The 57,671-nt window shown below is 41.2% G+C and carries 58 protein-coding genes, 1 tRNA gene and 1 pseudogene (2 of these 60 running past the window's edge); 33 read left to right on the forward strand and 27 right to left on the reverse strand.

What is annotated here, in order from left to right; genetic code table 11:
• From rpsA to E2P86_RS03390, 5 genes are all read right to left on the reverse strand, one after another.
• Positions 1–3, reverse strand: partial view of a 30S ribosomal protein S1 gene (rpsA, locus tag E2P86_RS03370; protein ID WP_085472134.1) — the 5' portion only. 1,932 nt of this gene lie to the left of the window's left edge; 3 of the gene's 1,935 nt are visible here — the first part of the coding sequence; it begins with the start codon at positions 1–3; its stop codon lies off the left edge, out of view.
• Between the two features lie 94 nt (positions 4–97).
• The gene (locus tag E2P86_RS03375) at positions 98–1,081 is read right to left on the reverse strand and encodes a YihY/virulence factor BrkB family protein (protein ID WP_085472133.1); all 984 of its coding nucleotides are present in this window, start codon (positions 1,079–1,081) and stop codon (positions 98–100) included.
• A gap of 3 nt (positions 1,082–1,084) precedes the next feature.
• Entirely contained in the window at positions 1,085–1,492 is a 408-nt protein-coding gene (locus tag E2P86_RS03380; RefSeq protein WP_085472132.1) for an acyl-CoA thioesterase, read from the reverse strand.
• 66 nt (positions 1,493–1,558) lie between these two features.
• Positions 1,559–2,602, reverse strand: a complete 1,044-nt coding sequence (mltG, locus tag E2P86_RS03385; RefSeq protein ID WP_134430767.1) for an endolytic transglycosylase MltG — start codon at positions 2,600–2,602, stop codon at positions 1,559–1,561.
• A 16-nt stretch (positions 2,603–2,618) separates the two neighbouring features.
• Entirely contained in the window at positions 2,619–3,374 is a 756-nt protein-coding gene (locus tag E2P86_RS03390; RefSeq protein ID WP_085472130.1) for a PASTA domain-containing protein, read from the reverse strand.
• Positions 3,375–3,579: 205 nt separating this feature from the next.
• Here E2P86_RS03390 and E2P86_RS03395 point away from each other — a divergent pair, with 205 nt between their 5' ends.
• The 7 genes from E2P86_RS03395 (at position 3,580) to E2P86_RS03425 (ending at position 8,742) form a co-directional block, all read left to right on the forward strand.
• Positions 3,580–4,590: a D-alanine--D-alanine ligase gene (locus E2P86_RS03395; RefSeq protein WP_085472129.1), complete on the forward strand. Its 1,011-nt coding sequence runs from the start codon at positions 3,580–3,582 to the stop codon at positions 4,588–4,590.
• A 203-nt stretch (positions 4,591–4,793) separates the two neighbouring features.
• Positions 4,794–5,552, forward strand: a complete 759-nt coding sequence (locus E2P86_RS03400) for an MlaE family ABC transporter permease (protein WP_085472128.1) — start codon at positions 4,794–4,796, stop codon at positions 5,550–5,552.
• Positions 5,553–5,558: 6 nt separating this feature from the next.
• A complete protein-coding gene (locus E2P86_RS03405; RefSeq protein ID WP_085472127.1) occupies positions 5,559–6,332 on the forward strand; it encodes an ABC transporter ATP-binding protein in 774 nt (257 codons plus the stop codon).
• A 6-nt stretch (positions 6,333–6,338) separates the two neighbouring features.
• Entirely contained in the window at positions 6,339–7,328 is a 990-nt protein-coding gene (locus E2P86_RS03410; RefSeq protein WP_085472126.1) for an MlaD family protein, read from the forward strand.
• A gap of 12 nt (positions 7,329–7,340) precedes the next feature.
• The gene (locus E2P86_RS03415) at positions 7,341–8,027 is read left to right on the forward strand and encodes an RluA family pseudouridine synthase (protein WP_085472125.1); all 687 of its coding nucleotides are present in this window, start codon (positions 7,341–7,343) and stop codon (positions 8,025–8,027) included.
• 35 nt (positions 8,028–8,062) lie between these two features.
• The gene (locus E2P86_RS03420) at positions 8,063–8,335 is read left to right on the forward strand and encodes a hypothetical protein (protein WP_085472124.1); all 273 of its coding nucleotides are present in this window, start codon (positions 8,063–8,065) and stop codon (positions 8,333–8,335) included.
• 5 nt (positions 8,336–8,340) lie between these two features.
• A complete protein-coding gene (locus E2P86_RS03425) occupies positions 8,341–8,742 on the forward strand; it encodes a DUF983 domain-containing protein (protein ID WP_085472123.1) in 402 nt (133 codons plus the stop codon).
• Here the strand turns inward: E2P86_RS03425 and E2P86_RS03430 are convergent.
• Positions 8,739–9,029, reverse strand: a complete 291-nt coding sequence (locus E2P86_RS03430; RefSeq protein ID WP_085472122.1) for a DUF4286 family protein — start codon at positions 9,027–9,029, stop codon at positions 8,739–8,741. The genes E2P86_RS03425 and E2P86_RS03430 overlap by 4 nt on opposite strands.
• 315 nt (positions 9,030–9,344) lie before the next feature.
• On the opposite strand from E2P86_RS03430, the gene E2P86_RS03435 reads away from it, so the two are divergent.
• From E2P86_RS03435 to E2P86_RS03490, 12 genes are all read left to right on the forward strand, one after another.
• Positions 9,345–11,198 (forward strand): S9 family peptidase, encoded by a 1,854-nt coding sequence (locus tag E2P86_RS03435; RefSeq protein ID WP_234991115.1) that lies wholly within the window; start codon positions 9,345–9,347, stop codon positions 11,196–11,198.
• 2 nt (positions 11,199–11,200) lie between these two features.
• Entirely contained in the window at positions 11,201–12,874 is a 1,674-nt protein-coding gene (locus E2P86_RS03440) for a sensor histidine kinase (RefSeq protein WP_134430770.1), read from the forward strand.
• 5 nt (positions 12,875–12,879) lie between these two features.
• Positions 12,880–13,575: a response regulator transcription factor gene (locus tag E2P86_RS03445; protein WP_134430773.1), complete on the forward strand. Its 696-nt coding sequence runs from the start codon at positions 12,880–12,882 to the stop codon at positions 13,573–13,575.
• Between the two features lie 197 nt (positions 13,576–13,772).
• Positions 13,773–14,246, forward strand: a complete 474-nt coding sequence (greA, locus tag E2P86_RS03450) for a transcription elongation factor GreA (RefSeq protein WP_085472118.1) — start codon at positions 13,773–13,775, stop codon at positions 14,244–14,246.
• Positions 14,247–14,430: 184 nt separating this feature from the next.
• Positions 14,431–14,850 carry an HIT family protein gene (locus E2P86_RS03455; RefSeq protein ID WP_085472117.1) on the forward strand — a complete coding sequence of 140 codons (420 nt, stop codon included), beginning with the start codon at positions 14,431–14,433 and terminating at the stop codon, positions 14,848–14,850.
• Between the two features lie 63 nt (positions 14,851–14,913).
• Positions 14,914–15,573 (forward strand): DedA family protein, encoded by a 660-nt coding sequence (locus tag E2P86_RS03460; protein WP_085472116.1) that lies wholly within the window; start codon positions 14,914–14,916, stop codon positions 15,571–15,573.
• The gene (locus E2P86_RS03465) at positions 15,566–16,108 is read left to right on the forward strand and encodes an inorganic diphosphatase (RefSeq protein ID WP_085472115.1); all 543 of its coding nucleotides are present in this window, start codon (positions 15,566–15,568) and stop codon (positions 16,106–16,108) included. Before E2P86_RS03460 ends, E2P86_RS03465 begins: the two co-directional genes overlap by 8 nt.
• Positions 16,109–16,118: 10 nt before the next feature.
• Positions 16,119–17,429, forward strand: coding sequence for a hemolysin family protein (locus tag E2P86_RS03470; protein WP_085472114.1), 1,311 nt, complete (start codon positions 16,119–16,121; stop codon positions 17,427–17,429).
• Between the two features lie 14 nt (positions 17,430–17,443).
• Entirely contained in the window at positions 17,444–18,160 is a 717-nt protein-coding gene (locus E2P86_RS03475; protein ID WP_134430776.1) for a 16S rRNA (uracil(1498)-N(3))-methyltransferase, read from the forward strand.
• 114 nt (positions 18,161–18,274) lie between these two features.
• Positions 18,275–18,754, forward strand: coding sequence for a hypothetical protein (locus E2P86_RS03480; RefSeq protein ID WP_134430779.1), 480 nt, complete (start codon positions 18,275–18,277; stop codon positions 18,752–18,754).
• A 203-nt stretch (positions 18,755–18,957) separates the two neighbouring features.
• Positions 18,958–19,701, forward strand: coding sequence for a LytR/AlgR family response regulator transcription factor (locus E2P86_RS03485; protein WP_134430782.1), 744 nt, complete (start codon positions 18,958–18,960; stop codon positions 19,699–19,701).
• A gap of 49 nt (positions 19,702–19,750) precedes the next feature.
• Complete coding sequence (locus E2P86_RS03490; RefSeq protein ID WP_134430785.1) at positions 19,751–20,521, forward strand: DUF3050 domain-containing protein; 771 nt, start codon at positions 19,751–19,753, stop codon at positions 20,519–20,521.
• A gap of 1 nt (position 20,522) precedes the next feature.
• Here the strand turns inward: E2P86_RS03490 and E2P86_RS03495 are convergent, their stop codons facing one another.
• From E2P86_RS03495 to E2P86_RS03510, 3 genes are read right to left on the reverse strand one after another with little or no spacing between them, the layout of a single operon-like run.
• Positions 20,523–21,005 (reverse strand): hypothetical protein, encoded by a 483-nt coding sequence (locus E2P86_RS03495; RefSeq protein WP_085472109.1) that lies wholly within the window; start codon positions 21,003–21,005, stop codon positions 20,523–20,525.
• 22 nt (positions 21,006–21,027) lie between these two features.
• A complete protein-coding gene (locus E2P86_RS18270; protein WP_240775571.1) occupies positions 21,028–22,569 on the reverse strand; it encodes an ABC transporter permease in 1,542 nt (513 codons plus the stop codon).
• A 3-nt stretch (positions 22,570–22,572) separates the two neighbouring features.
• Entirely contained in the window at positions 22,573–23,211 is a 639-nt protein-coding gene (locus E2P86_RS03510) for an ABC transporter ATP-binding protein (protein WP_134430788.1), read from the reverse strand.
• Between the two features lie 221 nt (positions 23,212–23,432).
• Between E2P86_RS03510 and E2P86_RS03515 the strand changes: the two genes are divergently transcribed.
• From E2P86_RS03515 to E2P86_RS03545, 7 genes are all read left to right on the forward strand, one after another.
• On the forward strand, positions 23,433–26,159 hold the full coding sequence (locus E2P86_RS03515; protein ID WP_134430791.1) for a TonB-dependent receptor: 2,727 nt from the start codon (positions 23,433–23,435) through the stop codon (positions 26,157–26,159).
• A 97-nt stretch (positions 26,160–26,256) separates the two neighbouring features.
• A complete protein-coding gene (locus tag E2P86_RS03520) occupies positions 26,257–27,423 on the forward strand; it encodes a hypothetical protein (protein WP_085472107.1) in 1,167 nt (388 codons plus the stop codon).
• A gap of 140 nt (positions 27,424–27,563) precedes the next feature.
• A complete protein-coding gene (locus E2P86_RS03525) occupies positions 27,564–28,286 on the forward strand; it encodes an MIP family channel protein (protein ID WP_085472106.1) in 723 nt (240 codons plus the stop codon).
• Positions 28,287–28,410: 124 nt separating this feature from the next.
• The gene (locus E2P86_RS03530; protein ID WP_134430794.1) at positions 28,411–28,860 is read left to right on the forward strand and encodes a hypothetical protein; all 450 of its coding nucleotides are present in this window, start codon (positions 28,411–28,413) and stop codon (positions 28,858–28,860) included.
• A 48-nt stretch (positions 28,861–28,908) separates the two neighbouring features.
• On the forward strand, positions 28,909–30,696 hold the full coding sequence (locus E2P86_RS03535) for a DNA polymerase III subunit gamma/tau (RefSeq protein ID WP_085472105.1): 1,788 nt from the start codon (positions 28,909–28,911) through the stop codon (positions 30,694–30,696).
• A 198-nt stretch (positions 30,697–30,894) separates the two neighbouring features.
• Positions 30,895–31,668, forward strand: a complete 774-nt coding sequence (rlmB, locus tag E2P86_RS03540) for a 23S rRNA (guanosine(2251)-2'-O)-methyltransferase RlmB (RefSeq protein WP_085472104.1) — start codon at positions 30,895–30,897, stop codon at positions 31,666–31,668.
• Between the two features lie 4 nt (positions 31,669–31,672).
• Positions 31,673–32,272 (forward strand): HPP family protein, encoded by a 600-nt coding sequence (locus E2P86_RS03545; RefSeq protein ID WP_085472103.1) that lies wholly within the window; start codon positions 31,673–31,675, stop codon positions 32,270–32,272.
• Positions 32,273–32,326: 54 nt separating this feature from the next.
• Here the strand turns inward: E2P86_RS03545 and E2P86_RS03550 are convergent, their stop codons facing one another.
• From E2P86_RS03550 to E2P86_RS03565, 4 genes are all read right to left on the reverse strand, one after another.
• The gene (locus E2P86_RS03550) at positions 32,327–34,147 is read right to left on the reverse strand and encodes a DEAD/DEAH box helicase (RefSeq protein ID WP_085472102.1); all 1,821 of its coding nucleotides are present in this window, start codon (positions 34,145–34,147) and stop codon (positions 32,327–32,329) included.
• Between the two features lie 197 nt (positions 34,148–34,344).
• Positions 34,345–35,661 (reverse strand): OmpA family protein, encoded by a 1,317-nt coding sequence (locus E2P86_RS03555; RefSeq protein ID WP_085472101.1) that lies wholly within the window; start codon positions 35,659–35,661, stop codon positions 34,345–34,347.
• 152 nt (positions 35,662–35,813) lie between these two features.
• Complete coding sequence (locus E2P86_RS03560; protein ID WP_134430797.1) at positions 35,814–36,680, reverse strand: universal stress protein; 867 nt, start codon at positions 36,678–36,680, stop codon at positions 35,814–35,816.
• A gap of 14 nt (positions 36,681–36,694) precedes the next feature.
• Positions 36,695–37,540, reverse strand: coding sequence for a universal stress protein (locus E2P86_RS03565; protein WP_085472099.1), 846 nt, complete (start codon positions 37,538–37,540; stop codon positions 36,695–36,697).
• A gap of 225 nt (positions 37,541–37,765) precedes the next feature.
• Between E2P86_RS03565 and alaS the strand changes: the two genes are divergently transcribed.
• The 4 genes from alaS to E2P86_RS03585 all read left to right on the forward strand — a co-directional run bounded on the left by alaS (position 37,766) and on the right by E2P86_RS03585 (position 44,531).
• A complete protein-coding gene (alaS, locus tag E2P86_RS03570; RefSeq protein WP_085472098.1) occupies positions 37,766–40,378 on the forward strand; it encodes an alanine--tRNA ligase in 2,613 nt (870 codons plus the stop codon).
• A 13-nt stretch (positions 40,379–40,391) separates the two neighbouring features.
• The gene (locus E2P86_RS03575; RefSeq protein WP_085472097.1) at positions 40,392–41,489 is read left to right on the forward strand and encodes a TlpA disulfide reductase family protein; all 1,098 of its coding nucleotides are present in this window, start codon (positions 40,392–40,394) and stop codon (positions 41,487–41,489) included.
• A gap of 95 nt (positions 41,490–41,584) precedes the next feature.
• Entirely contained in the window at positions 41,585–42,274 is a 690-nt protein-coding gene (locus E2P86_RS03580; RefSeq protein ID WP_085472096.1) for a response regulator transcription factor, read from the forward strand.
• A gap of 217 nt (positions 42,275–42,491) precedes the next feature.
• Positions 42,492–44,531 (forward strand): heavy metal translocating P-type ATPase, encoded by a 2,040-nt coding sequence (locus E2P86_RS03585; protein WP_134430800.1) that lies wholly within the window; start codon positions 42,492–42,494, stop codon positions 44,529–44,531.
• Positions 44,532–44,616: 85 nt separating this feature from the next.
• Here the strand turns inward: E2P86_RS03585 and E2P86_RS03590 are convergent, their stop codons facing one another.
• Positions 44,617–45,441 (reverse strand): AraC family transcriptional regulator, encoded by an 825-nt coding sequence (locus E2P86_RS03590; RefSeq protein ID WP_085472094.1) that lies wholly within the window; start codon positions 45,439–45,441, stop codon positions 44,617–44,619.
• Between the two features lie 143 nt (positions 45,442–45,584).
• Here E2P86_RS03590 and map point away from each other — a divergent pair.
• A pseudogene (gene map / locus E2P86_RS03595) lies at positions 45,585–46,313 on the forward strand (type I methionyl aminopeptidase).
• A 22-nt stretch (positions 46,314–46,335) separates the two neighbouring features.
• Here map and E2P86_RS03600 read toward each other — a convergent pair.
• Both E2P86_RS03600 and E2P86_RS03605 read right to left on the reverse strand, forming a co-directional pair.
• Positions 46,336–46,716: a type II toxin-antitoxin system VapC family toxin gene (locus E2P86_RS03600; protein ID WP_085472092.1), complete on the reverse strand. Its 381-nt coding sequence runs from the start codon at positions 46,714–46,716 to the stop codon at positions 46,336–46,338.
• Positions 46,710–46,925 carry a hypothetical protein gene (locus tag E2P86_RS03605; RefSeq protein WP_134430804.1) on the reverse strand — a complete coding sequence of 72 codons (216 nt, stop codon included), beginning with the start codon at positions 46,923–46,925 and terminating at the stop codon, positions 46,710–46,712. Before E2P86_RS03605 ends, E2P86_RS03600 begins: the two co-directional genes overlap by 7 nt.
• A gap of 245 nt (positions 46,926–47,170) precedes the next feature.
• On the opposite strand from E2P86_RS03605, the gene E2P86_RS03610 reads away from it, so the two are divergent.
• Positions 47,171–47,252 (forward strand) — tRNA-Leu (locus E2P86_RS03610).
• 241 nt (positions 47,253–47,493) lie between these two features.
• Positions 47,494–48,678 (forward strand): class I SAM-dependent rRNA methyltransferase, encoded by a 1,185-nt coding sequence (locus E2P86_RS03615; protein ID WP_134430807.1) that lies wholly within the window; start codon positions 47,494–47,496, stop codon positions 48,676–48,678.
• Positions 48,679–48,952: 274 nt separating this feature from the next.
• On the opposite strand, the gene E2P86_RS03620 is transcribed toward E2P86_RS03615, so the two are convergent.
• The 11 genes from E2P86_RS03620 to yidC all read right to left on the reverse strand — a co-directional run.
• Positions 48,953–49,702: an SGNH/GDSL hydrolase family protein gene (locus E2P86_RS03620; RefSeq protein WP_134430810.1), complete on the reverse strand. Its 750-nt coding sequence runs from the start codon at positions 49,700–49,702 to the stop codon at positions 48,953–48,955.
• A 38-nt stretch (positions 49,703–49,740) separates the two neighbouring features.
• On the reverse strand, positions 49,741–50,928 hold the full coding sequence (locus tag E2P86_RS03625; RefSeq protein ID WP_134430813.1) for an aspartate aminotransferase family protein: 1,188 nt from the start codon (positions 50,926–50,928) through the stop codon (positions 49,741–49,743).
• Between the two features lie 67 nt (positions 50,929–50,995).
• Positions 50,996–51,421: a hypothetical protein gene (locus E2P86_RS03630; RefSeq protein WP_085472087.1), complete on the reverse strand. Its 426-nt coding sequence runs from the start codon at positions 51,419–51,421 to the stop codon at positions 50,996–50,998.
• Positions 51,421–52,242, reverse strand: a complete 822-nt coding sequence (locus E2P86_RS03635) for a hypothetical protein (RefSeq protein ID WP_134430816.1) — start codon at positions 52,240–52,242, stop codon at positions 51,421–51,423. Before E2P86_RS03635 ends, E2P86_RS03630 begins: the two co-directional genes overlap by 1 nt.
• 35 nt (positions 52,243–52,277) lie before the next feature.
• The gene (locus tag E2P86_RS03640; protein WP_085472085.1) at positions 52,278–52,823 is read right to left on the reverse strand and encodes an RNA polymerase sigma factor; all 546 of its coding nucleotides are present in this window, start codon (positions 52,821–52,823) and stop codon (positions 52,278–52,280) included.
• A 13-nt stretch (positions 52,824–52,836) separates the two neighbouring features.
• Positions 52,837–53,790, reverse strand: a complete 954-nt coding sequence (locus E2P86_RS03645; protein ID WP_085472084.1) for a transketolase family protein — start codon at positions 53,788–53,790, stop codon at positions 52,837–52,839.
• 21 nt (positions 53,791–53,811) lie between these two features.
• Positions 53,812–54,660, reverse strand: a complete 849-nt coding sequence (locus tag E2P86_RS03650; protein WP_134430820.1) for a transketolase — start codon at positions 54,658–54,660, stop codon at positions 53,812–53,814.
• Between the two features lie 136 nt (positions 54,661–54,796).
• Positions 54,797–55,351: a NifU family protein gene (locus E2P86_RS03655; protein ID WP_085472082.1), complete on the reverse strand. Its 555-nt coding sequence runs from the start codon at positions 55,349–55,351 to the stop codon at positions 54,797–54,799.
• 146 nt (positions 55,352–55,497) lie between these two features.
• Positions 55,498–56,847, reverse strand: coding sequence for an adenylosuccinate lyase (gene purB / locus E2P86_RS03660; protein ID WP_085472081.1), 1,350 nt, complete (start codon positions 56,845–56,847; stop codon positions 55,498–55,500).
• 123 nt (positions 56,848–56,970) lie between these two features.
• Complete coding sequence (locus tag E2P86_RS03665; protein WP_085472080.1) at positions 56,971–57,192, reverse strand: hypothetical protein; 222 nt, start codon at positions 57,190–57,192, stop codon at positions 56,971–56,973.
• 328 nt (positions 57,193–57,520) lie between these two features.
• A protein-coding gene (gene yidC / locus E2P86_RS03670) for a membrane protein insertase YidC (RefSeq protein WP_085472079.1) crosses the window boundary here: on the reverse strand, positions 57,521–57,671 show its final stretch. 1,673 nt of this gene lie beyond the right edge of the window; the window shows 151 of its 1,824 coding nt (coding positions 1,674–1,824); the start codon falls outside the window, past its right edge; it ends in the stop codon at positions 57,521–57,523.

A 57,671-nucleotide genomic window follows, 5' to 3' on the forward strand; every position in this document is an offset into this window, starting at 1 on the left:
CATTAATTAATTAATCTCCTTTTCCCCACATTGTAGGGACTGCAAAAATACGAAAAACTTTTATATACAAGAGATTAAGTGGAAAAAAAATATTTGACTAATCTTTCGGGGTGTTTTCTTGTTTGAATGCATTGTATGTTCGGGGTTTCACAATCTTAACACTTTGTTTGGAGAGCGCAATAGCTGCATTGAGCTCAAAACCAATTAATAAGATCAAGGAATTAAGATACATCCAGATCATAACGACGATCAAGGTTCCAATGGAGCCGTATAGTTTATTATAGGCTCCAAAGTTATTGATGTAGAACGTGAAGCCTGTGAAGGTCAAGATAGCCAATATGGTGGCTAAGCTGGCTCCAGCATTTAAAAATTTCCATTTTTTAGAATCACTGGGCGCAAATTTATAGAGCATACTGACGGTAAAAAAGTAGATGCTGAATAGAACTACCCAACGGGATAGACCAATTATGAAACGCCAAAACCAGGCTAAATCATAATCAATATGTGTTTTTAAGTAGTTAATGACAAAGCCGGTAACGGTAAATATTGTTATGCCGATAACCAATGCGAGGACTATTCCGAAAGAGAGGGCCAAAGCAGTTCCTCGCTTTTTTAACCAAGATCGTTTTTCCTTTGCCAGGGCTGCCTTGTTAAAGGCAAACATCAGTGTCGTCATCCCGTTTGTGGCAAAAAAGGTCGCTAGCAAGAAACCGATAGAGAGGAGTCCTGAGTTTTGGTTTTTGATAATATCCTCCAGCGTAGTCTGTAAAAAGTCATACGCATTGTGTGGGAGCGCTACTTGCAACAGGTCGAGTAACTTCTGCTGAAAATTATTAATCGGGATATAGGGGATTAGTGTAAATAGAAAAAGTATACCCGGGAATAGCGCTAACATAAAATTGTAGGCCAGGGAGGAGGCTTTGTTAACAATGGAATCCCGCGATATTTCTTGGAAGAAAAAACTGAAAACGGTGTATAGCGGTAACGAGCCGAATCCAGGCACAACAGTAACCTTGGTCCATTCTATAAATCGATCATAGTATTTAAATTGGAGGAGGGTGTCGTGTAATTTTTTCTGCATTCGTTACCCAAAAAAGGCGTCCATCTTATCTTGAAAAATCTGAGGTGCTTTGCAAGGACGATTTTTTTTCATATCTACAAATACCAGCTGCGTACTTCCCGTGTTGAGCAAGGTACCTTGTTCATTGAATATCTCATATTCGAACATTAGTCGTACTAGGGGTCTTTCCTTTATGGTGGTGCGTATTGTAATGAGGTCGTCGTAGCGTGCCGGTTGGTAGTACTTACAGGTCAGATCCATGACAGGCATCATGACACCCATTTCTTCCAGCTCTTTATAGGAGAAGCCGGTACTTCGTAACATTTCTGTCCGAGCGACCTCGTAAAAAGAGGCATAATTTCCATAATAAACATAACCCATTTGGTCTGTCTCCGCGTATCGTATTCGTATTTGGGTTTCGTGTGTAAACATAACGGGAAGTTAAACAGTAAAAGTCGGAAAATAAAATTGCCCTCGACAAGAGGGCAATTTTATTTGCTATTTCTTGATGTTCCTGGCGTCGAGCGCCTGTTGGAATTTACGTGCATTTACGAGATGCTCTGCTTGTGTTACCGCAAAATTATGATAACCGGAGAAATCGTCTTTCGCACACATATAGATGTACTCGTGTTTCTTGTAATTCAGGACCGCGTCGATCGATGTTATGCTTGGAAGCATGATCGGTCCCGGAGGCAGGCCTTTGAAACGGTATGTGTTGTATGGATTGTCTATCGTGAGGTGCTTATTTAAGACACGACGAATGGTAAAATCATTGTTGGCAAAAATTACGGTCGGATCTGCTTGTAACAGTATTCCTTTCCGCAATCTGTTTAGGTACAGGCCAGCGATTGCGGGCATCTCGTCCCTATGAAGCGCTTCTCCTTTAACGATTGAAGCCAATACACTAACTTCTTGTGGGGTTAAATTTAAGGCTGCTGCTTTCTGTTTACGGTCAGCGTTCCAAAAACGTTGATATTCCTCGTGAAACCTCGCTATGATTTTCTCTGGTTCTGTATTCCAATAGATTTCGTAGGTGTTTGGAATAAACATCGTAAAGAAATTATCCTTTGTAAATCCGTAGGAGTTGGCCAGCTTTTCATTATTCAAAAGGTGGATGAATGTAGTCGAATCGGATTCGAAATTTTTACCCAATAGTGCCGCAAAATTCTCTTTTAGGCGGATGTTTTCAAATCTAAATTTCACGGCTTCTTGGTACCCGCCTCGTAAGTTGCCAATTAATTGGCGGTTCGACATTCCTTCCGTCAACTTATAACGCCCTGGCTTTACTAAAGTCGGGTACTTCATTGCTTTGGCAACGAGGTCAAAGCTTTTGATATCTTTTACGATGTGTTGTCCTTCCAATTTTTTAAGGACCTTGTCGTAAGTATCTCCTGTATGAATGAATACATACTTTTGGTCTCCTGTTATATTGGGACCCAGAAATGTCTGGTAGGCTTTCCAACCGATAACCACGATGAGTAGTGCCACTATGGCGGCACCTATTTTCAACCACTTTGGGATTCTTTTTTGCTGATCTACCATTTGTTTAGAGACTGTATTAGTTAGACAGTGTTAAATGAATAGGGGAACCAATACTAATTACTTTGGTTGATGTATCGGGCAGTTGGCTGATTACTTTTGCTGCCAGGGAATCCTGTATCGTTCCAGTATAAGTAACACCGCCCAAACTTAAGCCTGCACCGCTTAGTGCAAATCTTGCTTCGGATAAAGATAGGCCTAAAAGGTTTGGCATTTCCACTTCGTTTTCACCTTTACCATTTCCTAAAACCAAGGTGACTTTGGAACCCTTAGCGATTAGACGGCCACTTTTTAACGGTTGACCACCGAATTTTACATCCAGAACAACATCCCGTGCAATATCAGATACATAAACCGTGTCCGCAATTTTTAAGGATTGGTTCTTTAAAATCGCAGTCGCTTCGATCAATGTTTTATCAATAATATTCGGGAATGGAACCTCGGGTGATACTTGAGTAATAAAGGTAAGGTAGATGGTTCTTCCTGTTTTTACGTGGGCACGTGCTTCTGGATCCTGCTCAATAACAAGACCTGGCTTCATATCCATTTGATAAACCGAGTCCAAGGAGTATTCTAAGCCGGCATCTTCTAATGTGGCTATGGCTTGCTCAATTTGCATCCCTTTTACGATTGGAACTTCAATGGCATCACCATGTTTAGTGTATACTTTTAGTCCAAAATATAGAAATAGAAATAAAAGGATGGTAACGCCTAGGATTGTAACAAAATTCTTCCTAAAGGTACTGGTCTTAAGATACGAAAGTATTTTTGACATCTATTCAAAAGTTATAGTTATTAAACAAAAGCGAAACGAAGCACGCATCTGTTTTTTATAAAGCAAAAATATTCGTTTTTCCGTGTAACGCAAATTATATTTGTCTTCGTTTAATATAATTTATGAAACCGAGATGTAAATGAGTATGCCTAGGTGTCTATTATCATTCACATTACGCTCTCATCAGTCATTGAAAAAACAATAGATGAAAACAAAAGTAGCATTAATTACCGGAGGTTACACCGGCGAGGCAGAGGTTTCTTTAAAAAGTGCCGCCTTTGTACAATCACAGATGGATACAGCGCGCTATGACGTTTATCCTGTACATATCACGGTAGAAGATTGGTATTATCTGGATGCGGAAGGAAAAACCTTTACGATTGATCGAAGTGATTTTTCGTTTGTGCAGAATGGACAAAAAGTGACATTTGATGTCGCGTTTATTATTCTACATGGAACACCGGGTGAGGATGGTCGTTTACAAGGTTATTTTGATATGATCGGTTTGCGGTATACCTCATGCAATGCACTCACCTCGGCGCTGACCATGAATAAAGGGTATACGAAGGCGGTTTTGACAGGAGTGCCTGAGATGTATGCTGCGAAGTCGGTTTTACTGTTTGAGAGCCAGCGTGCCCAAGCTTATGGTATGGTGACTGATGCCTTGAAATTACCCTATTTCGTAAAACCAAATGCTGGTGGGAGTAGTATTGGAATGACGAAAGTTAAAACGATTGACGCGCTACAGGAAGCGCTGGATAAAGCCTATGATGCGGAAGGAACGGGGCAAGAGGTGTTGGTGGAAGAGTTTGTAACGGGCCGTGAATTTTCCCAAGGTATTTTCCGGAATGCGCAGGGCGAACTCGTTGTGCTTCCTGCTACCGAAGTGAAGACAACACGTGAGTTTTTCGATTTTGAAGCAAAATATACACCGGGACTGACGGAAGAAATTACACCAGCTGATCTGACGGTGGAGCAGCAGGAACGGGCTGGACGCATTATTCGGGAGATCTTTGTTCGCTTAAACTGTAAAGGCATGGTTCGTGTTGATTTTTTCCTGGAGAATGGGACAGACAATTTTTATTTTATTGAGATAAACACCATTCCTGGACAAACGGCGCAAAGCTTTATTCCGCAGCAAGTACGTGCTTTCGGAATGAAAGAAACTGCTTTTTACACAGAACTTATAGAAGCTGCTTTGGTCAATACTGACTAGTTTTGTACCTTTGCTCGATTATTTCTCTGCGAAGTGGCACTCGGAACCGGCAAAATGGTCGCTATCCGAACAGCCAAAGGACATGGACGCCTATCGATTAAAGGTTCGATAATCCTCTGGAACTATTGCGGTCATGCGCATCCTTAGGTTAGCAGGATGGAAAGTAAGAGTTAAGCGTGTTTAGGATTACCTACATAATATAAATGAAACGTAAAATAGAAAATCTACTGCTCGAGTTTGCAAGAATCCATCGCTTTATGATGCGTTTCTTGAGAGAAGTGGTATCTCCGCCCTATGAGTTTAAGGAAATTATCCGGCAGTGTTATGAAATAGGATGGAAGTCATTTCCGTTGATTAGTTTAACTGGTTTTATTGTAGGTTTTGTTTTTACCAAACAATCGCGACCTTCTTTGGAGGAATTTGGTGCGACCTCGTGGTTGCCTAAGTTGATTTCCATTGCTATTGTTCGTGCTTTGGCCCCGTTGGTAACGGCGCTTATTGGTTCCGGTAAGGTGGGGTCACAGATTGGTGCGGAGTTAAGCTCGATGAACGTGACAGAGCAAATTGATGCGATGGAAGTATCGGGAACCAATCCGACTAAGTTTTTGGTTTCTACGCGTATTTTGGCGACGACCACGATGATTCCTGTATTGTGTTTTTATGTTGCAGGTATTGGTTTATTGGGTGGTTACCTGAGTATTGCTGGTAAAGATGATTTAAGTTTCTTGGCCTTCTTTACACAAGTATTCGAGGCTATTGCGGCGAAAGATATATTTGCGATGGTGTTGCGCGCTGTCGTGTTTGGGTTTACCATTGGTTTTACGAGTTCATACATCGGTTATTATTCGTCCAAGGGTACTGAAGGGGTTGGGAAAGCTGCTAACGCGGCGGTAGTGGCTTCGATGTTCTTGGTTTTTATAGAGGAGTTACTGATTGTTCAGATACTTTCATTAGTAGGTTAAGGTCGTATGGAAAAGAGTAAGGCAAATATAAATTACGATGATGTTGTTATCCATGTTGATAAAGTGAGTAAATCATTTGGTGATTTACACGTTTTAAGAGATGTGGATCTTAAACTGTATAATCGGGAAAATTTAGTTGTTTTGGGACGTTCCGGAACGGGTAAATCTGTTTTAATTAAGCTTATTTCGGGGTTATTGAATCCGGATCGTGGAGATATTACAGTTCTCGGTGAGGTGGTAAACCGTTTGACAGATAAGGAGCTAAGGGCATTAAGACAGCGCATCGGTTTTTCTTTTCAGAATAGTGCTTTGTATGATAGTATGACGGTGCGTGAGAATCTAGAGTTTCCATTGGTCCGTAATAAACGTAATCTATCGCGTGCAGAGATTGATCGAGAAGTGGAAGAGGTGTTGGAGGGCGTGGGACTGTCGCGTGCCATAAACCAGATGCCGTCTGAATTATCTGGTGGGCAACGGAAACGAATTGGTATTGCGCGGACATTGATCTTACGACCAGATATTATGTTGTATGATGAGCCTACAGCAGGATTGGATCCGATTACTTGCTTAGATATTAACTCGTTGATTAATGAAGTGCAGGAGCGTTATAATACTTCTTCGATTATTATCACACATGATTTGGCTTGTGCGAAGATGATCGGGGATCGTATGGTGATGTTGTTGGACGGTAAATTTGAACGACAAGGCTCTTTTGCCGAGATTTTTGATACGGATGACGAACGGGTCAGACCATTTTATGACTATAATTTTATTGTTTAAATACATATGGGTACAAGCGAAAGAAAGCGTACGCTTACGGTCGGGTTATTTGTTTTAGTAGGTTTAATAATTCTTGTTGCCGGAATTTTGGTTTTGGGGACACAACAGAATAAGTTTAGTAAAAACCTCGTGATAACTACTTTTTTTAAGGACGTTAAGGGCTTAAAAGTTGGAAATAATGTATGGTTTTCCGGTGTTAAAGTCGGAATCATTAAAGAGATTACATTCCAAAGTATCGACGATGTTAAAGTCGTTATGCATATCGAAGAGAAGTCTAGCGAATTTATTCGTGAAGATGTGAACGCGAAACTGGGTTCCGATGGTCTTATCGGTAATGCGATCGTGAGTTTGGTTGGGGGGACGGATCGTGTACCTCCGATTAAGGACGGCGACGTGATTAAGTCGGTGAATGGTACGGATACGGAGGCGATGTTTGCAACGCTACAGGCCAACAATGAGAATTTGGTCGAGATTACGAAGAATTTTGCTATTCTTTCCAAGCAAATGGTGGAGGGAAAAGGTACGGTTGGCGCGTTGTTGACGGATTCTACTATTGCAGAATCTTTAAAAGGATCTGTTGGCTCATTAAATAAAGTAATGAGCGATGCAAATAAAGCTACGGCCAACTTAGCCGCATTGATGACCAAGCTGAATGGAAACCAAGGGTTAATTCACGATTTAACGACAGATACGGAGGTATTTGCTAGCCTACGTCAGTCGGCTGCACAACTACAAGGTGTGACGCAGACCGCAACGGCTTTGATGTCTAATTTGAATGAAACCTCGAAACGGTTGAATGATAAAGACAACGCGGTTGGGGTCTTGTTAAATGACCCGGCAACAGCGGTCGAAATCAAAGCGATCTTGAATAACTTAAACGCAAGTACGGCGAAGCTGGATGAAAATATGAAGGCATTGCAGAGCAATTTCTTGTTCCGAGGTTACTTTAAGAAACAGCTAAAAGAACAAGAGAAGGCGCTGAAAGCTGTTAACTAGAAGGAACGATTAATGATAACAGACAAGGACGTCATATACGAGGACAACCACCTGATTGCAATCAATAAGCGGGCAGGTGATATTGTTCAAGAAGATACGACAGGGGATAAGTCGCTGGAAGATATGGTGAAAGAGTATCTGGCGGAAAAATATAATAAACCGAATGCGGCATTTCTCGGTGTAATTCATCGATTAGACCGTCCGGTGAGCGGCATGATTCTTTTTGCGAAGACGAGTAAAGCATTAGACCGGATGAACCGGATGTTTCATGATCGGGACGTATCTAAAAGCTATTTGGCCGTTGTTCGTAACCGTCCACCTAAGCAGGCCGATACCTTAAAGAATTGGCTTTTGCGGGATCGCAAGAAGATGATAACTAAAGCTTATGATCGGGAAGTGAAAGGCGGTAGTTTTGCGCAGCTCGATTATGAGGTTGTGGGAGAGCTGGATGGTTACTATTTGTTGAAGGTAACTCCATTGACAGGGCGCACGCACCAAATCCGTTGCCAACTTGCGTATATGGAATGCCCTATTGTGGGAGATAATAAATACGGTTATCCACGAGGAAGTTTACGCCGTTCCATTTGTTTACATTCCAGGTCGCTGACCTTTAACCATCCGGTAAAGGATGAAAAGATGACGATCGTTGCCGAGCTTCCACATGATGGCTTTTGGGAAAAGTTTAATGTGTTGTTGTAAGGCGTACTCTATACAAAAATAAGTACCTTTGTGATATGAAATCGAAGTATCTTTTTGTTATTGCGGTCTGTATGACCGTTTTGGTGAGTGTGTTCTTCGTGACTGAAGTTTCTGCACAATGTGCTATGTGTTCATTAAATGCTGAAAATAGTGCTACAAATGGTAATACACAAGGGAAGGGTCTGAATGACGGAATTCTGTTTCTATTGGCGATTCCCTACCTTATTGCTGTTGGAATAGGTATTTTGTGGTATAAAAAATACAGAAAAAATCATTCCGCAAAACAGGTATCTCCTTTCGAAAAATAAAACTCATGGCGATTTCGAGAATTACAGCTGTATTGCAGTCGAAATGTCCGCGCTGTCGGGTGGGCAAAATGTTTGATGGCCCCGTTTATGGACTTCGTAAGCAACATATGTATGAGCACTGCCCACATTGTGGTTTAAAGTTCGAGATTGAGCCCGGTTATTTTTATGCGGCAATGTATGTGAGTTATGCCTTTTCGGTTGCGGAGGTTGTAACGTTGGGCTTAGGAACAGCCATGTTAACACATAGTGAATCGCCGTGGTTATATGTTGTTGTTCTTTTTGCGGCTATCTTTATTTTTGCACCGTTCAACCTGCGTTATTCGCGTTTAGTATTACTTCATTACTTAACGCCGAAGGTGCGCTATAACCCTGCTTATCAGGATGAACAAGCAGGGGAGAACAATTAATCGAGTGTCAAATATTGCATACGGCTGTCAAAGATAAAAGCTTTGTCTTTGTGGCGTATTGCGATCTGTTCTTGTAGCTGTTGCAGTATTTCCAGCTGAAAGCTGTTAATCATATCTTCGTTTTGTGCTACAATTTGAATACAGTACGTTGAACCATCATGCGGACTGTCCAACATTTTAAGAAATTTTGCTTCGTAACGGTTTTGACGTAACGTGCTTTTCAACCAGTCGAGCAACATGTCGTGGTCGCTGTCTTCAATAATAAGGGAGACATTATATAAAATCATACGCGAAATTAGTAAAATCTATACAAAAGAAGTGAACAGGAGCTTCGTTCGGTCGCGATTATTACACTACTATGTTTACTTCTACCTCGATTTGCTCTCCGGTAAGGCTGTTTTATACGGATGTATGGTATAATATAGGCGGAGAAGGAATTGAAATATCAGATCGGTAAGCGATTATAAATAGACTACGTGTAACGCTCGGCCTGTAAAAATAAGGTTGCATATGTTAAAAATCATTAAATTTTGACAATCTTTGGGAGAACAATGAGATTATATATGTTTAGACTTTCTTTTTGCTTTTTTATCGGATGTATCATGTGCGTTATCGTTTCATGTGGAAAAAAGCAAGGAGATGGGAAATTAATCCCCATAGAGGATTTCTTCGTAAAACCAGAAAAAACGAACTTCCGGATTTCGCCTGATGGTAAAAAAATCGCTTACCTCGGTATCGATGATCATTGTAAAAATATCTTTGTATTGGATTTGGAGGATAAGCGTAAATCGAAACAGTTGACGTATCAATCCGATATCAATGTGCAGTATTTCTTTTGGGCTTCGGATTCTACGATCGTATTTTCCAATGCGCAGTCGATGAACGATAGTTTGCGCATCTTTGGTATTTCCGTTGAAACCGAGGAAATGCATAAGTTATTGCCTACGCGTAAAGCAAAACTCCGTTGGCTAAATCCACAAAAGGAGAAGAGTGATTATCTGTTGGCGAGCATGAATAGCCGTGACTCGACGGTGTTTGATCTCTACAGAATATATTTAAATGGTGCTGAACCGGTGTTGGTGACACAAAATCCAGGTAATATTTCCACTTGGTTTGCGGCACCAGATGGCAAAGTACGGTTGGCTATAACCAGTGATAGCGTACAGGAAAGCATGCTTTATCGGGCCAATGAGAGTGAGCCGTTCAGGCAAGTGGCTATTACCGATTACCAAACTTTGATTCAGCCGTTGGGTTATGTAAAGAATTCCTCAACTAATATTTATGCGCTATCGAACTATAACCGAGATAAGCTGGCATTGGTAGAATATAATACCGCAACGGGACGTGAAGAAAATGTTCTTTATAGCAATGAGAAGGTCGATTTGGATGCTTCTGGTTATTCTTTTCATCAGCAGGAATTGGTGTATAGCGAATATACCATCGATAAAAGTGAAAAGCATTTTTTTGATAAAACTTTTGAAGAACATTTTAATAAGCTATCCAGTAAATTTAAGGGACAATCTATCGATATTATAGATTCGGACAGAGAACAATTACACTGGATTGTTCGCATTTATACGGATATCAATGCCGGAGGTATTTATCATTACGATGTGTTGGAAAATGAGGCCACCCTTCTGTCTGATGTGAATCCCAAGCTGAGTAAAGTGGAGTTGTTGCCTAAAAAAGCGATTTCTTTTCAGAGTAGAGATGGTTTGACGCTGCACGGTTATTTAACTTACCCGGCTTCGAATGTAACAACGGATCTACCGGTGGTGGTTTTGGTACACGATGGTCCCTATCGCCGTGAAAGTATAGACTTTGATGCAGAGGTACAGTTTCTGGCAAACCGAGGATACTTGGTATTTCAACCTAATTATAGAGGGTCAGCCGGCTATGGTAAGAAGTTCTGGGCAGCCGGATTTAAAGAATGGGGCGGAAAGATACAATCGGATATTATCGACGGTGTTACGTGGCTGATCCACCAAGGCGTTGTGGATAAGAATAAGGTGGCGATTATGGGTACTGGCTTTGGCGGGTATTCGGCACTCCATGGTGCGACATATAATTCGTCTTTCTATAAGTGTGCTATCTCGCTATCGGGGTATACCAATTTGTTTACCTATTTAAAGGAAATCCCGCCGCATCAGCAACAATACGTTAAGTTATTTTATAACATTATTGGTAACCCAACCAAGGAGTATGATATGTTTAAGGCGATATCTCCTGTATTTCACGCGGACAAGGTTAAAATACCAGTTCTATTTGCGCAGGGAGGAAAGGATAGCTACAGCTCACTGACCGATGCAAATCAATTTGTACAACGTTTAAAGAATAATAATGTTCCGGTGAAGTATATTTACCGAGAGGAAGAAGGTCGTCGCTTTAGAAACGAGGAAAATATTATTAATTATTACCAAGAAGTAGAACTGTTCTTACGGGAATATCTGAAATAATCGTGGCTTATAATCAACTAAAATATCGCAAGATTTTCCATTTGTTGGTCGCCTTTATGGTACTGGTTACCGTATTGTTTGTGGTGTCTATGGTTTTTGCACGTAAGATGATTGTAAACCTGATCGAAGGTGAGTTTAATAACCGAAAAGTTGAGGTTTTTGATCAGTCGGTACTTGCTTTTAACGAGTTTTTTAATGAAAAGATACCAGAGATCTCGTATTATCAAGGTTTTTTGGATTCGGTTAAAGCATCGGGTTATGCGAATGATGTTTTGCGTAAGAATCCTTTTGTGGAACAGATACTTTTCTACGATCTCACCGTAACAAATTCAGATTCGGTGGAGCTCGGGATTAAGTATAACCATCTTATGGTGTATCCCAAAAATATTATCTCCTTTGGTTTAGATCATAAAAACCGGTTGGTCTCACAACGGAAGAGTAGTAGTGATACGCGTTTGTATACGGAAGATTTCAACAATATGGTGTTGAAATTTGTCGGTTTTTTAGATCGTGTTAATGATTCCACGAAGATGTCTGACAATGATATCTATAAAGTGTTTTACGCGATGAGTGCGGGTAAGGTTTCTTATATGAATATCCCGCGGATTACGGATATGTTGACGTATAAGCGAATGATGTCCATCTTCGATGTCCCTGTGATGTCTTATGATCAGGATTTGTTTATGTTTATTATTAATCCGAATCGAATCAAGGTTAAAAATGTATTGCCCAATTTATATGAGCACATCACCGTGGTGCCTATCGTTTCAGGCAATGTCAGTGACCAACATTTTCATCTTGAAACGGAACTGTCGTTGCCGGGAGCACTATCCGATTATAAACTTCAGTTTGTGAGTTCCGAACGGTTTATCAATAAGGAAATCAATCGGCGATTTTTACCTGTGAGTCTTGGTATTTCTTTAGTGTATATCATTCTGCTACTTATTGCGTATCTTATTTACCGAAATGTAATTATTAACAGTAAGCTGTTCCAGTTGCAATATGATTTTATCAATAACCTAACGCACGAGTTTAAGACTCCCGTCAGTGTGATAAAAATAGCTGGAAACAATATCCAGAGCGCGGAGAATTTATCGGCTACGGAACAGAAGATGTATGGGAAGATATTGGACCAGGAAGCCGATAAGTTGAATAGCTTAATGAATAAACTGCTCTCATTTGCGCAAATAGAAAATAAATCTATTAAGCCCAATAAGGAGCAAGTCGGTGTGGAAGAATTCTGTGCGCCAATTTTTGAAGCGGTTAAACTTAAATATCCCGATTTAAACTTTAGCTATACAATCGATGTCCAAAATGATATGGTCGTAGATACAACGTTATTGTTGAGTGTGTTTCAGAATTTAATCGATAATGCGTATAAATATTCAGAGCCACAGCGTAAATATCTACGTATCGAAATGCAACAAAATAAAAAGAATTTTGTTATTAAATTTAAAGATCGTGGAATAGGTATCAATAAAAAGGAATTTAATAGTATTTTTAAGAAATTTTATAGAGTAAAGAATCAATTCAATCAACAGGGTAGTATTGGTTTGGGACTAGCATTCTGTAAAGAAATTGTTGATTTTATGGGTGGGGAGATAAAGGTAGATAGTGTGCTGAATGAAGGGACAACATTTACGTTATTTTTACCACTGGGTCCAAAAAAGATATAACTATTATGAGTAAAGACATCACCATTGCAGTTGTTGAAGACGACGAGAACCTAAGGTTCTTGGTAACGCACCGCTTGCAGACCGAGGGGTATACCGTTATTCAAGCTGGAAACGGATTGGAGGCGGAGGCACTGATTTTAGCGGATAAACCAGATGTTGTGTTGTTGGATTGGATGCTGCCCGGAAAAGAAGGAATTGCGGTATGTGAATCAGTGCGGAAGGCGGGTTTCGAAAATATCATTATCATGATGACCGCTAAATCGCAAGATATAGATAAAATTGACGCCTACAGTTATGGGGTAACGGATTACATCACCAAGCCATTTAATATGGACGTTCTGGTTGCGATGATCGAGAACAAGGTGCGCTTTTTTCTGCCGAAGAGTAATGATGTATATACTTTTGGGGGGACTGAGCACCATCCCAATATTCACTCGTTAATCCGAGATGGAAAGAAAATTGAGTTAACGATATTGGAAAATAGAATTCTTCTTTATTTTCTTCAGAATGTTGGAAAGGAGATAACGCGGGAGGAGCTGATGGAAGTTGTTTGGGGGTATAGCTCGAACGTGAATACGCGAACATTGGATATGCATGTGGTACGTTTACGTAAGAAAATTGAAACAAACCCGGATAAACCACATTTTTTACAGACAGTCCGGGGATTGGGATATAAATTTATTGATACCGAAGAGGAATAAATTTGTTTATATAAAAGTTGATTGTTAATTTAGCAAGCAACGTGCAAGACCATGTTGTCCTGATGAAGGGCAGTATGGTCTTGTCTTTTTTTTGTTTTTTAGTGGTCTTTGTACGTAATGATGATAAGCCCTTTTATACGCTCTATCATCAGTGGGTACGGCTACGTTTTAAATTTTGAAAATAAAGTAATATAAATATGGCAGAAGTAACTTATTACACACAAGAGGGATTAGATAAGCTTAAACAAGAATTGCATTATCTAAAAACAGAAGGAAGAGCAAATATTGCAAAAGCTATTGCTGAAGCTCGCGATAAAGGGGATTTGTCAGAAAATGCAGAGTATGATGCTGCAAAAGAAGCGCAAGGGTTGCATGAGACTAAAATCGCCAAGTTGGAAGAAGTTTTAGCAAGCGCGCGATTGATCGATGAATCGACACTTGATACCTCCAAAGTTTTGGCGTTATCTTATGTGAAGATCAAGAACAAAAAGAACAATGCTGTGATGACCTACCAGTTGGTTTCGGAGACAGAGGCGGACTTGAAAACAGGTAAGATTTCTGTTAAGTCTCCGATTGCACAAGGTTTGTTGGGTAAGTCGGTTGGTGAAGTAGCGCAAATCGAAGCTCCAGCAGGTGTTATGGAATTTGAAATCTTAGAGATATCTAGATAGTTTTTAGTTGGTTATGTGCGGTTTTGCCATAACCGTACATAATTTTAGATACAACGTATTTGTAACGGTTGTCATTTTTTGGCAACCGTTTTTCTATGCGCTAAACACGGCACGGAATTGGAGAAACATTTGTTAAAAAAAGTAAATTTATCTAAGTTTGTTTGATTTCTTAAATAGATAAGCTATGTCAACAGTTTTTTCAAAGATAGTGTCCGGTGAAATTCCATCCTTTAAGGTAGCAGAGAGCAATGACTATTTAGCATTTTTAGATGTTAGCCCGTTAACGCGGGGGCATGTTTTGGTCATTCCTAAGCAAGAAACAGATTACATTTTTGATATAAACGATGAAGATTATATGGGGATGTGGGTCTTTGCGAAAATTGTAGCACAGGGAATAAAGCGAGTATTTGACTGCCGAAAGGTTGGAATCGCTGTTGTGGGTCTGGAAGTTGCACATGCGCACATCCATTTGATCCCTATTAATGAAGTAAGTGATATGAATTTTGCTCGCCCCAAGCTGAGCATTCCTGCGGAAGAAATGACGCAAATTGCAGAAGATATTCGTTCAGCAATTTCGGACGTAACTAATCCCACAACAATTTAAATAGAGCAGATGAGACGTATGCGTGTTGCTAAGTTGGGCTTTACAAATTAATAATTATTGGATATGCAAGATTTGTGGGTATCGTTCCAACAGTTAATGGATCCAGCACATTTGTTAAGCCATGGCGGATTTTATATTGTTATATTGATCGTCTTTGCTGAAACTGGATTGTTTTTTGGCTTCTTTTTGCCGGGAGATTATTTATTGTTTTTAGCGGGGCTTTTTTGTGCTTTAGGGAAAATCGATGTTGATATTGTCACCATGTACTTTGGTATATTGGGGGCCGGGATATTGGGTAACTTTACAGGATATTGGTTTGGGTATCGAACGGGCCCCATGCTCTTTAAACGGCAAGACTCCTTGTTGTTTAAACGTAAATATGTTGTGATGGCAGAGGAGTTTTATCAGAAATATGGTGGAACAGCTTTAATCATAGGACGTTTTGTGCCTATTATTCGTACATTTGCACCGATATTTGCGGGAGTTGTAAAGCTAAATTTCAGGAAGTTTGTCATTTACAATGTCTTAGGTGCTCTTTTATGGGTTAGCTTACTGACATTGACGGGTTACTTTTTGGGGGTTAAGTTTCCTGCAATCATTAATTACGTAGAATATATTATCGTAGGACTTATTGTTATTGCGTTTTTGCCAATAGCGATAGCCCTATTAAAACGTTGGTTAAAAACAAGAAAACAAACAAACAGTACTAATATTAATGAGTAAACAAAATCCTTGGCACCAGATATCTCCTGGAAGTGATGTGCCAAATTCGGTAAATGCAATTATTGAAATTACAAACGGTTCTAAAGGAAAGTATGAACTCGACAAAGAAACAGGCCTATTGTTGTTAGATCGTGTTTTGAGTTCTTCTGTTGTGTATCCGGCTAACTATGGATTTATTCCACAGACGTACTGTGACGATAACGATCCATTGGACATTTTGGTGATTTGTTCTGTTGATATTTTACCGATGACCTTGGTCGAAGCAAAAATTATTGGTGTTATGAATATGGTTGATGGTGGTGAGCAGGATGATAAACTTATCGCTGTTGCTAAAAATGACCCTATCTATAACTATATCAATGATATTGAACAATTAGCGCCTCACGTGATGAAGGAGATTGTTCAGTTTTTTGAAAGCTACAAAGCGCTAGAGAAGAAAAATGTTGTGGTAGAAGGAATTCAAGGTCGTGAAAAGGCACAACAGATTTTGTTAGAAAGTATTGAATTGTACAACAAAGAGTTCACAAATAAGTAAGCGATAACGCATGGCTCTCGATTTATTCTGGACATTCTTTCTAGTGTTAGCTAATGGTTTTTTCGTGGCGGCGGAATTTGCTATTGTCAAAGTACGCGCCTCGCAAATAGAACTACAAGCCAAGTCTGGAAGTAAAGTCGCCAAAATGGCGAAGAATATCACAGAACATCTTGATGGCTATCTTGCGGCAACGCAATTAGGTATAACATTAGCTTCTCTTGCCCTGGGTTGGGTCGGAGAAGCCGTAATGACTGAAATTGTCAATCAATTTTTTGGTCTCTTTAACGTGGAACTCACCGGGCCGTTAGCCAAAAATTTAGGTCACGTTCTGGCCTTCAGTATCATCACATTCTTGCACATCGTTTTCGGTGAATTGGCGCCTAAGTCTATTGCAATCCATAGACCGGTAGCTACCACCATGCGTATTGCAGCTCCGTTGCAGTTTTTCTATTTTCTGTTTAAACCGATCATTTGGGTCTTGAATGGTTTTGCCAATTTCTTGCTTCGTTTGGTTGGAATTGAAGTGCATGGACATGAGTCTAACCACTCCTCGGAAGAACTTCAATACCTTCTTGAAAAAGGAAAGGAAAGTGGTGCGCTAAACACCGCAGAGCACGAGCTTATCAAAAATGTGTTTGATTTCAATGAACGTATCGTTAAGAATATCATGGTGCCCCGTACGAAGATTATTGCGATCGAGGTGAACGATACCGCTGAAGATTTTATCAATACCGTGACGGAAGAGGGGTATTCGCGCCTGCCGATCTACGATGATAATATTGACCAGATTGTTGGTATTGTACATACCAAAGATATTCTCCCGATCATCGTGAAAGGAAAAGAGGTTGTGCTTAAGAATATTATGCGGAAGCCTTATTTCATTCCGGAGACCAAGAAAATCAATGACCTGATGACGGAGTTTCAGCTGAAGCGTATCCAGATCGCTATTGTCTTGGATGAGTTTGGTGGAACAGCGGGGATGGTTACCTTGGAAGATATTGTGGAAGAGTTGGTCGGAGAGATCCAGGATGAGTATGATGAGGAAACACCAGTTGTAGAGCGTATTTCGGAAACGGAATATATGGTAGATGCTGGAGCGAGTGTGCATGATGTTAACGGATATTTACCGTTAGAATTGCCTGAAAGCTCAGACTATGATACTATGGCGGGATTGGTGAGCCATTACTTTGAGAAAATCCCGGATGTGGGTGAACGCATGATTGTAGAGGGATACTCATTCACGATCATTAAAAAGACCCAACAGAATATCGAATTCGTGAAATTGGATTTGGTGGAAACACCGAACGATGATAACGACTAATAAGCTATAGTTGGATGCATTTATTTTATACGGCTGATATTGCCCCTCACCATAAACAGTTCTTGCTTAGCGAAGAGGAAAGTAAGCACGCTATCCGTGTGTTGCGTTTGCAACAGGGTGATGCGGTGGTGCTGGTCGATGGTGTTGGTGGTTGGTATGATGCTGAAATTATTGATCCACATCCTAAGCGTACAACCTTACAGATTAATAGGGTTGAAGTTGATTTTCAAAAATCTTCTTATCATTTACATATCGCTGTAGCGCCAACGAAGAATATCGATCGTATCGAATGGTTTTTGGAGAAGGCTACAGAGATTGGTATTCAAGAGGTCACACCGATTATCTCGGAGCATTCCGAGCGTAAGGAGGTTAAAGTGGATCGTCTGAATAAGGTTGTTGCTTCGGCTATGAAGCAATCGTTGAAGGCTTATCTCCCAAAGATAAACCCTGCGATTACATTTACACAGTTTTTAAAACAACAGGCTGGTCTGGATCAGACTAAACTGATTGCTCACTGTGCAGAAGGTGAGAAACGGTATGTCGCTGATGTTTGTCAGCCTAAAGGCTCTTATCTGATTTTAATTGGACCGGAGGGGGATTTTTCTTCGACGGAGATCAATGATGCCTTGACGCAAGGTTTTGCTCCCGTGAGCCTTGGTGATAGTCGCCTGCGTACAGAAACAGCTGCTCTAGTAAGCTGCGTTGAGTTTTCACTTCTGAATCGGGGATAACCTACATTTTTGCCTCTTTATTGGATTTCATCTTAGTTAATCTTCGTTTCATCGAAAAGAAACGTGCTGTTTCTTAAACAAGTATATATTTACGCATGATCTTAAAATCATGAGATGAAACAACTACTGACTATTATTTTTTTTCTGTTCGTTATCACGCTTGTTAATGGACAGCAGCGACATGCAGTTTCGGTGTATATTGCGCCTAACTTCGAATCAGGGATGGCAATCGCGACGTATTACGGAGTCCAATATAAGTTGAGTCTTAGCGGACAGCATCAGATTCAAACTAACTTTAGTTTCTCAGATGGAAATGATTGGGCTATAGGACTCGGGTATTTATATGGTTTTCCTATTCTTACTGATGGCTTATTCTTTATTGTCGGCGGGGAGCTGACACTTGACTTTTTTAGTCGACAGTCCTCTGCAGTTGAAAAACGACCATTTTCACTTGTGCCGCAGGGCGGTTTTGACTACCATGTTCCTAAAACTCCAATAGGAGTGTTTGCTATCTATGCACCAAAATTCTCTACAAGCCAAAGTGAATTTGTTGATGTTGCGACATTTCAGGCAGGTCTTAGATTTAGATTCTAGCACGCACTTGCAAGGTGTGTTTTAAAATTATTGATTGAAAAACATTGCTAAATCAGAATTATATTTGTTTTTATGATGTTTTTTTATTAGGTTTACTATACGCTACTTCTTTTTTAAAAGAAATACGAAAACGAACCAATTTATGCGGGGATAGGTATGCTATCGATAGTCCCTTACCCAGTGTTGATCTGTACGCGTTACTTATGCACATAATAAAAACAGTCTTAATCGATGATGATCCTGTTGCTAGACTACACGTTGAATCGCTCGTTTCAGATATTGATGTTTTTCGAGTTCTCGGATCTTTCCCATGCACCGATCACGCATTAGAACTAGTTACATCTAGGGAGGTGGACTTAATTATTTCAGGTATACAGATGTCGGGAATGGATGGTATTTCATTTCTCAAATCATTAGAGAGGCCACCACTTGTCATTTTTATTACGTCATATCCCGAATATGCGACCGAAGGGTTTGAGCTAGATGTTATTGACTTTATTTTGAAATCAATGCTAAGCAGAGACCGTCTCTTAAAGGCCGTCATTAAAGTTCAGCGTGCAATGTTTTATCGGCAGATAGATGGGGGGATGAAGTACTTTAAATATAAGGATAGAGGTCACACAGTTTTTATTGTGATACATGAAATCCTTTATGTGGAAGCATGGGGAGACTATGCGCGAATATACACCGTGACTGGCATGGCTCCACACATTCTGTTGGGTAAGATGAAAGATATAGAAGAGCAGCTTTCATGGCGCACTTTTGTGCGGGTCCACCGATCCTTTATTGTTAACATGGATCATATTGTTAGCATGAACGCGGTCAAAGTTGTTTTAAAAAATCATAAAGAGATTAATATCGGTATGCAATATCGTGCTCAACTTTACGCACGAATGGGAATCAAACAAATTAGGCACTGGTCCGGTAATCTCATTAATTTGCCATAAAATTATTTAGCGTGATCGCCAATTGAATGGAAGCACGTATTTTTGCCGTATGAATAGAATCAGCATCATTAACGAAGCTATAAAAGAAGAACGGGATATATTACTGCAACACCCCTTATATGCACAAATTCAGACCATAGCAGACCTTCGTAAATTTACAGAAGGACATGTTTATGCGGTTTGGGACTTTATGTCGCTTCTTAAAGCATTACAAATACAATTAACCTGTACAACAATTCCTTGGTTTGCCAGCGAATACCCAACAACTCGGTATCTGATTAACGAGATTGTGCTGGCTGAAGAATCCGATGAATACATCGATGGGCGTCGCCTCAGTCACTTTGAAATGTATTTGGATGCGATGGAGCGCATGGAAGCCGATACAATACCTGTCACTGTATTTTTGAAAGATGTAAAGGAGCGTCAGGCTATCATGGATAGCATCGCGCAATCGCAGCTTGATCCACGGATTAAAGACTTTTTAGCTTTTACATTTGAGACGGTATCGAACGGTAGACCACATGAAATAGCGGCTGCTTTTACCTTTGGGCGAGAGGATTTAATTCCGGATATGTTCAGCTCCATCTTAACGGAAATACAACAACGCTTTCCCGACGTAGATCTGCAACATTTTATCTATTATTTCCAGCGGCATATCGAATTGGATGGAGACGAGCATGGTCCGTTGGCCATGAAAATGATTGAAGAGCTTGCGGGCGATGATGATCAAAAATGGAAGGAGATGACCACGGTTTCCAAACAAGCTCTTCAAAAAAGAATAGCCTTATGGGATGCTATCCTGGATTCGCTGGGTAAATAATTTATTTTACCAACACAGCATCGATAATCTGAATTTCAGCATTCCCTTTTAATGGTTCGGGATTAAATTTCATTCGACCTTTCACTTTGATAGGTTCTTCGGTGAATTTTACCGAACCATTTTTCATAAATACCTCAACCATGGGTGGGATTCCATTCGATCCACAAAACATACATTGCATCACCGGTAGAACGGAAATCATAAAAGTTGTATGCGTACGGCCACTGTTCAAAGGAACAAGGTATCCCGGTAGTTCTACCACCTTATTCTCTAATGCCTTTAATACGGGAGGATAGCTCGGTGTATATACCTTTTTATTTCCTTCGTACGTTACTTTGTACATCATCTTATCAATGGCTTCCCAAGTTTTGTTCATCATAGGTGTGTGATCCGGAACATTGGCATCCGGAAAACGACCAATCTGTGCTTGTGCAAAGCCAATCGAAAGGAAAAGTATAAAGAGCGATATTATATTTTTTTTCATGTCTTGTTTGTTGTATACTTTGTTATTTATCTGCTAAGATCGTTGAAATAGAGGTTTTGTATGCTTTGATTGCCGGTATAAGTGCGGCAAAAATACCGATAGCACAGGCTACAGCGACTAGTAAAAATTCTTTTTCATTGATGACCAATGCTTCGATAAAATCCGCGCTTTCGCTCGTTTGTTGATTGATTAGGTATAAGGCAATATGGCCTAACAAGAGTCCAATGATTCCCCCTATAAGGGTAATAATAAAACCTTCAAGAATAACAAGGCTAAACAGTTTTCCCTTGGAGGCGCCTAAAGAGCGCATAATAGCCAAATCATACTTGCGGTCTTTTAACGCATTGTACAAGCTTATAAAGACGCTTAAACCAGCGATAAGCATAATGATGAAAGCCAGTGCCGTGAGTGAGTCCAAGCCAACACCTAAAAGGGAGAATAACCGTGTACTTTCAATAGCTGGAGAAGCGGCTTGCATATCCGTAGATTGGTTCACCAAACGCGGGATGACGCCAATTGCTGCCGGGGAGCTGTACTTTATTAATAATGCAGTAACTTCTTCTCCACGATCCTCAATCATATCGTCACCAATATTTTTAACCAAGGTTTCATCGGCCGCTTGTGCTTCCTGTGCGGGCGCAATAAGATTTTCCTGCTGTTGTGCATTTCGCGCTTCCATCATGGCTTGACGCGCCGCGCCAGGTGATGATTCTTCCGCGGTTGTCGTAGCGGTACTGTCGTGTGCATGGTCATGATCATCGTGGCCTTCACTGTCGTGATTATGTGCATTAACAGGTTTATTTGCGACAGCTTGATTGCTATCCTGCGCAACAGGCGTCGTTACCGCTGCTGCCACTTCCTGTTTTACATTTGTTTCCGTATGTGCATGATCGTGATCGTGGCCATCATGGTCATGGTCGTGGTCATCATGATTATGGTCTTCATGTGCAATACCGTGAACATCCCAAACGCTTTCCAGATTGCAAAGAATAAGGTTGTCTACGACAGAATTCGATTTATTTAATACCCCGACCACACGGAAAGGATGTTCATCGTGTACATGGCCATCGGCAGAAAGTCCGTGCGCTGTGTGAAAACTATCGCCCACCTTTAATCCTCGTTTACGGGCAACATCGGCACCGATAACAGCTTCAAAGGCTTTCTTCCACACCATACCTTGTGCAAGTCTGAGATCGTATAGCTGAAAATAGGATATCTCCGTACCAATCAAGCGGTGTCCTTTGAAATTATCTCCAAGAGAAATTGGAACAGCCAGTTCGATGAATGGGTTCGTAGCAAGCTTCCGCGCCTCACTAAGTGCGATGTTTCCGGTTGGATTATCGATATGGTAGAGTGAACTTAGAATAAGTTGTAATGGGCTACCTTTGGCCCCCACAACAAGATCAATATTTTTACTGTTGTTGGTTAATTGTTTTTCCAGGCTATCGCTCGTAATGTAGATGACACATAGTATAGCTACTCCAAAAGCGGTTAACAAGATGCTCAGCAAAGTGGAACCAAATTGCTGTCGGATGTTTCTCCAGACAAGTTGTAGATTATTCATGTGTTACAGTTGATAGGCGTTAGTGAAATGATCTTTTATACGTTTGTCGTGTGTCGCAATGAGGAGTGTGGAACCATGCTGGTCTGCGATTTGGAACAGTAAATCTAAAACTAGTTGGGTGTTTGTGTCGTCCAGGGACGCTGTTGGTTCATCGGCAAGAAGTAGTGCCGGACTGTTTATTACGGCACGTGCAATCGCCACACGCTGTTTTTGTCCGCGGCTAAGTTGATGCGGTAAGCTGTTGATTTTATCCCCCAGTTGTAGTGTCGTTAACAATTGCACGATATGACCTTTATCTATTCGTTTCTTCGCTAAAGATTGGGCGAGTTTGATATTTTCGAGCACCGTTAGGTTCCGTAAGAGATGTGCTTCCTGGAAAATGAATCCCAAGTTTTGCGAGCGGAAAGCATCACGTGAAGAGCTGGATAGTGCGAAGAGATTTTGACCAAGCAGACTTACGGTGCCATGGTGTGGATCGGAAAGTCCGCTTAAAAGGTGTAAGAGTGTGGTCTTTCCGGTGCCTGAGTTTCCCAATAACAGGCTATGCTGATGCTTAGAGATCGTCATATCCGGAAACGATAATGTCGGTGCTCCCGGATACTGAAAACTTAAATCTTTCGATGCTAATACTGTTTCAACCATACGTAATGCGATTATGTTGCAAATTACGAACAATTCTATAGAAGTCCGAATAATAGCGATGTAGCCTTGTTTTTTAACGAAAAAAATACATAAGTTCCTTGCGGCCAATGCACCCCTGAGGCGTTAACAATTTTTTAATATTTACCTGATGTAATGGTAATTCATCGTTAATATTCAGCTAATACTTAGCTCATAATATTGCAACATAATTTTAACACGCTATGAACAAGCTAAACTATTATGTTGCGGTATTAATTTCGGTGCTTTTAACACAGGTTTCGATTACTAAAGCACAACAATTTGGGGTTAAAGGAAAAGTCCTTGACTTGGAGACTTTTCAGCCCATTCCTGGTGTAAGTATCAAAGTTGCTAACACAACTTATGCGGCATCAACCAATGAAAAGGGAGAATTTTCCATCAATCTACCGACCAAAGCAAATGAATACACGATTGTGTGTACGTTCGTGGGGTATAAAGCCGATTCTACCCGTTTTAACCTCCAGACTGCCGATTGGGCTTTTGTGCCGGTTTCTCTAATTAATGCAAGCTCTACTTTAGAAGAGGTTGTGGTTACTAGACGCAGAGAGCGGGCTAGTGAAATCGCGCTTTTAGAGGAGCGTAGATTATCGTCCCTTTCTGTTGAAAAGATAGGGGCAGAAGAGTTATCTCGGAAGGGGATTACAGATGCCGCAGCGGCATTAACAAAGATGTCGGGTGTCTCAAAGCAAGAGACAAACACGCAATTATATGTACGCGGACTCGGAGACCGTTACATTTCTACTTCGTTGAATGGACTGCCTATCCCTTCGAATAATCCAAATTTGAAGAATATTGGATTGGATATGTTTAGTACGGATGTGGTGGATTATGTAGGTGTGGATAAGCTACACCATTCGCGCTTGAATGGTGATTTTGGTGGAGCAAGTATTGATATTGCATCGAAAGATTATAAAGGTGACCGTATGTTTGAAGTATCAGTAGGTAGTTCCGTGAATACAAATGTATTAGGCAATACCAGCAATCTGTATATGCAGCAAGGGCCTAATTACTGGGGATTTTCCAATTATAAGGTTCCTGCGGATGCAACTGGAAGTTATCATTTCCAAAACAGTTGGGTCGATACCAAGAAGTTGATGACGCCGATAAACTTTGGCCTGAAAGCGGGGAATGCGTACCGTGTAGGGGAGAATGGTCGTTTAAGTTTTTTCGCTATGGCCAACTTTGCCAATGGATATGGTTATCGTGAAGGGGTGAATAGTAATTTTAGTGCACAGGGAGCGCCATTAAAAGCGTTGAACCAACAACGAGTAAGTTACAATACGGCTACTACAGCCATGTTAAACACCAATTACCAAATCAACAACGATAACAAATTAACGTATAACTTTTTGTTTGTTAATTCTTCGGATCAATACCGCGATAATTTTTCAGGATATATTGTCGATAAGGCCGAAGATTACAACGGTCTAATTCAGCGCGGAACATACGAACAAACGCAATTAATAATTAATCAGTTGTTGGGAACTCATAAATTGAATCAAAAGATTGACCTACAGTGGGGACTTGCCTATAATCGTGTAAATGGAGATATGCCTGACCGTATGCAGAGTACATTAAAATCTTCAAATGGAGAGTGGACTTTTGTTCGAAACAACGCGGCTGACAATCACCGTTATACTTACCTGCTAACTGAAAATGAAATTGCAGGTAACATTGCCGCGACGTATAAAATTGGTGATAACGACCGAGGAAAATTAACTGTGGGGATAGATGGTCGTCGCAAAGAACGCGCTTTTAAAGCCATTCAGTTGAATTTTGATATCCGTCCGGACTATAGAAATGTAGCGGTTGATCCAAAAAATCTAGATCTATTTCTTAATCAGCAAAATTTTGGGGTGTATTATGATTTAGAATCATTTTCCGGGAATGGTTATCAAACTTATAATGGGGAACAGGATATCTATTCTGGATATGCGAGTTTAGATTATAAACTAACAGAGAAGCTAAACGCGGTATTGGGTATGCGTTATGAAAATATCCGTCAATATGTGGATTATTACAGTATAGAACTTCCTGCAGGAGGCAATAATACCTTCAAAAAGAATGGTGTGCTTCCAAGTTTAAATTTAAAGTATACGCTGAACGATAAACAAAACCTTCGTTTGGGAGCAAGTAAAACATATACTTTACCACAGTTTAAAGAACGTGCTTTGTTTCCTTATGAAGAGATCAACGTTGTGTATAAAGGAAATCCATATTTGTACCCATCAGATAATTACAATGTGGATTTGAAGTGGGAATTCTTCCCGAAATCATCGGAGTTGCTTTCGGTAACGGCTTTTGGTAAATACATTAAAAATCCAATTAACGAGATTACGATCAGCTCTGCGACTAATGATATTTCTTACATCAATACGGGTGATAAAGGGTATGTGTATGGTGTGGAGTTGGAGTTGAAAAAAGACCTTTTGACCTTCAATGAAGAACAAGATAAGTTATCCTTTGGGTTCAATACCGCATTGATGCGTACGACGCAAAATCTCGATGCTGTTAAGGTTAACCGCGAGACCAATGGTTTGTATAACCTCGATGTAAAAGATAAAGCTGGCTTCACCGGTGCATCTGATGTGTTGATCAATGCGGATTTATCTTACTCAAAGAAATTTACGAACGAGCGTAGTATCACCGCAACATTGCTGTACAACTATTATTCTGATAAACTATTTGCGATTGGTGTTAATGGATTGGGAGATCAAGTGGATCGCGGATTGGGAACGATGGATTTTGTATTGAAGAGTAAGCTTTCGAAGCGTATTGGTTTAGACTTGAGTGCGAGAAATATCTTAAATCCAGAGTTTCAAAGATGGCAAGAGGATGCGGTTCCAGTAAAGGTTCTTTCGTACAAACGTGGTGCAAATTTCAGTCTTTCGTTAAAATATCAATTATAAAAGTCAGTTAACAATAATTTAATAAACTGTTAATCATATAGATATAGTAATTCTATTCCTTTGATTAAAATTGAACAAAAAGATTAAATCGAAAAAAATGAAAAAATCAATTTCTACTCTTTTACTTCTAGCAGCATTATCTTCTTCTGCTGTGGTATTCACAACATCATGTAGTGATAAAGATCCAGTTGAAGTTCCACCTGAAACTATTGATCGCAACAATTTAAAAGGTGAAGTTAAAGCGGGTGAGCATCTGATTTTAGAATCAGGCACGTACAAGTTGACCGGATCGCTTGTTGTGGCTAACGGTGGAAAATTGACCATTAAGGCTGGTGTAATCGTAGAGGCAACAACGTTTAAATCGGGAGAGGAAATTCGTTATATAGCCGTTGCACAAGGCGGACAGATTTTCGTTGAAGGAACAAGCGCGAAGCCAGTAGTTATTACGGCAGCAGAGAAAAAACCTGGTGCATGGGGTGGTGTTGTAATTTGTGGTAAAGCACCAATTAATAGAGGTGCTACTGCGAGTTCAGAAGTTGCAACCTTAACATACGGTGGAACAGTTGCTAATGACAATTCTGGTAGCATTAAGTACTTACGTATCGAGTATTCAGGTTATTCATATACATCGGAAAAAGAATTCAACGGACTTTCTCTTTTCGGCGTAGGTAGCGGTACAACAATCGAGTATGTACAGGTTCACGAAGGTTCTGATGATGGATTTGAATGGTTCGGTGGTACGGTTAATACAAAATACTTAGTATCTACTTCAAGTGAAGATGATCAATTTGACTGGACTGAAGGTTGGAATGGTACGAATGAAAACTGGTATGGTAAGGAAGGTTTAGGAAGAGGAAATAGAGGCATTGAAGCGGATAACAACTCAACGAATCTTAAATTGACACCTGTTTCGAACCCAACAATTAAAAACTTGACACTTATTGGTCTCGGTAAACAAGGAGCTGAACCACAAGCGATCAAATTACGTTTCGGAACAAATGGTACCTTTGATAATGTTGTCTTGAGCAATTGGGATGTAGGTTTTGATGTTCAACACGATGAAAGTGTAGCGTTTGTGAGTGCAGGTCAAATGAAAGCTACGAATGTGAAATTTGATAACGTAACAACAAAAGCTAAAGGATCTACAACAGCGGGTGCAGCTGTAGATGTGACTAAAGTGTTTACAGAAAATGCAAATGCTACTGGTGCTGGTGCCGGAACTGCTACGCCAGAGTGGGCAAAAGGATGGACTGTTGGTTTATAAGCTGAGAATTTAATAGTAGTAATAAGGAGACGTTTAATTTAAACGTCTCTTTTTTTTCTTTTTTTATTATTGACTAACGAAAAATAATTGAAAAAGTGTTAAATTCGATTAGGTTATTAGTCAATTATTAAATATTTCGTATGGAAATTAAATCTTCTTCAAAATTTGTTGCTGAATTGATCGGTACATTTGGACTTGTTCTTTTCGGCTGTGGCGCCGCTGCGGTTGCTGGCGTGGATACAGCAGGCGGCTTATCAGGGCTAGGGTTATTGGGAATCTCTGTTGCTTTTGGTTTGTCCGTTGTTGTATTTGCCTATGCTATTGGCGGTATCTCTGGGTGTCACATCAACCCAGCGGTAACGATTGGGGTTTTGGCAGCAGGACGGATGTCGGCTAAAGACGCGGGATTGTATATCTTGGCACAACTGCTGGGCGCGCTTCTCGGTGCTTTTGTGTTGCAGACAATTCTGGGCGGCCAACTGGCTGGTTTTACAGCTGGTGAATGGGCGTATGGCTCTAATGGTTGGGGTAAAGGTTACCAAAATGAGTACGGAACTGCGGCGGCTTTCTTAATTGAGGCTGTATTGACTTTCGTGTTCCTTTTCGTTATCCTTGCGACTACATCTAAAGTTGGAAACAGTACGATGGCAGGTTTGGCTATTGGTTTCACTTTGCTTCTGATTCACTTGGTGGCTATTCCGGTTACTGGAACATCGGTTAACCCTGCGCGTTCATTTGGCCCTGCTTTATTAGCTGGAGGACAAGCTTTATCGCAGTTATGGTTGTTCTTGGTTGCTCCAATCGTAGGTGCGGTAGTCGCAGCTTTTGTTTGGAATGCAATTGAACCTAAAGGCGCGAATTAGTAAGACTCAAATCAACGAATAAAAAAGCAGAATCATATTTTATGGTTCTGCTTTTTTATTTGCTGTAGCTTTCAGTTGGATTAATACGTTCTGTGTATAACCAATAAACTAAAGATTGTTATATATGAAAAAGTATTATTCTATACTGTTGACTGGAATTCTGATGTTGTCGTTGGGAAGTTGTGATAAGAAAGATGAAAACTCGTCTGATAATGATGTTCTTGTCGGATCTTGGTCTTTAGTTAGTGTGTCGACGAATACAACCACTGAGATCGTAGACGTATTGGAACAACCTGGCCGAAAAACAATGTCTTTTACGGCGAATGGCGAATTAACAGTAACGAATGGAAGTCTTTGTCCTGGAGGGAAAGCAAAAGAACGCATCAGTACTTCTTACATCTTTAAAGGGACAGATAGAATTTGTGGTCCGAATGAAAATTGTGTGCCTAATATTTTGAGTATCAAAGGTTGTGCTGATCCGGTAAATGTTGTCTTGGGAACAGATTTTATTATACTTGCAGGCAAATGTGAAGACGGTTGTTTTGAGCGATATCAACGTGTTTCCGAACGCTAAACATCGAAGATTGTTTTTTTAGAATTGTAAATTCCTTATCTTCGTGCAATGGATAATTTTATTGTTTCGGCCAGGAAGTATCGCCCAGTAACCTTCGACTCTGTCGTGGGGCAGCAGCATATTACGGGAACCCTAAAGAACGCAATTCATAACAATCAATTAGCGCAAGCTTTTTTATTTTGTGGACCGCGTGGGGTGGGAAAGACTACTTGTGCACGTATTTTAGCGAAAACAATAAATTGCGAACGCATTTCCGAGCAGGTGGAAGCTTGTGGCGAATGTGATAGCTGTCGTTCTTTTCAAAACGGTAATTCATTTAGTATCCATGAACTCGATGCGGCCTCTAATAATTCAGTGGACGATATTCGGAGCCTCATTGAGCAAGTACGCATCCCACCACAAACCGGTAAATATAAAATCTATATTATCGATGAGGTGCACATGCTCTCACAGGCCGCTTTTAATGCTTTCTTAAAGACATTAGAGGAACCTCCTTCCTATGCCATTTTTATCTTGGCGACGACAGAGAAGCATAAGATATTGCCAACAATCCTTTCCCGCTGTCAAATTTTTGACTTTAACCGGATTCGGGTGGAAGATATGGCGAATCACTTAGCATCAATTGCCAATAAGGAAGGGATTACGTATGAGAATGACGGGCTGCATATTATTGCACAAAAGGCGGATGGCGGTTTGCGTGATGCTTTGTCCATGTTTGACCAAATCGTCAGCTTTTCCAATAAGCAGATTACTTATCAATCCGTAATTGACAATCTCAACATCTTAGATTACGATTATTATTTTCAATTGTTGGATTGCATTGTCCGGGAAGATGCGGCACAGACCTTATTGATTTTTGATAAGGTGTTGAACAGCGGTTTTGACGGTGGCCACTTTATCGGCGGACTATCGACGCATCTTCGCAACTTGCTTGTGGCGAAAGAACCGGCAACATTGAAGTTGTTAGAGGTTAGTGATACCATTAAGAAGAAATATCTGGAGCAGGCACAAGCACTAAGCTCGGGTCTATTGCTTTCGGCATTGAATATAGCCAATCAATGTGAGATAAATTATAAGAGCAGCAAAAACCAACGTTTACAAGTGGAGCTTGCCTTATTGAAGATGTGCCACATTGCTTCGGCAATAGCGCTGAGTAAACAGGGGAGCTTTGTGCCAAATGGGGCGACAGAGGTAAAAAAAAAACTCCCTGAGCAGCAACCTGTAGCGAAGCCGACGGTATCCGCAGCAGCGATTCCGGCTCCACGTCCTGCGACCGCTTCGTTTATTGAAAGTCCGGCTATTAAGTCGGCGCCTCCGATTGCAACGACCACACCGGTAGCGGAGAAGCCTGTCGCAAAAAAAGGATGGGGAAAAATTGAGTCATCCGTTGTCGTTCCTAATCTAAACACGATTTTTGAAGATAAAATTACCGAAGAGGAGACGGAGATCGACCTGGTAGAAGGGAGTGAGTATCGCGAAGTGACGTTGAATGCTTTTCTATCAAAATGGAACGCTTTTGCGGACACCTTGAAGCAGACCAGTAAGATTACGCTCTACACCATTATGACGGCGAATACACCACGTTTGAATGGCACATTGATTGAAGTTGATGTAGAGAATGGTGTTCAGATGGATGAGCTTAAGTTAGGGAAGATCGATCTTTTGAATTACCTACGTCCAGAACTTTCTAATTTTGCATTAGACATCCAAGGTGTACAAGTCGAGGTTACCAAATCGCGTAAACCTTATACCTCACAAGAAAAATATCAGGCAATGCTTGCAAAGAATCCTGCGTTGGAAACTTTGCGTAAAGCGTTTAATCTAGGTTTGAGCTAGACACTTAACTTTTTTCCTATCTTTGCATGTTGAAATTGTGGTGCAAGAGATCGAACGGTAGAGATGCAAGATTTGTAGATGCTATCATACGGTTAATTGCAGGAAGAAGGTAGGTGAACCTGCTTGTCGAGAAAGTAGGGTAGAAACGAATAATAAGGGTAAATGTGCTATTTATCCGCAAAAATAAAATTAAAGAAAATGCAAAATTTCCAACGCCGTGAGCGCGACGATAAAAGAGAGACAAATCAAATGGTATTCGGTATCCGTGCTGTTATTGAAGCAATAGATAGCGGAAAAGAGATTGAATCTCTGTTTGTGCAGCGTGGGTTAAGTGGTAGCCTGTTTTTAGAACTTAAGGCGCTCCTAAAAGAACATAACATCAGTTTCCAACAGGTACCTATTGAGAAGTTGAATCGTATAACACGCAAAAATCATCAAGGTGTGATTGGTGTGATTTCACCGATTACCTACCATAATATTGAAGATCTATTGCCAACTATTTACGAAAAGGGGGAAACACCTTTACTGCTGATGTTGGATGGCGTTACGGATGTGCGTAATATGGGTGCGATTGCGCGTACCGCGGAGTGTGCGGGTGTGCATGCGATTATTGTACCGAAGCGCGGGTCAGCGGAAATCAATCCGGATGCGATTAAAACCTCCGCAGGTGCGTTATATAAGATTCCGGTATGTCGTCAAGATGCTTTGGGCAAGACGGGGCGCTTCCTAATCGAGTCAGGTGTACAGCTGGTTGTGAGTACGGAAAAAACAGACGATTCAATTTATGATGTAGACTATACGGTTCCGACTTGTGTCATCATGGGAGCGGAAGACGTTGGTGTTTCGGATGAGTTGATTCGTATTTCAGATAAATTGGCTAAGATTCCAATGACAGGAACTATCGGTTCATTAAACGTATCAGTTTCGGCAGGTGTAGTAATCTACGAAGCGGTGCGTCAACGTAAAAAGTAAAAAATTGAAGAAACATATAAAAAGACAATTACGTGTTTATCGTTATGTCTTTTATAAAGAAACGCTTGTAGACCCACAAGAGCACTTTTGGTCATTCCTAGGTGCCTTTGTGGGTATTTTTATTATTGCATTTATCCAGTCGTTTAGTTTACCTCAATTGGAAAATGTATTTTTAATCGGTTCTTTTGGCGCTTCATCCGTTTTGGTCTACGGAGCGATACAGAGTCCTTTGGCGCAACCGCGTAACCTTATTGGTGGGCATGTGGTATCGGCTATCGTTGGGGTGACTGTTGGACTGTTGTTGCCCGATATCATTTGGTTAACTGCGCCTCTTGCTGTGGCATCGTCCATCGTTTGTATGCAAGTGACGCGGACGTTACACCCGCCTGGTGGAGCGACAGCGCTGATTGCTGTCACTGGCGGTACAAAAATAGCATCGTTAGGATATTGGTATGTATTAAGTCCTGTCTTATCGGGAACTGTTATCTTACTTTTGGTGGCTCTGTTGTTTAATAATATTACACCAAAGCGCCATTATCCAGTCAAAAGTTCGCGCTTGAGACGTTCTAGGCGTAGGCAATTGAAACTAAAGCGTAGGATATAAAAAAAGGACCGTTACATTGTAACGGTCCTTTTTACTTCATATACTATTGGAAAACTAATATTTAGATCTAGATCCTTGGCGTTTGCCAGAGAAGTCTCTGAAGCCGCCTTCGCGACGTTCGCCTCCACGACTACCACCACCTGAACGTTCTCCACGGTTGCGATCTCTGCGGTCACCGCCACCACTACGTGGGCCACGGTCTCCACCACGAGGTCTACCGCCACGTCCACCTTCGGAACGGCCACCTCCTTCTCCAGATACTTCGATACGTACTTGACGACCGTTGAAATCGATGTCTTTAAAGCCATCAAATACACGGTTAACTTCTGCATCTTCCACTTCAAAGAACGTGAAAACACCTTTAAGGTCGATCTTACCAATTGATTTGCCAGAGATCTTTGCTGTGTTACAGATGAAACCAAGCATATCTCCACGGCTAAATTCATCGACAGAACCTAAGTTCATGAACAAACGGGTATAACCTTTAGATCCTTGGCGACTTCTGCGGTCATCGCGATCACCTCTTTCTCTACCGGCACCTTCACGGGCTTCGATATTTAAGTCAGGCGCATTTTGGTAATATTCCAAGAAACGGTTGAATTCCAATGAAGCAAAGCGTTTGATGATATCTTCTTTAGACAAATCTTCCATACTTTCCATAATCTTTGGTAAGAATGGTGCAATTTGCTCTTCGTTGATATCTACATTGTGTACTTTGTCTACAAGGGCGAAAAGTTGTTTTTCACATACTTCTGTACCTTGAGGAACTTCTTTTTTCTCAAAAGATTTACCGATAATTTTTTCGATGTGACGGATTTTACTCAATTCTTTAACGTTTACTAACGATAAAGAGATACCTGTTTTACCCGCACGAGCTGTACGTCCTGAACGGTGCGTATAGTTCTCTACTTCATCCGGTAAAGAGAAGTTAATAACGTGAGTTACGTCATTAACGTCGATACCACGTGCAGCTACATCCGTTGCGATAAGCAACTGTAAACTACGGTCACGGTAACGTTTCATTACTTTATCACGTTGTTGTTGTGAAAGGTCACCATGCAGTGAATCTGCATTATAACCATCTCTAACAAGCGCTTCAGCAATTTCTTGTGTTTCGATCTTTGTACGACAGAACACGATACCGAAGATTTCTGGATAGAAATCTACAATACGTTTGAACGCCGCATATTTATCTTTAGCCTTGATTAAATAATAATGGTGCTCAATGTTTGCGTTACCCGTATTTTTTGTACCTACGGTTAACTCGAATGGGTTAGACATATAGTTTTGTGCTATACGACGAACCTCTCTAGGCATGGTTGCTGAAAATAACCATGTTTTCTTAGTGTCTGGTGTTTCCGAAAGGATATTGTTGATATCTTCTTGGAAACCCATGTTCAACATCTCATCAGCCTCATCCAATACAACGTATTTTACATTGGAGAAGTCAATGGCATTTCTGCCGATGATGTCAAGCATACGTCCCGGTGTAGCAACAACAATCTGTACACCACGACGGATTTGACGCAATTGATCTGAAATATTTGCACCACCATACACCGCAACAACGTTAACGTTATCGATGAACTTAGCAAATTTTTCAATGTCTTTTGCGATTTGTAAACATAGCTCACGGGTAGGGCAAAGCACTAACGCTTGAGGATGTTTTTGAGAAAAGTCAATTAACTCTAATAGTGGAAGACCAAATGCCGCTGTCTTTCCTGTGCCGGTTTGGGCTAATCCGACAAAATCGTCGTTACCAGTCAATAAAACAGGAATGGCTTTTTCCTGAATAGGAGATGGTTTTTCAAAACCAATCTCAGTGATGGCATTAACAACTTCATGACGGATTCCCAATTCTAAAAATGGGTTCATGAAATAAAATATACAATAGGCACTATTGCCTAAGGCGGTGCAAAGATAAGGAAAATTATTTAATTATTATAATCATTTTGCAAACAGAACTTTAAGGTTTGTAGCGAATCATTGACTTACTGTTATGTGGCTTGGATATTTTAGGCCATAAAAAAACCTCCCGAGGGAGGTTCTTTAACTTTATAATGTGGGTTAGTCTAGTACAAAGTAAACTCCACACGACGGTTAGCCTGACGGCCTTCTGCTGTTGCATTTGTTGCAATAGGCTGTGTTGGTCCGTAACCAGTCGCTTCGATACGTGAAGGATTAGCTCCTTTAGATACTAAGTAAGCTTTTACTGCCTCGGCTCTTTCTTTCGATAGACGCATATTCAATTGCATTGAACCTGTGTTATCTGTGTGGCCTGCTAGTTTCAAGCTAAAGTTTTTCTCAATCAAGATCGCTGCAACACGATCCAAAGAAGCGTATGATTTCTCACGGATTGTTGATTTGCTCAATTCAAACTCTAAGTTTTTGATGGCTTCGTCAACGACTTTCTTATCTTCTTCGGTGATGATTTTTTCGATAACAGTTGTCTCGTGTTTAATCTCAGGAAGTGGACAGCCTGAGCCATCTACTTTAGTGCCTGAAGGGGTGTTCGGACATTTGTCAAATTTATTTGGAACACCGTCACCATCATCATCTTTCAAGTCACTATCCCATTTGTCTAATCTCGCTGTCAATGCATTGTTTGCTGCTTTTAGTGCATCACGCTCTGCTTTAATGGCGTCGTATTTCGCTGCGTTGTCTGCTAGTAAGGTAGCGACAGGGTTACTGTTTCCTAAGAATGGTTTGGCAGTCGATCCTAAAGCGAATTCAACACCTGCGTGGATGTATGTGAATACATCAGGTTGGAACACGCCATTAACAACACCGTCAAAGTTTTTGTTAACAAAGTTTAATTGGTAGCCTAAGTCAAAGTTTACACCTTTAGCGATCGCGAATTTCAAACCGATGTCAGCAGGAACATACATTTTCGTGATTTTGTCCTGTTTAGTTTGTGTGTTACCATCGATAAGCGTTGCTTCAGAGTTCATTACACCTAAACCTAATGCCGCATAAGGCTTCATTACGCTGTTGAAGAATCTCCAGTTTACGTTGGCTAGCGTGTACTCTCCAGATAAAGCTACGGAGTACGGGATTTTTGTTTCAAAACCTGTTCCTAATACCGCATTTTTTCCACCTACTTTACCACCTAAGTATTGTGCTTTAATGCCGAAAGAAGGTGAGATTTGTTTTTTAACATACACGCTGTATCCTGCGTTGTTATCCATGTCCGTATTGCCTCTGCGTGCAAAGTTAAACAAGTTCGTTTGGTTAAGGATACCTCCGTTTACACCAATAGACCACGTACGATATTCTGAACTGCTACCTAGTGGCGTAGTACCCTCGATTGTTGATTTAGTTTGTGCTTGCGCACCAGCTGAAATCAAACCAGCTGCGAGTAAGAAAGTTAAATTTTTAAGGTTTTTCATACTTGTTTATTTTTTTTATGCAAAGTTATAATATAAAACGTTACACGCTGTAATTATTAAAATAAAGATGTAGAAAAAAGTTTACATTTTACAAAATTATCGTTTTAAATAATGAAATTTTCTTCATTAATAGCGCTTGTTTCACCTTTACGTTAACTTGTTGCGTGTACTTTGGCGAAAAATTTCGGGATAGTAGATTCATAAGCAAGCTTCCTTACGATGTTTTCTTCCACTAATTTACGGAAAATGCTCTTTCTGCTCTTCGTGACGAGAAGGATGTCTATTTGCTCATCGATGATTACATTGTCTATGGCATGCGATAGGTTCTCTACGGTCCGGTTGTAGAGCACTTGTGATTTTACCGTATAAGAGATGTTTGTAATTCCGGTCTTTGCTATAATCTGTTCGATCCAAGCTTGGAAGCGCTCATCGATAACAGCGATGGTCTCGTCATTCTTGTTTACATGGATAAGTACCAGTTCAAAATTATTGCCCAGTAAGTTGATCGCTTGTTCCAACGCCTCAAATTCTGCAGGTTTGAAATTGCATAATAAACCAATGCGTTCTTTTTTGAATACCGTTATTTCTTTAGGTACTGCGAGCACCGGGGTTTTGGAGTTCAAGATTACATCATATGTGTTGCTTCCAAGGAATACAGATTCGAGACCAGAAGATCCTTTAGTTCCCATAATGACGGCGTCGTAGTTAAACGCAGCTGTCACTTTACTGATTTCTTCGTAGAGGTTTCCGTCCTTAAAGATTTCATGGCAAACGACAGTTGGATATTTGATCTCGATTACTTCGATCAGTTTTTTCATGCTTTTCTTAGCGATTTCCACTTGGGGGTCGACCAATTCGGGGTTAACCTCTCTATTCACAAACATATTTGAGCGCATCGTGAACACATGCGCCAAGTCTAGTTCATGGTGTTCGGGATTACTTTCAATGATCTGACATGCATATTCTACCGCTACCTGAGAGTATTCGGAAAAGTCTACTGGAACTAATATTTTTCTCATGTTGAATTGTGTTATTAAATAGTTTTACTAAAAAAGGCTGGGGTTTGAAGATCCAACGCCATTGCTTTCGATATAGAAGGTGTGAAAAGTCTTTGAAAGAACGATTTCCGACTCTTGGAAACAAGGATAGTTTCTATTTTCGCAACTTCCACCAGTTTCGCGATAACCTCGGGGATGGTGTCCAGATCTCGATCATCTTTTACGGTTGGCGAGATTACATATCCGATTTTTTCGATATGGTTGAACTTACGAATGTTAAAAATCCAAGCGTCTAGTTTCGCTTTGACTTCATCTACATCCTCATGTTCATCATAGATATGGATTAATTCCAGATCTATGGTCTTATTATATAACTGTAAGAACTCTTGTAAGGTTAACAATTCATCAGGTTTGAAGTTTGTTAACAAGCCTACTTTATCACTATTTGTGGTTATGGCTATGTTCGGGATCGCAATCACCGGAATATTTGATTTTCCAATAATTAGGGCCGTATTGCTTCCCCAGAAGATATTTTTGTCTACGGATGCGCCCGTGGTGCCCATAACAATAGCTTCATAATGTCCCTGTTCGGCTTGTTGTGGGATAACTTCCTCTAGCAGCCCCCTTTCATTACTGTAGGATATGGCCAGTGTCGGGTAGGCATTTTGAAGTTTTTCGACCCATTCTTTCATGGTGATATCCGCCTTGAGGGTGTGACTGTCTTCATCGATGTTTTCCGTGTCCGAAAAACCGGAAGACAGCGCCGTGTAGCAGTGTAAGATATGAACCCCGTATTGCTGTTTTACTGCTAGTTGGGCAGCATAATCGGCGGCATGATAAGCATTGTTTGAAAAATCGGTGGGTACTAAAAGTTTCTTCATGTCTTTGAATATGAGTGCTTCTTACGTCGTAAGAGATACCTGTTTATGTGTCTTTATAACGAAGATATTTTTCCACCGAAAATTACGAAAATTTCATGGTATTGGCGCCTTGTTTGGTTAACATTTTGTCAGAATAGCGTCTACTCCTTAATATTGAGCGCAACACATTGTAAGACCAAGCATTTTTGAGTAACTTTGCCCATCAAAAAAATAGCATAGAATTCCATGACCAGTAAAGAAATACGCGAAGCTTTTTTAGCATTTTTCAAGAGTAAGGGGCATCAGATTGTGCCATCGGCGCCTGTTGTTGTTAAGAACGATCCTACTTTGATGTTCACCAATGCCGGGATGAACCAGTTTAAGGAATTGTTTTTAGGCGAAGCACAAGCCAAGTACCCACGCGTAGCCGATACACAGCGCTGTCTGCGTGTATCTGGGAAACACAATGACTTGGAAGAGGTGGGGATCGATACCTATCACCATACCTTGTTCGAGATGTTGGGGAACTGGTCGTTCGGTGATTATTTCAAGAAAGAAGCGATTGCTTGGGCTTGGGAATTGTTGACCGAAGTTTACAAGTTGGATAAAGATCGGTTGTATGTTACCATTTTTGAAGGTGATGCAAGTGAGCGCTTAGATCGTGATATGGAAGCATATGACTTTTGGAAGGCGCTTATTGCAGAGGACCGTATTCTGTTGGGTAATAAAAAGGACAACTTCTGGGAAATGGGGGAGACGGGACCGTGTGGGCCTTGTTCAGAAATTCATTTCGATATGCGTAGCGACGAAGAGCGTGCGCAAGTGAAAGGGCAGGAGCTAGTTAATGCAGACCACCCACAGGTTATTGAGATCTGGAACTTGGTATTTATGCAGTTCAATCGCCTGAAGAATGGTAGTTTAGAATCACTACCTGCTAAGCATGTGGATACGGGGATGGGCTTTGAGCGCCTTGTACGTTGTATTCAAGGGAAAACATCAAACTACGATACGGATGTTTTTCAACCTATCATTCAGTTTATCGCAGAACGTAGCGGTATTGCCTATGGTACTGATGAAAAAACTGATATTGCGATGCGCGTATTATCGGATCACATTCGCGCTGTAAGTTTTGCGATTGCGGATGGCCAATTACCATCTAATAATAAGGCTGGGTACGTTATTCGTCGTATCCTTCGTCGGGCAGTTCGTTATGCGTATACTTTCTTAGATTTTAAATCTCCATTTATCAACGAGTTGGTGCCTTTGTTGGCGGCACAGTTTGAAGGCGTGTTTGATGAATTGATCCAACAAGTGAGTTTTGTACAAAAGGTTGTACTGGAAGAGGAAGTGTCTTTTTTACGTACCTTAACTACCGGTATCCAGCGTTTTGAAAACTATGCTGCAGAACATACAAGTGTAGATGGTGAATTTGCTTTTGAATTGTTTGATACGTATGGATTCCCAATCGATTTAACGGAGCTTTTATCGCGTGAGAAAGGGCTTCAAGTGGATATGGAAGGATTTAATATCGCTTTGCAACAACAGAAGGAACGCTCCCGTGCAGCGACTGCTATTGATACGGGCGACTGGGTTGTGGTGCAGGATGATGACGAGTCGACTTTCGTTGGCTACGATTATTTGGAAGCAACAACGCAGATTTTAAAATATAGAAAAGTATCGGCTAAAGGAAAAGATCAATATCAGTTGGTGCTGTCTGTTACGCCATTTTATGCGGAGGGCGGTGGTCAGGTTGGGGATTCCGGTCTGTTGATCTCTGAAGCAAATGAGAAGGTGCATATTATCGATACAAAAAAAGAAAATGGATTGATTGTACATTTTGTAAATCAATTGCCACCGGTACTTACAGGGGATTTTCAGGCTATCGTTGATAAGACGAAGCGTGTAGATACCGAGAATAACCACTCTGCAACCCACTTGTTGCATGCTGCATTGAAACAGGTTTTAGGTGACCATGTTAACCAAAAAGGTTCTTTGGTATCGCCTAATATCTTACGTTTTGATGTCTCGCATTTTGCGAAAATCAGTTACGAGGAGATTAAACAGATTGAGGATATTGTCAACCAAAAAATCCGTGAGAATATCAGCTTGAAAGAGGAGCGTATGGTTCCGTATCAGCAAGCGATAGATTCAGGTGTTACCGCATTGTTTGGTGAGAAGTATGGCGACTATGTTCGGGTGATCACTTTTGAGGATGCCTTCTCGAAGGAATTGTGTGGCGGAACACACGTGCGTTCTACTGGTCAGATTGGATTTTTCAAGATTATCAGCGAGTCGGCTGTTGCAGCGGGGGTACGTCGTATCGAAGCAATTACTGGTACACAAGCGTATGCCGTGATTCGGGAACAGTTTGAGCTGGTTGATAAAATGCGTGAGCTGATGAATAATCCGAAGGATTTTGTTGCTTCGGTAGGCAAATTGATTGAAGATAACAGTGAGCTTCGTAAAGAGATTGAGAACGCAATCAAAGAACGTTCTTTGGCGCTGAAGAGCGACTTGGAAACGAAGTTCGAAGTAATAAACGGTGTTAATTTCTTGGCGATGCAAGTCGATCTGCCAAATGCAGATGCGGTGAAGACACTCGCGTATGCATTGAAAGGTGCGATGGATAATGTGTTTATCGTATTGGGTGCTGATTTTGACGGTAAGCCAAGTTTGACGGTTACCATTTCGGATGATTTGGCGAAAGAAAAGGGATGGAATGCTGGAACTATTGTAAAGGATTTGGCAAAAGATATTCAAGGTGGCGGGGGCGGTCAGCCGTTTTTTGCTACGGCTGGTGGAAAGTTGAGTGCTGGCCTGTCTAAAGCAATTGCGCGGGCAAAGGATTTCTTGAATTAAGATAACGAATGATATGAGAAAGATTTTAGGTTGTTTAAGTGTGCTCGGAGCTATGGCTTTCGTGAGTTGTTCAAATAAGGATGTTATTCATGTTTCTGGGCATATTGAAAACCCGGGAAATGTAAAGGTTGTCGCCTTTTACGAAGGGGATCGTAAGCTCGATTCTGTTTTTCTGGCCGACGGCAATAAATTTAAGTTTGAACGAGAGGCTACACAACCTAGATTACTTTCGCTAGCTGTTGGCAATAATAAGTATCCGATCATCCTGACACCGGGCGAGGAGCTGAAATTTGTTGCGGATATGCATAGCCCGGAGAATTATAGCGTGGAAGGGTCTGCGTTATCATCGGCATTACAAGGTTTTGCGCCATACAAGCGGAGACAGGAGTTTGTGCAAGATTCGCTACAGTCTGCTTTTGCGAAGGCGACGGCAGATAAAAGCTCTGAGGAAATCGAAAGTTTACGTTTTGCTTACTTGACGGAGTTTAAAGCGAAGCTTGCTCAATATACGACGCAAGCCGTTGATTTTGCGAGCAAGCATAAGAATCTAGCGGGCTTCTATGCCATCAGTACGTTGGATCCCGAAGTGGCAGAACGTGAAATCTTAGCCTATGCGGAGGAGATTAAAGATCAGTTTACAGAAAATAGGTATGTATCTCAATTTAAGGAAGAGGCAGCTAAGTTAAAGCGCTTAGCGATAGGGCAACCGGCTCCAGCATTTGATTCCTTTACACCAGATAATAAACCGGTGAAGCTTGCGGATTTCAAAGGTAAATATGTGTTGGTTGACTTTTGGGCTTCTTGGTGTGCTCCGTGTCGACAAGAAAATCCGAACCTTGTAAAACAATACAATACGTATAAGGATAAAGGGTTTACTGTTCTGGGGGTTTCCCTGGATAATAATCCAGGAAGCTGGATGCGTGCTATTAAGGACGATGGTTTGACATGGCCACAGGTCTCTGACTTACAAGCTTGGAGCTCAGCACTTGTGGTAGACTATAAGATAAAAGCGATCCCTACATCTTACTTGTTGGATCCGGATGGGATTATTATTGCTAAAAACCTTCGAGGAAAGGAATTGGAAAGATTTTTAGAACAAACTTTGCGTTAATATTTATGTTTATCTATTGTTAACACTTAACAATATGATAACACTACATTAACTTTGATTTACCATTTAGTACATAATTTAGCAAAAAAACAAGTATGAGTGCCAAACAGAAAATACTAGTGGTAGATGATGAACGTGATATCGTTGATTTGATCTCCTACAATTTAACAAAAGAAGGATATCAGGTCTATCAGGCTCATAATGGCAAAGAAGGTATTGAGATCGCTAAACAGGTAAATCCGGATTTAATCATTTTGGATGTTATGATGCCTGGCATGGATGGTATTGAGGCTTGCCGCTTAATGCGATCAATGCCTGAGTTTAAGCATACCTTTATGGTCTTTTTGACGGCTCGTAGTGAGGAATATTCTGAAATAGCTGGTTTTAATGTAGGGGCGGATGACTATATCGCCAAACCTATTAAGCCCCGCGCATTGATGAGTCGTATTAACGCTATTTTACGTAGAAATGCGAGCGAGACGGTGGTGGAGAGTAGTGATAAGCTGGATATCATGGACTTGGTTATCGATCGGGATTCCTTTTTGGTTTATCGTGGAACGGAGAAGATCGTCCTTGCTAAAAAAGAGTTTGAGTTGCTTTATCTTTTAGCATCTAAGCCAAATAAAGTGTTTACGCGGGAGCAGATCCTTAAAGCGATATGGGAAGATTCTGTCGTTGTTACTAACCGCACGATTGATGTACACATTCGTAAGTTACGTGAAAAAATTGGTGAGAATTATGTGTTTACCGTTAAAGGTGTAGGCTACAAATTTGAGCTGAACTAGTATAGAACAATACAAAGAAATTATTGCATGTATCCCTGATCAATTTGGTCGGGGATTTTTTTGTCCTGTGCGTTTTGACAGAACGAGATACTGATGATCTTTGACATTGGTTTGATGTGATTTTCTTCCTAAAATTCGGTTTTTAGGATAATAAAGGTTAAATTGTAAAGAACATGTTAACTTGTTGTTTGTTAATATTATGCAAATAAATTAGTCTATGGAGCATCAACACGAAATGAAAAATGGCGCCTGTGCAATCTGTGGTCAGACCGAGAAAGTATATATGAATGCCGGAGCAGGTCATTTGATAAAGGATACGAAAACGAAGAAGAAAAAAGCCGAAAGTCACGCTGGGCACGACCATGATCACGACCACAGCCATGAGCTTGAGGGCGGTTTGGTCAAACTGTTTACACCAGCGATCATCAGTTTAGTTTTATTATTGACTGCTTTGGCATTAGACCATTGGGTAAAACCGGACTGGTTTGCGGGATGGGTTCGTTTTATTTGGTATGTACTTGCTTATGTCCCGGTGGGTCTCCCCGTCTTGAAGGATGCCTATACAAGTATCTTGAGAGGCAACTTTTTCTCTGAATTTTTCTTGATGGGGATTGCGACGCTAGGGGCCTTTGCCATTGCAGAGTACCCAGAGGCGGTAGCTGTCATGCTTTTCTATGCTGTAGGAGAGAATTTTCAGACCCTTTCCGTTTCGCGTGCAAAAGCCAATATTAAAGCGCTTTTAGATCAACGTCCGGACGAAGCGACTATCCGTGTAGGGGCAGCGACGAAAGTAATAAAAGCGGAGGAGGTTACCATTGATGATGTCATCCTGCTTAAACCGGGTGAGAAATTAGCATTGGATGGCGTACTCATCAGTAGTTCAGCTTCTTTTAATACGGCTGCGTTGACTGGAGAAAGTAAGCCGGACACGAAGAAGGAAGGAGAGGCTGTATTGGCGGGCATGATCAATCTGAATACGGCGTCTGAGGTGCGTGTGACAGCGGCTTACGAAGATAGTAAACTGAGTAAAATCCTAAAGTTGGTCGAGGATGCGACTGCGCAGAAAGCGCCAACCGAACTTTTTATTTCTAAGTTTGCGAATATATATACACCGATCGTGGTGTTTCTGGCGATTGCGATCGCATTATTACCCGCTCTTTTTGTGCAGGATTATGAATTCCGTGATTGGTTGTACCGAGGTTTGATCTTTCTGGTGATCTCTTGTCCGTGTGCGCTGGTTATTTCTATTCCGCTAGGTTATTTTGGTGGTATTGGGGCGGCCAGTAAGAATGGTGTACTGGTGAAGGGAAGTAATTTCCTCGATGTGCTTGCGAGTGTTAAACATGTGGTCATGGATAAGACGGGTACTATGACCGAGGGTGTATTTGCCGTACAGGAGATCCATTTCAAAAATCATATGGACCAGGCAACGCTGATGCGGTACGTGGACGCGATAGAATCGTACAGTACGCACCCTGTGGCGACTGCAATTCATCAGTATGTAGGCGAAGAGGGCGAGAAAGTGGTTGTCTCTGGCGTGGAAGAAGTTGCGGGACGCGGTTTACGTGGCTTGGTGGAGAACAAGGAGCTCTTGGTCGGGAATTTTAAACTACTGGACAAGTTTGATATTTCTTATGATGTTGACCCTAATTCTATTGTTTACACGACTATTGCGGTGGCGTATGATGGTTTATTTCAAGGTTACTTAACCATTGCTGATAAAATTAAAGAAGACGCTGCACAGACGATTAAACGACTTCATGATTTGGGCGTCCAGACCACCATGTTGAGTGGGGATAAGAGCACGGTGGTAAAATATGTAGCGGATCAGCTGGAGATTGATAATGCTTATGGTGATCTTTTACCCGAGGATAAGGTAGCTTATTTTAAAGATATTAAAGTGGCTGATGGGGCTAAAGTTGCTTTCGTCGGCGATGGCGTAAACGATGCGCCTGTGGTGGCTTTAAGTGATGTGGGGATTGCGATGGGTGGTCTAGGAAGTGACGCCACGATAGAGACGGCCGATGTGGTGATTCAAGATGATAAGCCAAGTCGGATACCTGTAGCCATCAATATTGGTAAACGTACGAAACAGATTGTTTGGCAAAATATTACCATGGCATTCGTTGTAAAGGCGATTGTTTTGGTCTTGGGTGCCGGTGGTCTGGCAACCATGTGGGAGGCGGTTTTTGCGGATGTCGGGGTTGCACTATTAGCAATCTTAAATGCTGTACGTATTCAACGGATGAAATTCTAACGACAGACTTGTCATTAAAATCCCCCGAGGACAATCTGTCCTTGGGGGATTTTTTATATAGGAGATAGGTTACGTTTGTGGTTTCCTACATATACAATCGGTGATATGCCAAGGGGGTCTTTCCGGTATATAGTTTGAAGTCTTTGAGGAAATGGTTGGCATCGTAGTACCCGGTTGAAACAGCTACATTCATCAGGTTGGGCGTACCGGAGCTAGTCAATATGCGGTGGGCTTCTAGGAACCGGTGCATTTGGATGTATTCTTTTGGTAGAAGCCCTATGTTCTTTATAAAGAAGCGCTCGAGCCATTTATAATTTACGCCAGTATTTCTGATGAGGGTCGAGACCGTATCTGTTCCCTGTGCCCGTTGCATATACATTAATGTTGCTCGTAACTCATCCTGGCTTTGTGGCTCCTTTACGACGTGTCTGATATGGTTTTCGATAAAGATGGTTTTTTCTTTTATCGTGTTGCACGTGAAAAAGTCTTGTACCGCGAAACCATTCTTCTGTGCGAGGTGTTCAAAGGGGACGACTGCCTGGTGCCGAAAATATTGTGTATTGATCGTAAACAACTGGTAAAAGGCTTTGGGGTGAAAGCGTACAATAAAGAGTTGGTCGATATGGTTGTATTCGACATATGTGTTTTTAATGGCTCCCCCATTAACCCAGGCTCCTTGAATGTGCGTTGTGCTGTTTGCTGCAATTACAGATGCCGTATCTCGGTATTTTGGGAGAAATACAATCGCTGGGAAACCATCATTGAAAATGAGGTGTCGTTGTTGTACTGCTTCTTTTTTGAACACATAAAAGCCCTCGATGATGGAGGTCAGTTCTGGTGATGGACTGATTCGGTATCCTGTATCGTTAAATTCCGCTTGTTGTATTTTTTGCAGATAGTTAATGGGCATGACACAAAGGTACGACAATTGTCGACGAAAGGGATGTTTACCCGCTGTCTAATATTTACTATGTACCTCTTTTAAATAAGCTTAGCTTTGTTATATAGGAGGATAATGACATGATTATTAAAACAGAAGCGGAGCTGTTGGGCATGCGGCAGGTGAGTGAGGCTGTTGCGCATACATTAAGGCAGATGCGGGACTATACGGAGGTCGGTAGGTCAACGAAAGAAATCGATGATTATGGGAAGCAGTTGTTGCTGGCGTATGGTGCAAAGTCCGCACCGTTCGAAACGTATGGCTTTCCAGGCTTTACTTGTATCAGCGTTAATGGTGAGTTTGCGCATGGGATTCCTTCGGATCAGGTGAAGCTTAAGAATGGAGATATTATCAATATCGATGTATCAGCAGAGTTGAATGGCTTCTGGGCGGATAACGGGTGTTCGTTTATTGTGGGTGATGATACGCAAGGCCTACAACATTTGGTGGATACTTCCAGAAGTATATTGTTAGACGCTATTGGACAGATTCGAGGCGGGATGCTTATATGTGATCTCGGAGGGCGGATTGAAAAGGGAGCTAAGCAGGCGGGTTAGACCGTTATCCGTGATTTAGGTGGGCATGGTGTAGGGCGTAGCTTGCATGAGGAGCCCGACGCTATTATGAACTATTACGACCGTGATGATCGGAAACGCCGCTTTCGCAAAGATTCCGTGGTGGCGATCGAGACGTTTATTTCTACGGTATCGACGTTGACGAAAACGTCAGCGGACGGATGGGGGTTCAGTGGTAATAAGGGCGGTTTTGTGGCGCAGCACGAGCATACCTTGTTGGTTACTGCCGGAGAGCCTATAATCTTGACCGTCGCGAATGGGATTTAGCAGTTTTGATTATTTGTCAGGGTTAGATATCGCTAACGATTTTAAGATGTGGTATTCTAGTGAAATGCTTTTTGTTGAGTGTTGCAATGGGGATTTTGTAGACAACGCAGGTTGCTGCAATAAAAATATCTCTAAATTCAATCATTTCATTACTGCGCCTTAGTTTGTGATAAATCTCAGCAGCTTTTAAAGCTATTTCTTTTGAGAATGAGAGTACAGGGAGATCCTCAGTCAAAAGTTTAAGATCATTTTGTTTCTCTTTAGTTGTGGCTCCCATGTAAAGCTCGTACAGAGAAACAGAAGAAATAAAAAGTTGCTGTGTATTTGAAATACGGTATAATGTAGAAGCTGTTTTATTGGAGATTCGAAGATGTTCTATGAATAGGCTCGTGTCAATTACCATTTTGGTATCTTTATACCAGTAATTGTTCCACTCACTTTTTTTAGAATCTCCAAATCTTGCTTAGACCAAGTGCTGATTTTCTTGAGTTTTTGTTTATACTTATTGCTGTTGAATTCATCTTCTTTAGAATAGGATATACCTTGATCATTTAAGAATTTTTTTATGAGTGTGCTTTTCTTCTTTGGTATGTTTAGTATTAACTTATCCATAATCATGAAGTTACGAATTATTTTCGTATATGCTGCTTACTGCCGGAGAGCCTATAATCTTGACCGTCGCGAATGGGGTTTAAGGAGATGGAATTTTAATTAAAAAGTGCTTCTCACAGCAGAAAAAGAGGCCTGCTGAAAAATAAATACGCTAAAAACCAGCAACTTTGTAAAAACATTACAAATATGTTTTGGAAAAACTGAAACAAGCCCTATATTTGCATCGTTATCAAAAGAAACAGCTTGCCCAGCTGGCGGAATTGGTAGACGCGTTGGTCTCAAACACCAATATCTTCGGATGTGCCGGTTCGACTCCGGCGCTGGGTACTAAAAGCCTCTTTACGAAAGTAAGAGGCTTTTTTTATTGTCCTTGCCTCAACAAGAGGACAACGTGCACATAGACTTATTATGGGATCCTTCGTAGTCCCTTTTGAATAAGAATATAATGATCTTTTAAGGGAAATTTGCTCCTGTTCCTCCATGTCTCTTGGTCTGCTATCTGCCCCTGTAACAACGAAAGGAAAAAAAATAAATCGATTTTTCCGAGCTATGCTTTATTTTTGCATCGATGAATAAAATTATCCTGCACAAAGGAAAAGACAAAGCCGCCTGGCAACTGCACCCATGGGTGTTTTCGGGTGCAATCAAGCATATTCAAGGTTCGCCTACCAACGGTGAAGTTGTAGAAGTATTTAATATCGATAATGAATTTATTGCATATGGCGTTTACAGTGGACTGTCTCGTGTCGCGGTACGTTTGTTGGAATGGCATCCCGATAAGCATATTGATGAGAGTTGGTGGCGCGATCGCGTTCGTCGGGCTGTGGCACAGCGGAAACACCTATTGAATGAATCAAACGATACGTGTCGGCTTATCTTTGCTGAAGCCGATTTTATCCCCGGACTTATAGCTGATAAGTATGCCGATTTTATCTCTATCCAGGTACATGCTGCTGCTGTAGAGCGTGTCAAGGAATGGATTGTAGACGAATTGGCAACGCTCTTGAAACCACGTGGAATCTATGAACGCAGTGATCTGAAATCGCGTGAGCATGAAGGTCTGCAGGATACAAATGGTGTTGCCTACGGCGAAGTACCACCTGAGTTTGTGGATGTTATTGAGAACGGTATCAAATATCAGATCAATATTTTGGAAGGACAGAAGTCTGGCTTTTATTGCGATCAACGTGAGAATAGAGCCTTGACAGCACAGTATGTGAAAGGAAAGCGAGTATTGGACTGTTTTAGCTATTCCGGAGGTTTTACATTAAATGCTTTACGGGCAGGTGCTGCTTCTGTCGTTGCTGTGGATAGCTCGGCATTAGCGATTGAAACATTAAAAAGGAATGTTGAAGTTAATAGCTTTGATACCAACACATATAAGGCTGTTCAATCGGATGTAAATAAATATTTACGTCAGCTGGGAGAAGAAGGGGAGAAATTTGATGTTATCGTATTAGACCCGCCAAAATATGCGCCATCCCGATCCGCGCTTGATAAAGCTTCAAGAGCATATAAAGACTTAAATAGAAGAGGATTGATGCTCTTAGAGAGCGGTGGTCTGTTGGCTACATTCTCTTGCTCGGGCGCGATGGATATCGAAACCTTCAAACAAGTTATTGCTTGGGCAGCCTTGGATGCCGGCAAAGAAATTCAATATATACGTCAGTTCACGCAACCGGAAGACCATCCTGTTCGCGCTTCCTTTCCAGAAGGGGAGTACCTGAAAGGATTGTTGGTGCGCGTGGTGTAGCGATCACCTATTCAAAGGAACTGCCCCGTCAAGTGAGAAGTGACGGCGCAGTTTTTATTACTCTTTATCTTTAGCAGATTGCCACTTTTTGCTGCCAGCCTGAGCTATGTCATACTGAGCCTGTCGAAGTGCTGTCGAAGTGTTTTGTAAACTCTGCTAGCGCGAGCCTGCCTGCGGTAGGCAGGTTTTCAACTTGTGCTTTGGGCGGGTGAGACACGAGCTACAAGCTCGCGCCAGCATGAGTCGAAATAAGGATTAATTAACTTCTTAACCCCTATTTAACAAGGTCGAGCCAAGCTTGAGCCATTAGGTTGGCGCCTGCCATGGTTGTATGCACGCCATCCGTGGTCCACACATCTCCAGCACCTCGTTTTCCGGCTTGATCGAATACCTGCTGATACGGTAGAAATACCGCATTAAATTCTTTTGCAACCTCTTTCGCCGCTTGTTGATAACCCAAGAAATCAGGATACCAATCGTCTGTTACATATTTTACATTTTTGACACCAAACGGTTCCGCTATAATCAGCCGTACATGGGGGAGCTTCGATAGCGTACCCTCTAAAAGCTGTTGGTATTGTCCCTTATATAATGCTGGTGTGTTTATTGCACCTTTGTCTTTTGTGCGCCAGAAGTCATTTACACCAATCATAATACTTAAGACGGTGGGTTGTAAGTCAATCGTATCACGTTGCCAACGTTCTTGTAAGTCTGGTACACGATTGCCGCTAATACCTCGGTTATAGACTTTGATGTTCTTATCAGCAAATTTATTGAGCAGCGTTCCTGCAGCAATCATGGCGTAGCCACTTCCAAAGCCATTTGCCGTATTTGGATTTAATTGTTCGCGGTTACGGCCTGCATCGGTAATAGAGTCCCCTTGAAATAGAATAATATCATCTTTCTGGATACTGATCTTAGGTGCCAGTGCATTCGTGTCGGATGCCCGTACCAAGCCAGGGGCCAATGCGGCACCACCGAGGGTGAGGAGTCCTTTGGTTATAAAATTTCTTCTAGTTTCCATGGTTTAAGTAGGTTTATGAAGAAATAAAAGTAACCTTTTTAACAGAACTTTTCAATCGCTTCATTGATTATTTTACAAGCGTCTTGAATTTCGGCGATCGATATCGTTAGAGGCGGTGCGACGCGGAGTGCTGTTTCACAATGTAAGTACCAGTCGATCATCAGCCCTTGTTCGGCGCAGTATGAACTTACGGCATATACTTGATCAAATGTTTCCAACTGTAGGCACATCATCAAGCCGAGACCACGAATTTCCTTAATCTTTGGGGTCTGCAGCAGAGATCGGAAAAGATCAGCTTTCTCTTGTACCGTTTCTAGGAGCTTCTCTTCTTGAATTACCTGTAAGGAAGCTTGTGCTGCAGCGCAGCTGACAGGATGTCCTCCAAATGTTGTGATATGGCCCAGCATTGGATTATCCTTAATGACATCCATAATCTCCTTGCGTGCGACAAAGGCACCCAATGGCATACCACCACCAATACCTTTAGCTAACATCAGGATATCGGGTACGATTCCAAAATGCTCGAATGCAAACATCTTTCCTGTGCGCCCGAAGCCCGTTTGGATTTCGTCAAATATTAAGAGCGTGCCCGTTTCATCACAACGCGCGCGTAACGCTTGCATATAAGATGCGCTAGGAACGCGGACACCAGCCTCACCTTGTATCGCTTCGACGATTACGGCTGCTGTATCGGTGGTAATTGAAGCTAATGCAGCTTCATCATTGAAGTCGATGAAATCTATTTCCGGCAGGAGCGGGGCATACGCTTCGTGATAAGCCTTGTTGCCAATAAGGCTCAAGGCACCTTGCGTACTGCCGTGGTAGGCATGGTTTGCGGCGATAATCTGTCGGCGTCCCGTGAACTTTTTAGCAATCTTCATGGATCCTTCCACCGCCTCTGCGCCACTGTTCGTTAAATAAACCGATTGAAAGCTATCTGGTAGGGTTGCCAAAAGGTTGGTAGCAAACTGAACCTGTGGTGCTTGAACAAATTCGCCATACACAGTTACATGTAGATAGCGTTCTAGTTGTTCCTGAATCGCGGCTATTACTTTAGGATGGCGATGGCCAATGTTGCTTACATTAAAACCAGATACCAAGTCCATATATTTTTCGCCTTTCGGGCCATATAGGTAAACGCCCTCGGCTTTAACAATTTCAAACAATCGCGGTGAATTGGATGTTTGTGCTGTATTCTGTAAGAATAATTCTCTATTGCTTATCATGATCGTACTGGAAAGGTACAAAGTTACGTATAGAAAAATAAAAAGGGGTTGAAAACAACCCCTGTAATTACTTTTGTATTCTCTTGATGAGAATTTCAGTGAAATTTTGTTCTATCTCGAAGAATTGCGAAGCTCGGGACTGACCGATTACATCGGCGAAGCGTTTTCGATATTGTTTCTTGAGGTCTACTTCTTGCGAATCATATGAAATAACGTCTCTTCGTCCTGCAGCTAATGAGTTCACTCCCCTCGGGGCAGCGGCTCCCTCTCTTCTTGCCGATTTAATTTCCCACATCTCTTTATTATACTGATTGTAGATCGGAAAGAATTTTTGCGCCTCTGCTTGGCTTAGGTTCATTTCTTTCGTGATGTAAGCTATTTTCTCGTTTTCAATAGCGGCAAATCTCTTTGAATTCGGTGACTGTGCATGCACCGCTTGTAAAGAAAGGAAACCTGCACAAATTATTGTCAATAAATACTTAATACTCCACATTACAACATGTATTTTAAATAGTCTTCTATATCATCCTTATCTACATTTTTGCCAATTTCTTCTTCATCTTTTGGTTGATAGATAGATTTCATAACATACATAAGGTCATTACTGTCCATTGAATATGCGAGATAGTTCAATATCTCCGCATCGGATACTTGCTGTAAAGGCGCTTGTGCAGCTACTGTTTGCGGATCTTCCGTAACAATGGCTTGGTACGAGGTTACACCGAGTACCGTTGCGACACAGGCTGCCGCAGCATATTGAACCCATTTCTGAAAATTCAAACGACGCACAGGTGTTGTTACCTGTGGTGCACTGGTTTTGGCCTTTATTTCTTTTGTTAAGTTTTCAAGATAACCGTTCGGCATCGAAAACCCTGTTTCTTGGACACGATCCCGTAAAGCAGCTTCTCGTACCTGGCCATGGATGTTGTTTTCAAGCTCGTCAAAATACCCTGTAGGAACGGTAAAGGACTCCGCAGGAAGTAAGTTGTCGAATTTGACTTGTACACGTATGCTGGCAGAAAGGGTGTCGAAATAATCTTCAGGAACACTAAAGCCATCCGATGTGTGAGACCCAATTTGTTTGTCAAGCTTTACTGTGGACAGGATTTGTTGCTCTAGGTTTTGAAAGTACTTTTCGGGAACCGTGAAAGAAGAAGCTGCCCCATCGCGCAGTTTCTCTAGTTGTACTTGACTATTGATCTTTTGGGATAAATCAGCGAAGTATTCTGGAGGAACAGCGAAAGGATTCACACGCATTACATCAGGAAGATTTAGATCTTCCATGTCATCATGATATGTGTTGTTCTCTTTCATAGTATCTTATATAGATGCCCGAAACCCGTAAAGGTTTAATCGTGTGTAACAAAAAAGTTCTCTATTTTTTTGACAGCAAGATGATAAGATGCTTTCAAAGCTCCGACACTGGTCCCTAGAATATCTGAAATCTCTTCGTACTTCAGATCTTCAAAATATTTCATATTGAAGACCAATCGTTGTTTTTCAGGTAAGGTTAGTAGTGCTTGTTGCAGTTTCATTTGCGCTGCATCGCCGTTAAAATAGCTGCCTTCCGTTAGGGTGTCAGCAAGATAAGCAGAACTGTCGTCATCCAACGACACGTTCTGCTTTTGTTTTTTCTTGTTCAGAAAGGTGATACACTCGTTGGTCGCAATACGATATAACCACGTGTATAGTTGTGAATCTTCCCGGAATTTCCCGAGGTTTCTCCACACCTTGATAAACACATCCTGAACGACATCGTCGGCGTCGTCATGGTCAATAACCATGCGACGGACGTGCCAGTATATTTTTTGTTGATATTTTTTTAGTAAATAGCCGAATGCCTCTTCGCGTGTTTGCTCATCAGCAAATTTTGATATGATTAAGGCGTCTTCCATTTGCGCAAAAAAATTATTTTCTAGTGATTACTTTGCGAGCAGCAGCTACGATAGATGTTGCATTTAAGCCGTATTTCTCCATCAATTGTGCTGGTGTACCTGACTCACCGAAGCTGTCATTAACCGCAACAAACTCTTGTGGAGCTGGAAGTTTAGTCGCTAACAATTGTGCTACGCTATCACCCAATCCGCCTAAACGGTTATGCTCTTCTGCCGTTACTACACATCCCGTTTTTGTCACTGATTTTAAAACAGCTTCTTCGTCCAAAGGTTTGATGGTATGGATATTTATTACTTCGGCATTGATACCTAGTTTTTCCAGCTCTTCACCCGCTTGGATCGCTTCCCATACTAAATGACCTGTTGCAATGATGGTTACATCTGTACCTTCATTTAACATGACTGCTTTACCGATTTCAAACTTCTGATCGGCAGGCGTGAAGTTAGGAACAACCGGACGGCCAAAGCGTAGGTACGCTGGACCTTCGTGGTTTGCCAAAGCAATAGTTGCTGCTTTGGTTTGGTTGAAATCACAAGGGTTGATTACCGTCATGCCTGGAAGCATTTTCATCAAACCGATATCTTCTAAGATTTGGTGTGTCGCACCGTCTTCACCTAACGTTAAGCCAGCATGCGAAGCACAGATCTTTACGTTCTTATCTGAATAAGCGATAGACTGACGGATCTGATCGTAAACACGACCTGTTGAGAAGTTCGCAAATGTTCCAGTGAAAGGAATTTTACCACCAATGGTAAGACCAGCAGCAATACCCATCATGTTGGCTTCAGCAATACCAATTTGGAAAAAACGCTCCGGAAAAGCATTGATAAAGTCGTTCATCTTTAACGAACCAATTAAGTCCGCACATAAAGCGACAACATTTTCGTTTTGTTTTCCGGCTTCCAATAAACCCGCACCGAAACCTGAGCGTGTATCTTTTGACTCCGTATATGTATACTTTTTCATTTTCTTAATCTAAAATCTATTTTAATAATCGCCCAACGTTCTTGGTAACTGGTTCAATGCTGTCTCTAATTGTTCATCATTTGGTGCAACACCGTGCCATTTATGTGAACCCATCATGAAGTCTACACCATTACCCATCTCCGTATGTAGTAAGATGATAACAGGTTTGCCTTTACCGGTTAGGGATTTCGCTGTGTCAATTCCTTCCACGACAGAAGCCATGTCATTTCCTTTCAGGACATCCAATACTTCCCAGCCAAAAGCTTCCCATTTAGCGCGTAAGTCGCCCAATGATAAAACTTGGTCGGTGGAACCATCGATCTGCGCTCTGTTGTAGTCTACAGCGGCAATAATATTATCCATTTTATTATGAGGTGCATACATTGCTGCTTCCCATACCTGTCCTTCTTGCAACTCGCCATCGCCCATTAAAACATAAACCAAGCTGTTGTCGTTGTTTAGTTTTTTTGCTTGAGCAGCACCAAGCGCTACCGAAAGGCCTTGGCCTAAAGAACCTGAAGCGACACGGATTCCCGGAAGGTGTTCGTGTGTTGTCGGGTGACCTTGAAGACGAGAGTTGATCTTTCTGAATGTCGCAAGCTCGCTCACCGGAAAGTAACCCGCTCTAGCTAAAGTACTGTAGAAAACAGGTGAAATGTGACCATTAGAAAGGAAGAATAAATCTTCGCCGATACCATCCATGTTGAAAGAAGGATCGTGCTTCATCGCATGAAAATACAAGGCTACGAAATAATCCGTACAACCTAATGAACCACCAGGGTGACCAGATTGGCAAGCGTGTACCATACGTACGATATCACGTCTTACTTGTGATGCAATCTGTTCAAGTTTGTTTATATCTGCACTCATTTTAAATATAATGTTTCTATTATTTTGGAGGTAAAGTTAATGATTTTTAACAGAGTAGGGGGGATAAAATTGAATAAAAAAGAGCCGCAACATTTTCGTTGCGGCTCTCTGATATTTTGTATGTTTTTGGGTTTCCTTACATGGCTTCAGCAACAACCTCTTCTACCTCAGGTACCATACGTTTTAGCAAGCCTTCAATGCCTGCTTTAAGGGTGATGGTAGAAGACGGGCATCCACTGCATGAACCGCGTAGCTCTACCGTTACAATACCGTTTTCAAAAGATTTGTATGCAATAGCACCACCATCTTGCTCTACTGCTGGACGTACGTAATCATGTAATACCTGTTGTATTTTGATTTCTGTTTCCGTTCCTTCGAATGCAACATCCTCGTCGTGCTCTACTGGTTTAACCGCTAATTCAGATTCTACGGCACCTTTAACGAAATCTTTTAAGAGCGGTTCAATGTCGGACCAATCCGTTTCATCGGTCTTGGTAACCGTAACGAAGTTGCTCGCAAAGAAGACCCCATTCACAAAATTGAACTTGAAAAGCTCTCTTGCGAATTCAGATTCTTGTGCTTTTTCCTTGGTTGGGTAATCCAAACTGCCGTTTATCAACAATTTGTTAACAAGGAACTTCATGGTTGAAGGGTTCGGTGTTGTTTCTGTATATACGTTAATAGTTGCCATATTTTGCTGTAATATCTGTTGTTAATATACAAAGAGAACGTTGAGCATTCGACTTAATTGTCTCTTTTTGTTTGCTGTACGGTCTACTTCTAGACGACAAATATACACGAAAAGTGTACTATTGCTCGTCATCTATTCGTCAAAGCTTACGCGTTTACACCGGTGTAGTTGCTCGGCGATATTTGTTTGATCTCTGCTTTGATTTCATCCGAAACATTTAACCCGTCTACAAAGACAGCGATAGTTTCTTGCGTTACGGTCGTGTTTGTTCTTGTTAAGTCTTTTAATGCTTCGTATGGCTTAGGGTATCCTTCACGGCGCAAGATCGTTTGGATAGCTTCGGCTACTACGGCCCAGTTATTTTCTAAATCTTTTTGTAAAGCAGATTCGTTTAAAATCAACTTGCGCAAGCCACGTAGAGTCGATTTTATAGCGATCAATGTGTGTGCAAATGGGACACCAATATTACGTAATACGGTAGAGTCCGTTAAGTCGCGCTGTAATCTCGAGATTGGTAATTTCGCTGCCAAGTGTTCAAAGATTGCGTTAGCTATTCCCAGGTTTCCTTCTGCATTTTCAAAGTCAATCGGGTTTACCTTGTGTGGCATGGCCGAAGAACCAATCTGTCCAGCGGTGATCTTTTGTTTGAAATAATCCATGGAAATATATGTCCAGATATCACGGCATAAATCGATCAGGATATTGTTAATACGTTTGAAGGCGTCGCAGCTCGCCGCAAAATTATCGTAGTGTTCGATTTGCGTTGTGGTTTGTGAGCGAGATAAGCCCAAGGATTCATTCACAAATTTATTTCCGAATGCAACCCAGTCGTTTTTCGGGTAAGCCACGTAATGTGCATTGAAGTTCCCTGTAGCTCCTCCAAATTTGGCTGAATATGGTACTTGTTGCAATGCGTTTAATTGTTTTTCGATACGTTCAATAAAAACGTAGATTTCTTTTCCTAAGCGCGTTGGTGAAGCAGGCTGTCCGTGTGTACGAGCCAGCATTGGAATCTCCGTCCAAGCTGTGGACAAGGATTTTAATTCATTCAGCAATTCCTCGATACTTGGTAGGTACGATTGGTTGATCGCTTCTTTCCAGGAGTAGGGGATTGCCGTATTATTTATATCCTGCGATGTTAATCCGAAGTGGATAAACTCTAAAGAGTCGTGCAGGCCTAATTTTTCGAATTCATTTTTTAAGAAGTACTCAACAGCCTTTACATCATGGTTGGTTACCTTTTCTGTATCTTTTATCCATTGTGCATCTTCCAAAGAGAAGTTTTTGTAGATATTACGTAGTTTCTCATTTAATGAGCCATCAAAGTGTGCTAACTGTGGTATGCCCGATTCGCTCAGTGCAATGAAGTATTCTACTTCGACTAATACACGGTACTTTATTAAAGCGAATTCGGAGAAGAAATTGGACAATTCGTTTGTTGCATTGTGATATCTTCCGTCGATAGGGGTTACTGCAGTCAGTGCTGATAAGTTCATGATGATGAATAATTTTTATTGATAGTGCAAAAGTAAGAAAATCTAGAGGATAAACGTATATAAAACACGAAAGCCCGTACCGCAAGGTACAGGCTTTCGCAAAATCGTTAAATAATATTCGGATTACTGAACGTTTTTAGCAACTGAATCAACAGCAGCTTTAGCTGAATCAGCTACAGCACCTACTGTAGAATCTGCAACAGCAGCAACTGAATCAACAGCACCTTCAACTGCAGTAGCAACTGAATCAGCAGCAGCTTCAGTTTTAGTTTCTGCGCCACCACATGAAGCGAAAGCGATAGTTAAAGCTAATCCTAAAAATCCGAATTTGAATAAATTTTTCATCTTTTTAATTTTCTATTTTAATTGAAACAAATTTGTTTATTATCCTTTTATACCGGTAACCTCGAAAGGTAACCCAACTTTTAAAGAAAAAAATAAATAAACTAAAATATCCTGATTTTCACGCATTTAGTTTCTTTAATTCCTTAAAGCCGGCGCAAATATAATACTGTTTTGTCGAATTGCAACATTTTTGTGAAAAAATATTTTCAAAACAAAAAACTTTTGAGATTCTACCGTATAAATAGCCGTTAAGGATGCATTAGCGCGGCTTCAGGTCCCAGGTGTTGCAAAAAAAAGACCCGATTTTTTGTCGGGTCTTTCTATAAGGTTACTTGTTTTTATTTTGCTGATTGGCCTGTTGTTGGCGCATCATGTCTTCCATCTTTTGTTGGAAGGAAGATTTCTTTTTCGTCGTCTCTTTTGGATTCTTTTTGTTGTTCTCAATCTTAGCCAAGATTTTGTCATCATCTACAAATTGA

Origin of the sequence: Sphingobacterium psychroaquaticum, assembly GCF_004421025.1 — a bacterium.
Lineage (GTDB): Bacteria > Bacteroidota > Bacteroidia > Sphingobacteriales > Sphingobacteriaceae > Sphingobacterium > Sphingobacterium psychroaquaticum.

Excerpts from the sequence above, each read along its gene's own strand:
- E2P86_RS03435 (WP_234991115.1), top strand. The coding sequence starts at position 9,345 with ATGTGCGTTATCGTTTCATGTGGAAAAAAGCAAGGAGATGGGAAATTA.
- E2P86_RS03410 (WP_085472126.1), top strand. The coding sequence starts at position 6,339 with ATGGGTACAAGCGAAAGAAAGCGTACGCTTACGGTCGGGTTATTTGTT.
- greA (WP_085472118.1), top strand. The coding sequence starts at position 13,773 with ATGGCAGAAGTAACTTATTACACACAAGAGGGATTAGATAAGCTTAAA.
- E2P86_RS03605 (WP_134430804.1), bottom strand. The coding sequence starts at position 46,925 with ATGGATAAGTTAATACTAAACATACCAAAGAAGAAAAGCACACTCATA.
- E2P86_RS03630 (WP_085472087.1), bottom strand. The coding sequence starts at position 51,421 with ATGTGGAGTATTAAGTATTTATTGACAATAATTTGTGCAGGTTTCCTT.
- E2P86_RS03625 (WP_134430813.1), bottom strand. The coding sequence starts at position 50,928 with ATGATAAGCAATAGAGAATTATTCTTACAGAATACAGCACAAACATCC.
- E2P86_RS03375 (WP_085472133.1), bottom strand. The coding sequence starts at position 1,081 with ATGCAGAAAAAATTACACGACACCCTCCTCCAATTTAAATACTATGAT.
- E2P86_RS03530 (WP_134430794.1), top strand. The coding sequence starts at position 28,411 with ATGAAAAAGTATTATTCTATACTGTTGACTGGAATTCTGATGTTGTCG.
- E2P86_RS03550 (WP_085472102.1), bottom strand. The coding sequence starts at position 34,147 with ATGAACCCATTTTTAGAATTGGGAATCCGTCATGAAGTTGTTAATGCC.
- E2P86_RS03655 (WP_085472082.1), bottom strand. The coding sequence starts at position 55,351 with ATGGCAACTATTAACGTATATACAGAAACAACACCGAACCCTTCAACC.
- E2P86_RS03515 (WP_134430791.1), top strand. The coding sequence starts at position 23,433 with ATGAACAAGCTAAACTATTATGTTGCGGTATTAATTTCGGTGCTTTTA.
- E2P86_RS03480 (WP_134430779.1), top strand. The coding sequence starts at position 18,275 with ATGAAACAACTACTGACTATTATTTTTTTTCTGTTCGTTATCACGCTT.
- E2P86_RS03485 (WP_134430782.1), top strand. The coding sequence starts at position 18,958 with ATGCACATAATAAAAACAGTCTTAATCGATGATGATCCTGTTGCTAGA.
- E2P86_RS03445 (WP_134430773.1), top strand. The coding sequence starts at position 12,880 with ATGAGTAAAGACATCACCATTGCAGTTGTTGAAGACGACGAGAACCTA.
- E2P86_RS18270 (WP_240775571.1), bottom strand. The coding sequence starts at position 22,569 with ATGAATAATCTACAACTTGTCTGGAGAAACATCCGACAGCAATTTGGT.
- E2P86_RS03635 (WP_134430816.1), bottom strand. The coding sequence starts at position 52,242 with ATGAAAGAGAACAACACATATCATGATGACATGGAAGATCTAAATCTT.
- E2P86_RS03460 (WP_085472116.1), top strand. The coding sequence starts at position 14,914 with ATGCAAGATTTGTGGGTATCGTTCCAACAGTTAATGGATCCAGCACAT.
- purB (WP_085472081.1), bottom strand. The coding sequence starts at position 56,847 with ATGAACTTATCAGCACTGACTGCAGTAACCCCTATCGACGGAAGATAT.
- E2P86_RS03640 (WP_085472085.1), bottom strand. The coding sequence starts at position 52,823 with ATGGAAGACGCCTTAATCATATCAAAATTTGCTGATGAGCAAACACGC.
- E2P86_RS03600 (WP_085472092.1), bottom strand. The coding sequence starts at position 46,716 with ATGGTAATTGACACGAGCCTATTCATAGAACATCTTCGAATCTCCAAT.
- E2P86_RS03585 (WP_134430800.1), top strand. The coding sequence starts at position 42,492 with ATGGAGCATCAACACGAAATGAAAAATGGCGCCTGTGCAATCTGTGGT.
- E2P86_RS03490 (WP_134430785.1), top strand. The coding sequence starts at position 19,751 with ATGAATAGAATCAGCATCATTAACGAAGCTATAAAAGAAGAACGGGAT.
- E2P86_RS03565 (WP_085472099.1), bottom strand. The coding sequence starts at position 37,540 with ATGAAGAAACTTTTAGTACCCACCGATTTTTCAAACAATGCTTATCAT.
- mltG (WP_134430767.1), bottom strand. The coding sequence starts at position 2,602 with ATGGTAGATCAGCAAAAAAGAATCCCAAAGTGGTTGAAAATAGGTGCC.
- E2P86_RS03470 (WP_085472114.1), top strand. The coding sequence starts at position 16,119 with ATGGCTCTCGATTTATTCTGGACATTCTTTCTAGTGTTAGCTAATGGT.
- E2P86_RS03400 (WP_085472128.1), top strand. The coding sequence starts at position 4,794 with ATGAAACGTAAAATAGAAAATCTACTGCTCGAGTTTGCAAGAATCCAT.
- E2P86_RS03665 (WP_085472080.1), bottom strand. The coding sequence starts at position 57,192 with ATGAAAAATTTATTCAAATTCGGATTTTTAGGATTAGCTTTAACTATC.
- E2P86_RS03520 (WP_085472107.1), top strand. The coding sequence starts at position 26,257 with ATGAAAAAATCAATTTCTACTCTTTTACTTCTAGCAGCATTATCTTCT.
- E2P86_RS03525 (WP_085472106.1), top strand. The coding sequence starts at position 27,564 with ATGGAAATTAAATCTTCTTCAAAATTTGTTGCTGAATTGATCGGTACA.
- E2P86_RS03555 (WP_085472101.1), bottom strand. The coding sequence starts at position 35,661 with ATGAAAAACCTTAAAAATTTAACTTTCTTACTCGCAGCTGGTTTGATT.
- E2P86_RS03535 (WP_085472105.1), top strand. The coding sequence starts at position 28,909 with ATGGATAATTTTATTGTTTCGGCCAGGAAGTATCGCCCAGTAACCTTC.
- E2P86_RS03455 (WP_085472117.1), top strand. The coding sequence starts at position 14,431 with ATGTCAACAGTTTTTTCAAAGATAGTGTCCGGTGAAATTCCATCCTTT.
- E2P86_RS03615 (WP_134430807.1), top strand. The coding sequence starts at position 47,494 with ATGAATAAAATTATCCTGCACAAAGGAAAAGACAAAGCCGCCTGGCAA.
- E2P86_RS03620 (WP_134430810.1), bottom strand. The coding sequence starts at position 49,702 with ATGGAAACTAGAAGAAATTTTATAACCAAAGGACTCCTCACCCTCGGT.
- E2P86_RS03390 (WP_085472130.1), bottom strand. The coding sequence starts at position 3,374 with ATGTCAAAAATACTTTCGTATCTTAAGACCAGTACCTTTAGGAAGAAT.
- E2P86_RS03465 (WP_085472115.1), top strand. The coding sequence starts at position 15,566 with ATGAGTAAACAAAATCCTTGGCACCAGATATCTCCTGGAAGTGATGTG.
- E2P86_RS03420 (WP_085472124.1), top strand. The coding sequence starts at position 8,063 with ATGAAATCGAAGTATCTTTTTGTTATTGCGGTCTGTATGACCGTTTTG.
- E2P86_RS03395 (WP_085472129.1), top strand. The coding sequence starts at position 3,580 with ATGAAAACAAAAGTAGCATTAATTACCGGAGGTTACACCGGCGAGGCA.
- E2P86_RS03650 (WP_134430820.1), bottom strand. The coding sequence starts at position 54,660 with ATGAGTGCAGATATAAACAAACTTGAACAGATTGCATCACAAGTAAGA.
- rlmB (WP_085472104.1), top strand. The coding sequence starts at position 30,895 with ATGCAAAATTTCCAACGCCGTGAGCGCGACGATAAAAGAGAGACAAAT.
- E2P86_RS03425 (WP_085472123.1), top strand. The coding sequence starts at position 8,341 with ATGGCGATTTCGAGAATTACAGCTGTATTGCAGTCGAAATGTCCGCGC.
- E2P86_RS03430 (WP_085472122.1), bottom strand. The coding sequence starts at position 9,029 with ATGATTTTATATAATGTCTCCCTTATTATTGAAGACAGCGACCACGAC.
- E2P86_RS03590 (WP_085472094.1), bottom strand. The coding sequence starts at position 45,441 with ATGCCCATTAACTATCTGCAAAAAATACAACAAGCGGAATTTAACGAT.
- E2P86_RS03475 (WP_134430776.1), top strand. The coding sequence starts at position 17,444 with ATGCATTTATTTTATACGGCTGATATTGCCCCTCACCATAAACAGTTC.
- E2P86_RS03380 (WP_085472132.1), bottom strand. The coding sequence starts at position 1,492 with ATGTTTACACACGAAACCCAAATACGAATACGATACGCGGAGACAGAC.
- E2P86_RS03415 (WP_085472125.1), top strand. The coding sequence starts at position 7,341 with ATGATAACAGACAAGGACGTCATATACGAGGACAACCACCTGATTGCA.
- E2P86_RS03560 (WP_134430797.1), bottom strand. The coding sequence starts at position 36,680 with ATGAGAAAAATATTAGTTCCAGTAGACTTTTCCGAATACTCTCAGGTA.
- E2P86_RS03495 (WP_085472109.1), bottom strand. The coding sequence starts at position 21,005 with ATGAAAAAAAATATAATATCGCTCTTTATACTTTTCCTTTCGATTGGC.
- E2P86_RS03575 (WP_085472097.1), top strand. The coding sequence starts at position 40,392 with ATGAGAAAGATTTTAGGTTGTTTAAGTGTGCTCGGAGCTATGGCTTTC.
- alaS (WP_085472098.1), top strand. The coding sequence starts at position 37,766 with ATGACCAGTAAAGAAATACGCGAAGCTTTTTTAGCATTTTTCAAGAGT.
- E2P86_RS03510 (WP_134430788.1), bottom strand. The coding sequence starts at position 23,211 with ATGGTTGAAACAGTATTAGCATCGAAAGATTTAAGTTTTCAGTATCCG.
- E2P86_RS03645 (WP_085472084.1), bottom strand. The coding sequence starts at position 53,790 with ATGAAAAAGTATACATATACGGAGTCAAAAGATACACGCTCAGGTTTC.
- E2P86_RS03580 (WP_085472096.1), top strand. The coding sequence starts at position 41,585 with ATGAGTGCCAAACAGAAAATACTAGTGGTAGATGATGAACGTGATATC.
- E2P86_RS03405 (WP_085472127.1), top strand. The coding sequence starts at position 5,559 with ATGGAAAAGAGTAAGGCAAATATAAATTACGATGATGTTGTTATCCAT.